Genomic DNA, 57671 nt, shown 5'->3' with positions numbered 1-57671 from the left:
GAGCCCTAATAAGGTTTATCCAGAAGTAAGTACGTGGTCTGTAACTTGGGGATTAGTAATGGTTGTGCTGTTTTCGGCAGCTGCTGCCTACTTAGGTCTTAAAGTTGGACAGGTATTCGAGGCAGCCATACCAATTGCCATTATAGCCATTGGTATGTCGTCGGCAACTAAACGCAAGAATGCATTGGGCGAAAATGTCATTATTCAGAGCATTGGTGCTTGTTCGGGTGCTGTTGTTGCAGGCGGTATCTTCGTAATACCTGCCATTTATATGCTCGATTTACAAGCTGGCTTCTTTCAAATATTCATTGCAGCAGCATTAGGTGGCATTTTAGGAATACTCTTCTTAATACCCTTCCGCAAGTATTTTGTTAAGGAACAGCACGGCAAATATCCTTTCCCAGAGGCTACAGCCACAACACAGGTGCTTGTGAGTGGCGAGAAAGGTGGCAGCCAGGCGAAACCATTGTTGCTTGCTGGTTTGGTGGGGGGTCTTTACGACTTCAGCGTGGCTACATTTGGCTGGTGGAACGAAACCGTTACAAGCCGTATGATTGGTTTTGGCGAAACCATTGCCGACAAGGCAAAGCTTGTATTCAAGGTAAATACAGGTGCTGCTGTTTTGGGTTTGGGCTACATTATTGGTTTAAAATATGCCTTCATTATATGTATGGGGTCGCTCACTATATGGTGGGTAGTTGTTCCAGGCATGGCACTTATATTTCCAGACACTATACTGAACCAATGGGACGCAAGTATTGTTACCACAGTTGGCAGTATGTCGGCAGAAGAGATTTTCAAGAACTACGCTCGTTCTATTGGTATTGGTGGTATTGCAATGTCGGGCATTATTGGCATTGTAAAGTCGTGGGGCATTATTAAAAGTGCTGTTAGCTTAGCTTCAAGAGAGATGAAGGGCAAAGGAGCAAGTCAAGAAGAAGCGATAAGAACACAACGCGACATTTCGTTTAAGATTATTGCATTTGGCAGTATTATTACTTTAATCATTATCTTCTTATTCTTCTACTTTGGTGTAATGCAATTCAACTTAATACACACTGTTGTTGGTATCTTGCTGGTTGCAATAATTGCTTTTCTCTTTACAACGGTTGCAGCAAATGCCATTGCCATTGTGGGTTCAAACCCTGTATCGGGTATGACTCTAATGACTCTTATTTTGGCTTCTGTTGTAATGGTAGGTGTTGGACTGAAAGGCAATTCGGGTATGTTGGCAGCATTGCTTATGGGTGGTGTTGTATGTACAGCCTTGTCGATGGCAGGTTCGTTTATCACCGACCTGAAGATTGGTTATTGGCTCGGTACCACACCTAAGAAGCAGGAAACGTGGAAGTTCCTTGGCACCATTGTATCGGCAGCAACCGTTGCAGGTGTAATGATTGTGTTGGACAAGACTTACGGTTTCAATTCTGGACAGTTGGCAGCACCGCAGGCAAACGCTATGGCTGCCGTTATTAAACCATTAATGAGCGGACAGGGTGCACCTTGGATTCTTTACGGTATAGGTGCTGTCCTTGCATTGGTGTTAGACCGTTGCAAGGTGCCTGCACTGGCTTTCTCGCTTGGTATGTTTATTCCTATTCAGCTGAATATTCCTCTAATTATAGGTGGTGCGGTGAACTGGTATGTTACAACTCGTTCTAAGGACGAACAAATTAACAATCTACGTGCCGATAAAGGAACACTTATTGCATCGGGCTTTATTGCGGGTGGTGCACTTATGGGTGTTGTTTCGGCACTGATTAAGTTCTTTGGTGTTGAGTTCGACCATGCTGCATGGTGGCAGAACCATCTTTCTGAACTTCTCGCACTTGTTGCTTACACAGCTCTGATACTCTACTTTATCACGGCAACAAAAGTTTCTGACAAAGACAAAGAAGCGTAGAGACATTCAGTAAATAACGAAAGATAGAAGGCGTGTTCAATATTGAGCACGCCTTTTTTATTTGCGTTCATTAGTAGTCTAAGTTTGCAATATTATCTGTTGCAGATTAGATGGTGTTGGGTATTCGTGGATATGGGCACGATGAATAGGCTCCCTACACATAAGGAATGCACGATGCGAACGGCTTACGAACAGCAAACAAACACCCTTCGAACGGTTTGCAAATATTCTTAATATAGGGACGCTTGGTATGAGCGTCTACACAGTTAGGTGTGAATTACGGATTAGTTAGGTGTGAATAACTGATGATTCGTAAATGGTTGGCAACCGTTTATGTTGCAATTAACTTGTATTTCATTGCCGATTAAGTGATGCTGATTGTATCAATTTGCAGAGAAAGTGCATTGATTTCGTGGTCTAACAGACCTTACAAACTAAGCAAAGCTTATAAGTTATACACAAAAAACTTATAAGTTATGATTAAAAAGCTTATAAGCTATCTATAAAAAGCTTATAAGCTATTTGCAGAAAGCTTATAAGCTATTTGAGAAAAGCTTATAAGCTATTTAGGAAAAGCTTATAAGCTTTTTGCAATTAGATAAGTGTTTGCAGTGGTTTTAGCAGAAGATATAATTCGGTTTGATATAAAAACACGCTATGCAAACCATAATTGGATCAATTAACATAGCACATATCAACTATTTCGCTCTTTAATTCTAATTAGAACATTATTTTGCTATTTATCGCTTCGTTTTTTGTATTTTTGCAATCGTATGCATAAAGGTAAAGATAACTATACGTTCCTTACAGCGGAACCAATTCATAAGGTTGTGATAACAATGGCTGTACCTACCATAATTTCGATGTTGGTAACCAGCTTGTACAATATTGCCGACACTTATTTTGTGGGACAAATAAACACGCAAGCTACGGCAGCCGTGGGCATTGTGTTTTCGGTGATGTTCTTCATACAGTCGTTTGGTTTCTTCTTCGGACACGGTTCGGGAAACTACATTTCACGCGAATTGGGTGCAAAACGCCACAATAATGCCGTACGTATGGCATCGAATGGTTTTTTCTTTTCGTTCGCATTTGGTATAGTAATTATGATTGTGGGGCTGCTTAATCTTAAGCCACTATCGGTTTTATTGGGAAGCACACCAACCATTTTGCCCTATACCGAGAAATATTTAGGTGTTGTGTTGCTCGGAGCTCCATTCTTAACATCATCGCTCACGCTGAACAACCAGATGCGTTTGCAAGGCAATGCCACTTATGCAATGTATGGCATTGTGGCGGGGGCAGTATTGAATGTTGCGCTCGACCCACTTCTTATTTTCACCTTCGATATGGGAATAACGGGTGCAGCCATTGCAACCGTAGTTGGACAGATAGTTTCGTTTATCATTCTTTTCTATATGGCTCGGCAGGGAGAGAACATCGGAATATATCTTAAAAACTTCGCTCCGTCGTGGAATGCACTTAAAGAAATTTTCTTGGGAGGTAGTCCATCGCTGTCGCGTCAGGGCTTAGCGTGCTTGGCAACAATGTCGTTAAACATAGCAGCAGCTCATTATGGCGACGAAGCTATTGCTGCAATGAGCATAGTTACACGTATATCAATGCTTGTGCTTGCAACAGTTATTGGGTTGGGACAAGGGTTTCAACCATTATGTGGTTTCTGTTACGGCGCAAAACTTTACGACAGATTGAGAGAAGGCTATATGTTTACCGTTAAAACGGGCACACTCTTCTTGCTCGCTTGTACCATTATAGGTTGGATTTTCAGTGGGTCGCTCATCGAATTGTTCCGCAACGATGCCAAAGTTATAAGCATAGGCGTTGTTGCCCTGCGTTGGCAACTGTGCACTTATCCGTTCAATGCAGCAATAGTTGTAAGCAATATGCTATCGCAAACCTGCCGAAAGCCGTGGCGAGCTAACTTCTTGGCAGCAGCACGACAGGGACTCTTCTTCATTCCTTTAATATTTATACTTCCACAATTTTTCGGACTTTTAGGCGTGGAGATGTGTCAAGCAGTGAGCGATACTTTCTCGCTGTTGGCAACAATCCCAATAATGATTTATACTTTCAGAGAATTTAAGAAAGAACAAATAGAGTTTAATCAACAAAAAAACAATTAGATTATGGAAAATAGATTTTTCACAGTAAATGGTATGCGTTGCGAACATTGCAAGGCAAGTGTAGAAAACGCAATAAAAGAAATAGCAGGTGTAGAAACTGCAGAAGTAGACTTAGCAAACAAAACAGTAAAGGTTTCGTACGACAGCAATTTGGTAAGTCCCGACAAAATAAAAGCGGCAGTAGATGCAATAGGTCGCTTCGAACTAATTTTATAAGAATTATAAGGAGAAAGAAAAATGAAAAGGACCATTCCAGTAATAGGTATGGCATGTTCGGCATGTTCTGCCAATATAGAGAAGAAACTAAATAGCTTAAACGGAATAACGTCGGCTTCAGTGTCGTTACCATCGCGTTCAGCATTAGTAGACTTCAATCCAGACGAAGTTTCGCTGACAGATATGAAAGCAGCTATCAACGCAATTGGCTACGACCTTGTTATTGAAGAAGGAAGATCGGCAGTTGAAATAGAAAAACAAGCTTACACACTTTTAAAGCGTAAAGCTATTCTATCGTGGATATTTGCCATTGGTGTTATGGCAATATCAATGCATTGGATTAATCTTGGAAATAACAATACCAGCAATCAGGTGGCTTTGCTTGTTGCGCTGGGCAATATGCTGTATTGTGGCAAACAGTTCTATGTTTCGGCATGGAAACAGCTAAAAAATGGTTTGGCAAATATGGATACGCTTGTTGCCTTGTCTACTTTAATAGCTTTCTTGTTCAGCGTTTTCAATACATTCTGGGGAGAATCCGTGTGGAGCAGTAGAGGAATTGTGTGGCATACATATTTCGATGCATCGGTAATGATTATCACCTTTGTGCTTACAGGTAAACTTTTGGAAGAAAAAGCCAAAGACGGAACCGCATCGTCTATTAGAGAGATGATGGGAATGACACCTAAGACAGCACATATTGTAGATGGCGACAAGGTAGAAGAAGTGCCAATATCTACAATTGAAGTAGGCGATTTGCTAGAAGTACGTACTGGAGAGAAAATTCCTGTAGACGGAGAAGTGGTTTGGGCAGAAAGTTTTATGACTCCAAATGCAGCTTACATTGACGAAAGTATGATTACGGGCGAACCTAATCCGGCAAAGAAGGAAAAAGGCGATAGAGTTTTGGCAGGCACTATTCCAAATCAAGGAAAATTAAGAATGCGTGCTCGCCAAATAGGGAAAGACACTATGTTAGCACAAATTATACGTATGGTTCAAGAAGCACAGGGTTCTAAAGCTCCTGTTCAACGCATCGTAGATAAAGCTGCATTGGTGTTCGTTCCTGTTGTTTCAACAATAGCTCTCGTTACTTTCTTAGCTTGGTGGATTATTGGAGGTAATGCTTATTTGCCACAAGCCATCTTATCGGCAATTGCAGTGTTGGTAATTGCTTGTCCATGTGCAATGGGATTAGCCACACCAACAGCACTAATGGTAGGTATAGGTAAGGCTGCCGAAGAACAAATACTGATAAAAGATGCTTCGGCATTAGAAAACTTGCGCAAGATTAATGCGCTCGTAACTGATAAAACCGGCACACTAACCATACCAAACAAAAACATAGACTTCACCAAATCGGATAATCTGGCTTTAGAAGAACGCGAAACTCTAAAACCAAATGCACGCGAAGCAATGGAGACATTGCAAAAAAATGGTGTGGAAGTCTATATGATGAGTGGAGACAAGGAAGAAGCTGCTAAATATTGGGCAGAAAAAGCAGGAATAAAACATTATCAAAGCAAAGTTCTGCCACAAGATAAAGAGAACTTAGTTAGACGTTTACAAGCAGAAGGAAAACATGTTGCAATGGTTGGCGATGGTATAAACGATACGCAAGCATTGGCTTTAGCTGATGTTAGCATTGCGATAGGAAAAGGAACTGATGTTGCAATGGACGTTGCGCAAATTACACTTATGGGCGACGATCTTCGTACCTTACCAGAGGCATTACAATTAAGCCGTCGCACTGTACGTATGATTTGGGAAAATCTGTTTTGGGCGTTTATATATAACATTGTTTGTATTCCGCTCGCAGCTGGTGTATTATACATATTTGGCATTGACTGGCAAATAACTCCATCTTGGGCAAGTGCTTTAATGGCTTTCTCAAGTGTTAGCGTTGTTCTAAATAGTTTACGCTTAAAGTTGATGAAATAAACACACAAACTCTCAGTATCTAAACTGCACTGTTTGTAGTGCATATATAATAAAAGGTGGACTCTTCTTACAAGGGTCCACCTTTCTTTATTAGTTTTATTTATAGAGCGTTTTATCTGTTGTTTTTACTTTGCATAAGAAACACTGCGTATTTCGCGAATAACCGTAATTTTAACTTGTCCAGGATAAGTCATTTCGTTCTGAATCTTTTCAGCTATCTCTGTACTTAATTGTTCGCTTTGTGCATCGTCCATCTTATCGGCGCCCACAATAACACGTAGTTCTCTACCTGCTTGTATAGCATAAGTTTTTGTTACACCTGGATAGCTCATAGCAATTGCCTCTAAATCGTTCAAACGTTTTATATAAGCCTCTACTATTTCGCGACGAGCACCTGGACGAGCACCAGAAATTGCATCACAAACTTGCACAATTGGCGCAATAAGACTGGTCATTTCTGTTTCGTCGTGGTGAGCTGCTATAGCATTACAAATTTCAGGTTTTTCTTTATATTTTTCAGCAATACGAGCTCCATATAATGCGTGAGGAAGTTCGGTCTCTTCATCGGGTACTTTTCCTATATCGTGCAATAGTCCGGCACGTTTTGCTTTCTTAGGATTTAACCCTAGTTCGCTTGCCATTATACCACAAAGATTTGCAGTTTCTCTTGCATGTTGCAAAAGATTTTGTCCGTATGATGAGCGATACTTCATTTTTCCAACAATACGAATTAGTTCTGGATGCAAACCGTGGATACCTAAATCGATTGCTGTACGTTTTCCTGTTTCAATTATCTCGTTGTCTAATTGTTTTTTCACTTTAGCAACTATTTCTTCTATACGTGCTGGGTGAATACGTCCATCAGAAACTAATTGGTGAAGAGCCAAACGACAAATTTCGCGACGAACAGGATCGAAACCTGAAATAACAATTGCTTCAGGTGTATCATCTACTACAATTTCTACACCTGTAGCTGCTTCGAGTGCACGAATGTTTCTGCCTTCTCTACCAATAATTCTACCTTTTACTTCATCGTTTTCAATGTGGAAAACACTAACAGAATTTTCTATTGCTGTTTCTGTTGCAACACGTTGAATTGTTTGAATAACAATTTTCTTTGCTTGTTGATTTGCGTTTAGCTTTGCTTCGTCAACAATTTCATTAATATATGATGCTGCATCCAGTTTTGCTTGGTCTTTCAAACTCTCAACAAGTCGGTTTTTCGCTTCGTCTGCGCTCAAACCAGAGAGTTCTTCAAGTTTTGCACGCTCTAACTCTTTTTGTTTTTCTAACTCTTGTTCCTTTACCATCAGCAACTTTTTCTCGTTATCTACACGTTGTTGCTGCTGTTCTATTTCTTGCTTGCGGCGATTTATTTCGTCTAACCGCTGATTTAGCGTAATTTCTTTTTGCTTTAAGCGGTTTTCGTTCTGCTGAAATTTATGATTTCGCTGTTGTACTTCCTTTTCTAATTCGCTTTTCTTATTTAAGAACTTTTCTTTTACCTCGAGTAGTTTTTTCTCCTTCAATACCTCAGTATCTCTTTCGGCTTTTGCCATAGATTCTTTGTATTGTTTATCGATTATGTAACGGAATGTAGCATAACCAATTATACAACCTACTGCGAGACAACCGAGGGCTACTATTATTGTTATAAAACTCATCTAAAATTATTTCTATATATTATTTTTATCTTGGTTATTTTTTTAAAGCTTCTTCTATCTCTGCAGTGAGTTTACCAAGAACATCTGTGAATGGAGCTGTGTCGTTGAGTGCACCTTCTTTTTTGTAATGAAGCGTTATATCCAACATAGCCATATATAGTATGTCTTTATCGCTTTTTTTACCTTTAAAATAGGTGGAATATGTATTTACAGTATCTGTTATAAGTTTAGAAGCAGCTCGATAATATTCTTCGTCTTCGCGAGGAATATTTACCGATAGTTCAGTATCGTATACATGTAACCTTATATGTAATTTATCGTCAGCCATTCTTTCTAGTTATTTCTCACTAATGAGTGTGATGCACTTATTTACATCTCGGATAAGTTTTGATATACGTTTCTGAGCATTTTCCATATCGCTATCAGAAATTTCTATCATCTTAGCCATTTTCAATGAATTATAGTCGTTTCGTGCTTGTTTTAGTTGTGCTTCGAGCTTTTCTATCTCTTTTTCACGTTGGTCCACTAATTCATACAAGTCGTTGTTTTCCTTTTTCATTTCTTCATATTGAAGAATCATTTGTCTAACACGAGTCGCAAAAGTATTTAGGGCCTTTTCATTCGCATTCATTTTCTATATCATTTTGGCTACAAATTTACGTTAAAGTTTTAATTTAACAAAATTTTTCGCTTAATTATTTTCTTTTCTCAACAATACAAAGCTATGTCTTTGCCGTTACATCGGCATTTTGTTTGGGTTCTTTTTTGGCTAATAAAACTATTTGATAGACAAATTCTGTAGCCCATTTCTGCGAAAATCCAAGCCGTTGTGATAGTTGGCGAACCGACAATACTGTTTTAACAACACCTGGATCGCTATAATCGTTCTTATTATATATATCGTTTACGGTTTTCTCCGTCATACTATAAATAAGCTTCTTAAAGAAACCAGGCATACGCAATTTAAATTTCATTAAGTTGCCTATTAACATCATTAAATCTTGTGTATAAGCTTGGAATTGATAAAGATAACCTTGCGCATCTTGCACCTTTTTGCATTGTTTTTTTATACTATTATCTATTTCATCAAAAAACAAATCGCTAGTACCATACAAGTTTTTCATTGTTTTCTTTACACTATTCTTCTCTCCTACTCCTAATTTATTATTAACAGTTGGAACTCGGAAAGTTTGCTTATAAGTACGGAGGTCTGGTAACATTGACAGGTTGGTTATTCCTAATCGAGAGGCAAGAACTGCCTGAAAATATACACGAACTAAGGTCATATAGTCGTTCATTCCACCAACTTTTTCCTGGTCTTCGTTATTTCTATTAAATATTTTCGAAAATATTCCCATTTTAATCTATAAATAATTTTGATTAATAATTGAGCCATTGCTCTTTGTGCGTGCAAAGTTAAGAAAATAAAATAAGATTGGGACATATAACTTGTTTTTTTTAGTTGATAATTCACCCTATCCACATTCATTAGAATTAGCTAAATTAAACAAAAAATGGAACATTAGAGAATATGTGTATTGCATAATTGCTAAACAAACCGTCTATTTTTGTGGTGAAATATAGCGAACTACATTATCAAAAAAATGAATCAACAAAATAATTACAAGAAAATAGAAGAGATTTGAGAGCAATCTCTTTATAAAATTAATAAACACATTGCTATCTAACCTTCTATGGGGGGGTACAAAATTTTACCATCTTAAAATGAGTCTAATTTAATACAACTAATAATAGAATCTTTCACTTGCATTTTACAGCTATTTAGCAAATAAATCAATCGTATCTAAATATGAAAAATAAGTAAAAATGCAGTTCCATAAACCACTTATTACCAGATATTTATATAGTCTTCTCATTTTATAATAAAAAAATAAAAAATTATAATAAGAAAACAAGAAAAATATAATTAGAAATTAGAGAAACAATAATAAGAAAAATGAAGATATATAAATGTATCGTATGTTTTAGAATATTTGAGATAAAAAGGTACATATAATAACATTTTTTATTGTAGATGCCTTGAATATCAATTTTATTGATTACCTTTGCGAACAAAAACAGAATAACTCGGAATTGGAATAAAAGGTGATAACTATTTGCAAGTAACTATTGGAATGTTTCAACGAGATGTGAAGATTGAGAAAAGCATATTATTTGCCTATTCTAGCCGAGTATAACTTCAATATAATAAAGCACTTAAAAAATACGAATATGAAAGGTATCGTTTTAGCAGGAGGCTCAGGCACACGTCTTTATCCTATTACTAAAGGCATTAGCAAACAGTTAATACCTATTTACGATAAGCCCATGATTTATTATCCTATTTCAGTATTAATGCTTGCAGGTATAAAAGAAATATTGATAATATCAACTCCATACGATTTACCAGGTTTTAAGCGACTCTTAGGTGATGGACATGAATTAGGCGTGAATTTTGAGTATGCAGAACAACCTTCTCCAGACGGATTAGCACAAGCATTTATTATTGGAGAGAAATTTATTGGAAACGATTCTGTTTGTTTAGTGTTAGGCGATAATATTTTTTATGGTGCAGGCTTTTCAGGTATGCTGAAAGAAAGCGTAAAAACAGCAGAAGAAGATGGTAAAGCTACTGTATTTGGCTATTTTGTGAACGACCCTGAACGCTATGGCGTAGCAGAATTTGATAAAAAAGGAAACTGTCTTAGTATTGAAGAAAAGCCCGAACACCCGAAAAGTAATTACGCTGTTGTAGGATTATATTTCTATCCTAATAGTGTTGTGGAAATTGCAAAGAATATAAAACCTTCAGCACGAGGAGAATTAGAAATAACCACTGTAAATCAAGAATATTTGGCAAAGCAAGAACTAAAAGTTCAAACATTGCAACGAGGCTTTGCATGGTTAGATACAGGTACGCACAATAGTTTATCGGAGGCAAGCACATTTATAGAATGTATAGAGAAACGTCAAGGTTTAAAAGTTGCTTGTTTAGAAGAAATTGCATATAAAAGAGGTTGGATAAATAACCAACAGTTAAGAGAAAATGCAGAACCAATGAAGAAAAACGAATATGGACAATATCTCCTTTGTCTTGCAGACGAAAACAATCAATAGAAGAATACTATTATGATAGAAGAAAATAAAAATATAGAAAAAGAATACGGTCAGGAAGAAAACGAAAAATCGTTTATAGATTTTCAGTTAATTTATCGTACTGTAATCCTAAATTGGTATTGGTTCATACTATCTGTAATTATCTGTGTTGGTTTAGCTGCCATTTATTTGCGCTATACAACACCTACTTATCAGACTGTAGCAAAATTGCTTATTAAAGACCAAGACGATAACAAAAAATCGGGAATTAAATATTCGTCAAATCTTGGAACTATGTCTAATTCAGAAGGTATTGATAACGAAATAGAAATACTTGGTTCCAGATCAGTTGCTCAAGATGCAGTGCGCGACTTAAAACTTTATGTTAATTACATAACAAAAGGGCGACTTAAAACTATAACGCTCTATAGAGACCAACCACTAAGTGTAGATGTAGATAGTAAACATTTGGAAAATCTGAATAGACCAATAGAGCTTTCTATTAAACGCGATAGCAATACTTTCATTCTGACAGGTACTTATTATGTACCAACTAATGAACGCGATGCAGAAGGACCATTTACATTGAATACTAAATTCTACTCATTGCCACATTCTATAGCAACACGTGCCGGCATAATTACAATATCTTCTAATCAAGGTAAAATTTTAAGAAAAGGAGAAGAACTAGAAGTTGTGTTGCAATCGCCAAGAGATGCGTGTGGACAATATGTAAACAACATTCAGATATCAAAAAGTACACAAGGAACAAGCATTGCTTATCTTAAAATGATAGACGAAATTCCAAATAGAAGTATCGACTATTTAAAGCAACTTGTTGTGGCTTATAACCGTCAGGCAAACGAAGATAAAAATACAATTGCGCTTAGTACTGAACGTTTTATAAGTTCACGCCTTGGCAAAATTAGCCAGGAATTAGGCGCAAGTGAAGGAAAGTTGCAAAAATACAAACAACGAAATGGTGTTGTAGAACAACAAATGAATGCAGCAAGTAGTTTCACAAATCAAACTACATCTGAACAAAAGCTAACGGATATGGAAACCCAAATCCAACTATTTAATAGCGTTGCATCAGAAGTAAAAAATTCATCAAGAGATTTCACACAAGTAATACCTTCTGATGTTGGATTAAGCGATGCAACTGCATCAAGTCTTATTAATAAATATAATGAGTTGGTGTTAGAAAGAAATCGTCTTCTTCGTAGCGCATCAGTAAATTCACCTGTAGTAGAACCACTTACCGATCAGATAAGAACACTTAACAAGAATATTAGACGTGCAATTGAAACAGCACGTAATAATTTGGAGATACAACGTGATGCTGTTGTAAGTCAATTCCAAAAATATAACACACAAGTTGCTGAAGCTCCTGTGCAAGAACGAATGATACAATCTATCGATCGTGAGAAAGATGTTATGTCTAATTTGTTCTCTATGCTGCTACAAAAGCGAGAAGAAAATAGTATGTCGCTTGCAGCTACAGTAGACAAAGGTAAACTTATTGATGATCCACAATTTGCAGGCATTGTAAGTCCAAATACAAAAATGATATATTTGGTAGCATTTTTTATCGGACTTCTTTTACCTTCACTTATTCTATTCCTCATTCAGCTATTTAGATATAAGATTGAAGGACACGACGATGTAGCACGACTTACCAAATTGCCTATTATTGCCGATGTTCCTGTTGCAAACGATGCAGCCAAAGGAAAAGCCGATATTGTGGTACACGAAAATCAGAATAACCAAATGGAAGAAGTGTTCCGTGCAATGCGTACCAATATACAATTTATATTGGAGGAGAAACAAAAAGTTATTCTCTTTACATCGTCTACTTCGGGTGAAGGTAAAACCTTTACAGCAGCTAACCTTGCAGTAAGTTTTGCATTGTTAGGCAAAAAAGTTATCTTTGTTGGTCTCGATATTCGTAGACCACGTCTTGCCGAACAATTTAAAATAAACGACCATAAACATGGTATCACAAACTTGCTTATAAAGAACGATCCAACATTAGAAGATTTAAAAGAACAAATTATTCCTTCTGGTGTAAATCAATACTTAGATTTATTAATGGCTGGTCCTATTCCACCAAACCCAACAGAGTTAATAGCACGCCATTCTTTAAATACAGTATTCGAACAATTACGTCAAGAGTACGATTATGTTATTGTAGATACCGCACCAGTTGGTCTTGTTACCGATACTTTACAAATTGGAAGAATCGTAGATGCAACTGTTTATATGTGTCGCGCCGATTATACCCTGAAGTCTTCTTTCGATATGATTAATGAACTTTCAGCCGAAAAGAAACTTCCCAAAATGAATATTGTGCTTAATGGTGTCGATATGTCTAAAAAGAAATATGGTTACTATTACGGCTATGGACGATATGGAAAGTATGGACGATATGGAACTGGAAAATATGGAAAATATGGTGCCTACGGAAATTATGGAAGTTTTGGTAACTACCATAACAGTAAATATGGAAATAAAAACGATAATTCTATAAAACGATAACAATAATAAGTGGTGAATAAGAAGTGTGCCAATGGAAAAACTTGCCACACTTCTTTTTTCTTTATGTAATTATGGTAATAGCAGTAGATTTTGATGGAACTATAGTAGAACACATGTATCCTAAAATTGGAAACGAAATTCCATTTGCAACAGATACTTTAAAAGAACTAATAAAAGATGGACATCAATTAATTCTTTGGAGTGTTAGGGAGAACGAACTTTTACAAGAAGCTGTAGATTGGTGTCATAAACGTGGAGTAGATTTCTGGGCAGTAAATAAAGATTATCCAGAAGAAGAGCGTTCTAAAAACAACCATTTCTCACGAAAACTAAAGGTAGATATGTTTATAGACGACCGGAATGTTGGTGGTTTGCCTGATTGGGGAACAATTTACCAAATGATTAAACATAATGAAACGTGGGAAAGTATGCGTTATAATCATCATAACTCTGAATACGGACAACCAAAACGAAAAAAACATTGGTGGAATTTTTAGCCTTAATTGCCACCTTATCTTATATACAAAATTACACCTTATACATATAAGACACATTGATAAAAAAAGAAAATACAAAGAACCACCTTCGCATAAAGAAAGGTGGTTCATTTATATATATAGAATTAAGGTTATTCGTTTATTGTCCACTCTACATTCTCATTTGACATTTCATTGCCTTCTTCCTCAATAGCAATACTCGAAGGTGTCGGAGTTTTAACAACTATCTTTATATTTGTCATTACGTTGCGTTTTAACACAACCTTTTTAATTTCGCTCCTTATTGTCCCATCGTTCTTTGTCCATTTCACTATAAAATCGACTTCTCCACTATATGAATCTTCTATTGCTTTTGCTACTTGAGAGAAAGAATAAATAGCTTGATGGTCGAATATAGGATCTGATGCCTTTACAGTTTCAGTATAATCATCTAAATAAGAAACTTCGAGCGTTCCATCTTCGGGCGGTGTAATGGTTAAATGGATCCCAAATACTGCTCGTTTTACTTTTAACAAAACAGAATCTGAAGTTTTAGGGTCAAAATCTATTAGCGTGCCATATTGTTTAACAAGTTTAGGAGACCACACTTGTTTATTTCCTGTTACAGTAGTTTGTCCTTGTGGTGGAAAAGCAAAACAAACAGAACTTGACTTTGTAAACGAATTAGTTGCCATTACTGGTTTTGCATTGGTTGTTACAAAAGGCTCCATATAACCATCTGCTGAAAGATAGATACCATCTTCGCCTTCTTCTACAATTAAGCATTCAAAACGATAGAGACAATTCTCGTTCAGAGCAATACTAATCTTCGAAGGATCGTCAAACAATCCGTATGCAAATTTAGAATAAGAATTACTATTAGCACGTTTCTGATAAACATTAATACCATACAATTTCTTTCCCGCTCCACGTGTATATGCAAACAATGGAGTTTCAGACGTCGTTATTTCCTCGTTTATTCGAAACGAAATAGTTTTAAACTTGCTTTTTCCTTGCTTTTCTTTACCCCCGTTATTTATTATTTCTTTCTCGCAACTTGCAAAAGCAAATGCCAGAACAATAGTTAATAACGAACATACTAATTTATTCATAATAGGTTTAATTAGATTGTTAATGCAATTATTTAGTGCTACAAAGTTAATATAATTTTATTTTACAGCCAAAAAACTATACAAATAAATGTCGTTAGGAATGAAAAAGTATAAACTTTTCGTCCTATTTATTTCTATTTTTTATCTATGCGTATGGTAGAACGCATTGCGTGTGAGATTTCGGTAAAGAAAAATAATATTAAAAATGCCTATTGTATAGCACAATATGCCAACAGAAATAGATAATTTGTACGAAAGGAAGGAAAGGAACCAGAAGAGGACCAGATAAATGGTTGCGAAACACCACACGACCATAGAAACAGGAAGAAAAATAAGTGGGTATATTCAAATATGAACACACCCACCAACATATAGAATATCTTAATATAAGATAATAGTAAGTTTCGCAACAAGTAACATTCTGTTATCTATTTGCTTGCTGTACGAAATATGAGTATACTGTGAAAATCAGTAATAATGGAAGCAATTTATTTGAAAAGCTTTTTAAAGAAGCCTTTCCTTTCTTTTTTCTCTTCTTTTACAGCAGGCTTTGTTGATTCTTTGGGAGATATTTCGTTATTCGTTTTTTCTTTAAGCACAGGAATATCATCTCCTTCAAGAATACCAGCAATTCCCCACTGTGCTGTTAGTTTCAGTATATCAGAAGTGGCAGTAGCCTCGTCCACTTCATATTCATCTGTCAAAATTTTCACTAAATCAGCTACTGTAAAATTATCCAACTTCTGCGCTTCACGCCAAAGAAAGGCAGAACTTTCGTTCATCGATATAATATTACTGAAGTCTATATTCTCTTCTCCTTCGGCTACAATAATGTTTTCGCCACATACTTGCCGTAAGTTAAACCCTACTTTTGTTTTCATTTATTACTGTTTTATTGAATTATTTTACTTAAATGACTCCGAAGATGGGAATCCATATTCGTCTATATATTCCTAAAAGATAACGCCGTATGGGATAAAGGCGTGTCCATACAAAACTATAAAGTCGCCATTTTCTGCCATCGGTACGATCTAATGTGTTTCTTCCCTTTCTATAAAAACCTATAACAGCTCCCACAACATTAGACTTTAAACAATGTTCTGTGGATAAATTACCATCGCCTAACAGTGTAACCTTTTCGCCATCAATATGTATAATTCGGTGGAGTACATAGTGTTGTGGAGCAATTTCTGCTAAAACTGGATCTCCAACGGTTATAGTTGATGGTTTTATAAAAAGAGCTTTATCGCGACCATCTTCTAAAAATGGGCGCATAGAATAGCCTTTCAGTGTAAGAGTAACAGTATGCCCTTCGTTCAGCATCTTTACAATTTCTGGTAAAAACACTGCATTCTCGAATTGTATTTTAGCTGTCTCAGTAGTTCTTGTGGACATTATAAACCTTTACTAATGGTTGCATAACACACTTCTGCCGCCTCTTTATTTGGTAAACAATGCAAGGTATAGATATTTGTTGTTTCTACCAGCTTAGTTATAATGTCGCAAACGGCATTGTAAATATCAGTATCCCACTTCATACTTGAGCACGATGGGAGTAATGAGGCGAAAGCCTGAATAGGTGGAAGCTTTTCTACCGAATTGGTAGAAGCTCTATCTATACGTGTTATTGCACCTAACTTTGCTTTCACATTTCTATAACATGGTGTTTTACCACTCCACGGACTTCCGAATATCCAAAATTCATTATCAATAAAACGAACAATAGGATTATCATCGTTCATGAGATCGGAACCTGCTATATATCGTAACCACATACTAACTTGAGTAGATTTACCTGTCCCACTTTTTGCTATAAATGCATATCCATAATTATTGTTACGCACTAGCGAAGCGTGAATAAGTAAAGTTTGCTTATGCGCGCCTGCAAAAGCAAAAATTAGCATAAGCGCATTATTTAATCCAAAGCTACGCATATTATAATTTCCATTCAGTGCACATGAACAGTTAGTAAAGTCTTTATTAGTGATTAACAAACAGCATTCTGCACCTGTTATATCTTTTATAATATACTGATATCCTCCATCTTCCAATTTATCAACAACAGTATCGCCATTTCCTGTATCAAAATTTCGAATGGTTCTTCGTTGTTCCTTAGATATAGGTCTAATACTATCATCTACAGTTAGCTGAAAAAACAAGTCGTTGTTAGATACCTCTGCACTGAAAGGAAGAAACGACGGTAATAATTTAATATTATTTTTTTCGCTTTCAGCAAAGGCAATACGTATACTTAGTTCAGCAACTCTAAAGTTATGTACTTGCATTTAGTTATGGCTTTTCTACTTTTTCCTCTGTTTCGTCTTGTCGCTGTATCAGTTCTTTCCTTAATTCATCGGGTAAAACTGTTTTAAATTTGAATTGTGATGATGGGATTGCATTTACAATATACTTTTGTTTTGCCTTTTTTGTATATCGCTCTTGCAACTTTATATACTTCTTCATAGCCTCTTTCTCGGTAAATGCATAAATCACAATACACGTAGGATTGCTATTAAGCTGTCGGCTCTCAATATAATAGCGCAACTGATAAGAATATTCATCACGGTTTATCAAAAAGTGTGTGTGATTATTTTCAACGAAAGCATCTACTGCTTGTATATCAGTGAAGTTTACAGTAGAATCGTTGAATGATTCTGATAAGCCAAACATATAAACCTTTGCAGCCTTGTAATCTTCTTTTGCTGTTATAGTTGTTGTAAAACTAAATAGCATTAAAGTTATAAAAACAAATTTACAGTATTTCATATTTCTTTTTATTTTCCTAAATATCCTTTTAAAGAATTGCCTATTGCATTGCAACGTAGACGTCTAATTGCTTTCTCTTTTAACTGACGAACACGTTCGCGCGTTAGGCCTGTTTGTGCACCAATCTCTTCGAGAGACATTTCTCTTTGGTTTATTCCAAAATATCCTCTAAGAATAATCTGTTCACGCTCTGGAAGAGCCACTAATGCTCGTTCTATTTCTTTCTTTAACCCAGCTTCTAATAATTCTGCATCTGCATCTGGAGAATTTTTATTTGGTAAGACATCAAGCAAACTTCCATCATCGCTTGTAGAAATTGGAGCGTCCATAGATATTTTCTTTGTTATCATAGACATTATTTCTACTATCCTTTCCTTAGGCAGGTCTATTTGTTCTGCCATTTCATCTACGCTGGGTAATCGTTGATGCGTTTGTTCGAATTGTTGTACTACCTTTCGCAGCTTATGTATTATTCCCATTTGGTTTATTGGAACACGAACTAGTCTGCTTTGCTCTGAAATGGCTTGCATTATACTTTGCCTTATCCACCATACTGCATACGAGATAAACTTAAACCCTCTTGTCTCATCATATTTCTTCGCTGCTTTTATTAGTCCGAGATTTCCTTCGTTGATTAAATCAGGAAGTGATAAACCTTGATTTTGATACTGTTTTGCAACAGATACCACAAAGCGTAAGTTAGCTTTCGTTAGTTTTTCGAGTGCTTTTACATCGCCCTGTTTTATCTTTCGTGCTAATTCTATCTCTTCTTCTACACTTATAAGACCCTCATGACTTATATCTTGAAGGTATTTTTCAAGTGCCGTACTTTCGCGATTTGTAATCGACTGAGTGATTTTCAGTTGTCTCATCTATAAGGTGGATTGACATTAGGTATGGCAAATATACATAAAAACAACGAGTTAGACAAAGAAATATAGAATAATCTATGTTTTTTTCGTTTTTATAGTACTCTCCCTATTGCTTTCCTTTTTACCTAACGGATTATCTACACTTATGAACTCCTTTTTATTTATTTTCGTTTAAGAATTTGTATTCCTATATCGCTTATTCCTGGAAGCAATTCTTTGCTCATAATGTGATAGACAGAGACTTTTAGTGAGTCGTTGCGTTGTAATGGAAATATTCCTATGCGCTGTTCGATTGCACTTGTTGTTATGCCTCGTTTTCCTACCAATCGTCCTTCATTATCAATAACGTTGCACACAACTGTATCTTGATAACTTTGACTTGTTTGCTTTTTGTGTTGCGTACGTATAACTGTACGTTCCACTATAAGCGTAATGCTCTTATATGGATAATTTTGAAATACTCTCATTCCCAAATCCATATTGTATATTCCCTCTTCCTGGCGTGGAACATTAAAGGTTACAGTGTCTGTGCGTCCCCACCCATCAATAGATAGAGATTGATACTTATCGTATACACGTGAATCATTGCATGCTACCAATGCTAGTACAATGATAACAAACATTACTAGGTTTGAAAAGGAAAACTGCTTCCTATTCATTTTTATTCTCGTTTGTTGATTTCGGTTGCTGATTTCTTTGTTGTGTTGGCTGCTTATTAGGCTTTCCACTCCGTCGCTGACGTGGCTGTATTTTTTGTTCGTTTGTATCTACCACTTGCTGGCTTCGTTCTTGAGGACGTGGTTGCGCATTTCGTTTACCATTCCGGCGATTATTTTTCTTGTTTGTTTTTTCTTTATCAAAGCGACTCAAATCTGCTTCTGCCAACAAGTCGATAGACTTTTTAACTGGCTTAACTTGTCCGTTATGCAATAACGAAAGCGGCTTTTCTCCCTGACGATTCATTTCTATAATCTCTTTTGCTCGCTCTGCAGAAATAGTTTCCAAATTTACTGCTAAGTTTTTATCGGTAGAATACGTACAAAGACCGTTGAGAATATCTGTCTTAAACAAGAAATACTCTGCGTCCATAGTATGTAAATGAATATCTTTCCCCGGAAGTTTTCTACTTGCTTCCATATAGTCATCTACTTCATAGTTTAGACAGCATTTCAATTTAGCACACATACCTGCTAATTTGGTAGGATTTAATGATATGTCTTGACAGCGTGCAGCATTTGTTGAAACGCTTGAAAAACTCTTCATCCACGTAGCACAACAAAGTTCCCTACCACAAGGACCTGTTCCACCAATACGACCAGCTTCCTGTCGAGCGCCTATTTGCTTCATTTCAATACGGACGTGGAAAGCCGCAGCAAGATCCTTTATAAGCTGTCGAAAATCTACTCGTTCGTCTGCTATATAATAGAATATTGCTTTGTTTCCATCGCCTTGATACTCTACATCGCCTATTTTCATTTGCAGATTCAATGCTTTTGCTATCTGCCTACTTTCAATCATTGTGCTGTGTTCCTTTGCTTTGGCCTCCTTATATTTTTCCATATCTGCCTCTCGTGCAATTCTGTACACACGTTTAATATCGTCTGGCGACTTAATGCCACAAGCTTTTTTAAGTTGTAACTTCACTAATTTGCCTGTAAGTGTAACAACACCAATATCGTGTCCAGGATTTGCTTCTACAGCTACAATGTCTCCTTTATTCAGTTCTATGTTATTTACATTATGGTAATACCCCTTACGTGTATTTTTAAACTGTACTTCTACGAGATCCGTAGTATTTATATTCCCTGGAACGTCTTCTAACCAGTCGTATGTATTCAACTGTTTGTCTGAACGTCCACAGCCACGATGGCACAGGCCACGATCGCAACCTGTCCACATCTTAAATTTCATATCTTTATAATCCATTATCTAATTCTGAGACCTTGCTCTTCTGAGATTTCATTTTTACTGTCTCTCGCAAGGGTATATATTGTTTGTAATGTGCAAATAATTATTTTCTTAAAAGCAGAACTATTAGTTTCAGAGTCATATCGTAGAATACTATTTTTCCATTAGCATTCTGTCCTATAGCTTTGTAACATTTCTGAAATAGTTCATTTATCTCTATTACATTTTTCTCGTTTATGAAGCGTGAGAACTTTTTAGCAAATTCTTCTTCTTCTAACGACATATAGACAAGCTCTGGATTGCGAAAATTAAACATAAAGTTCTCTCTAACTTGTTGTTGAAAGTAGACCAACATTCGTCTTTGTTTCTCTCTACCAAATGCACATACAGTTTCGCTCCATTGCTTTAATGCCTTTATATCACGTGCATAACATGCTCGCATAAGCTGTTGGAAGAGTTGTAGAAATTCTTCGGTTTCTTTATTACTCCTCAATTCATAAATTGCATTCAACCAGCTTCCCCTGGCACGTCTTGCTATACGGTGTGCAACATCTATGTCTAATCCACGTTGAGCTATCAATGCTTTCTCTATAGCCTCGTCTTCTATACGTTTAACATCTATTCGCTGTGTCCTACTAATTATAGTTTCTAATAGTTTCTCTGGTTCTTCGCTCACCATTAAGAATATGGTACCCTCAGTAGGTTCTTCCAATACCTTTAGAATTTTATTTGCTGAGGTTAAATTCATTCGTTCAGGTAGCCATATTATGGAAACTTTGTATCCACCCTGACTCGATTTCAAAGAAAGTTGTCTTGAAATATTATCGCTCTCAGCCGCTGTTATAATGGCTTGTTGAGTTGTTGCTCCCATTTCGTTCATCCATTTAGAAATATCAAAATAGGCCCCTTCTTCCATTATCATTTTATGCCATTCTTTTGCAAAATCATTACTTGTAGGCTGGTGATCTGAGCTTGTATTTGGTAATTTTATCGTAGGATAGGTAAAATGCAGATCAGGGTGTTCCCATCTCTTCAGCATAGATTTTGCTTTTTCAGGCGAAGTTGAAGAAGTTTCAAGCAAATAGCTTGCAAAGCTCATAGCCAAAGCCATTTTGCCTGAGCCATAAGGTCCACAAAAGAGCAAAGCATGCGGAACGTGCTTATCTTTTGCCATTTTCAGCAATCGCTGCTTTGTTTCTTCTTGTCCTATAACTTCCGAAAAGTCCATCTCTACATTTATACCACTATAGAATATTGCTATATCCTAAAGCCTTTACTATTCTTCTTTTTTATCTTTAAGTTGCAAAGTTAATAAATAAAAGCGAATAATAAATGAAAAAATAAAGTATTCGGCAAAGGTTATTAATATGTGAGGACTATTTTTCGAAATAGTCGTTTTAATTTACGTTTACTGAATAAATACGACTATTTGTTCATAAGTATATTATGTGTTTTATATTGCTTATTTGTGTAAAAATCATTCGAATATAATACAGAGAAAATAAACCATTTACTTACAAGCATAAGGAGCGTGATAGACTATGCTCTTACAGAGGCAACAATAGCATAAGAGCACAAGGATTTGGATACTACCTTCCACAGAAAACTAACTAAAAATTTAGAACTATATTACAATGAAAAAGTTATAGATTGTGTGAGTGAAAAAAGACAGATATCTAATTCTATCAAGATAGATATCTAAAACGAAACTTACAGATATCTAAAACGAAGCTTACAGATATCTAATTTTGTCGAGACAGATATCTATTCCTATCTAGGTTAATAAATAAGCTTAAATTATCTACCTATAGAAAGGCTGCTAAAAGAATGATATCCATCTGAATATCAATAAAAAACAACAAATATTATGTACTATAGAAATAAATTTGTATTTTTCTTATTGGTACAAATCAAAAGAGTGCTTTCGTGTGTAATATTAGACATATATCAACGTTCTGCTTCTAAACGAGAAACGAGAACTTGTTTGCTACATTATTTCTTTTAGAGGAATCATAACGAAGTCGCGTTCTTTCATTAATGGGTGAGGCACTTTAAGATCTGAATCATCTATATTCAGGTCATCAATCATCAAGATATCAATATCAATAATACGGTCGTGATATTGATGATTAACAGTTTTATGGCAACGCCCCATATCCTTTTCTATAGCTTGTGTGGTTTTCAAGATCTGGTGTGGACTGTATTGTGTGTTCACACATATACAAGCATTTAGAAATTTATTATGACTTGTGAATCCCCACGGTTCAGTTTCTAAAAATGAAGATTGTCGAACCACTTCCCCCACTCTTTTTTGAATAAGGGAAATGGCTTCGTTTAATATAGCCTTACGGTTACCAAGGTTAGAACCTAACCCCAGATACACCTTATGGCTTTCATTATCTATAGGTTTCAAAAAATCTGAAATAAGAATTTAATCGTTTAAGATGAGCAACGCATCTCCAAAGCAACCGAATTTATATCCTGCCTTAACTGCTTTATCGTAAGCTTCCATAACAAGATCATATCCTCCAAATGCAGCAGTCTCCATTAACAAAGTAGAATATGGGTGATAGAAGTTTACAAGCATAGAGTCTGCTAATCCAAAATCGTAAGGTGGGAAGATAAACTTATTAGTCCAACCCTCATACTCTTTCAGCATACCATCAGTTCCCACAGCAGTCTCTGTTGCCTTAACCACACTTGCTCCAACAGCACAAACATGGTGTCCAGCCTGCTTTGTTTCGTTCACTATTTTACAGGCTTCAGCAGATATATGCATTTCTTCAGAATCCATCTTGTGCTTCGTAAGATCTTCTACCTCTATGTCGTGGAAGTTACCTAATCCACAATGCAAAGTAATATAAGCTGCATGAATACCTTTTATCTCCAACATTTTCATAAGATGCTCTGAGAAATGGAGATTTGTTCCTGGAGCAGTTACAGCTCCTTCGTACTTGGCAAATACTGTTTGGAAATTCTCTAAGTCGTCTGCATCGGCATGAGCAAAGTCTTCGCCAGCATTCTTCGGACGGTTATCTATTATGTATCGAGGCAGTGGAGCTTCGCCTAATGCATAAAGCTCACGTTTAAATTCTTCGTGCGAACAGTCATAAAGGAAGCGAAGTGTACGTCCACGCGATGTTGTGTTATCAATCACTTCAGCAACCATAGAGCCTGATTCATCAAAGAAGAGTTTATTTCCGATACGTATCTTACGTGCAGGTTCTACCAAAACGTCCCACAAACGCATTTCTTGGTTTAACTCTCTCAACAGAAATACCTCTATCTTTGCATCGGTTTTCTCTTTTGTTCCATAAAGTCGAGCAGGGAAAACCTTTGTATCATTGAATATAAAAGTATCGCCTTCATCAAAATAATTCACTACATCTTTAAAACGGATATAGTCTTCTTCTGTAGGTTCTTTCCCATCTATATCTTTGTTATACATATCAATCGTTCCTGATTTCTTATGCACAACCATTAAGCGGGCTTCGTCTCTACGTGTTACTTTGAATACTTGACTTGTTCCATCGGCACGGTTTAACACTCGCTCTGATGAATGCGGATACAAAGCAACTTGCTCTTCTGGCAAGTTAAATTTAAATTGCGAAAGCTTCATTTATCTACTATTTCTATATTCTGTTGGTTCAACCATTCATTAAAATGGTCGTAATTTATACATTCTTCTACTTTTATATTACCTACACGAGTACGTCGGAGTGCAACAAGATAAGCACCGCTATTAATAGCACGCCCTAAATCGCGTGCTAATGCACGTATGTAGGTTCCTTTACCACAAACAACTCGCAATGTGAGTTGCATTCTATCGGCATCGAAGTGGGTAATTTCTATTTCATCAATCCTTATATTCTTAGGCTTCAGAACAATATCTTCACCATTTCTACGATAATCAAAAGCTCGTTGTCCATTCACTTTCACTGCACTATAAGTGGGTGGCACTTGTTCTATATCGCCAATAAATTGCTGCAATGCTGTTTCTATCAATTCTCTCGTGATATGTTCTGTGGGAAAAGTCTCGTTTTCCTCGTGCTCCATATCGTAACTTGGTGTAGTTGCGCCCAACTGTATTGTGGCTACATACTCTTTGGTATGTGTTTGCAATTTCTCTATTTGCTTAGTCATTTTACCAGTTGCAAGAATGAGAACACCTGTAGCTAATGGATCGAGCGTACCTGCATGACCAATTTTCACACGTCCTCCTTGCATTTTAGAGCAAAGATAACGTACGTGTGCTAATGCTTTAAAACTCGTTATTCCATACGGTTTATCAATAGGAATAATTACACCTTCTTTGAAATTCATACGTTTCTGACCGAAGCGTTTAAACGTTAATCAACCATATTTAGAGAGACTCTAGAAAGCAACATCACCAAAAGAATTATACCTACAATGATACGATACCAGCCAAAAGCTTTAAAACCATATTTCGCAAGAACGTTTACAAACCACTTCATTGCAAATATGGCTACCACAAAAGATACTACACAACCAATACCTAATAAGAAAAGGTTGTTGCTTGTAGCCCATTCTACCTTTTCACTCATCATATCGTGTACATCAAGAATAGTTGCTCCTGCCATAGTAGGCACAGCAAGGAAGAACGAGAATTCTGCTGCTTTCTTGCGCGTAAGCTTGTTTGCCATACCACCCACAATAGTAGACATAGAGCGACTCATACCTGGAATTACCGAAAGACACTGGAACAAACCTATAAGGAATGCACGTTTAGGCGTTACTTCGTTTTCTTCTTTCCCCTTATTGAATATATTATCGCAGAAAAGCATAAATATACCGCCCACCACCAGTGTTATTGCTACCACCCAAATAGAATCTAACAACCAATCGAGCAAGCCACTCCTCTTAGCTGCCAAACCTACAACAACTACCGGCAACACACCAATTATAAGCAAGCCATACAGTTTCCACATCTCAGGCTTAAAAGAAAAAAACTTCTTCCAATACAAACAAACAACTGAAAGAATAGCTCCAAACTGAATGATGAAAGTAAAAGCATGAACAAAAGGATTACCCTGCTCTACACCTAATAAATGTTGAGTTATTATCATGTGTCCTGTTGAAGAAACTGGTAAGAACTCTGTTAATCCTTCAACGATAGCGATAATAATTGTTTGAAATAAGTCCATTACGCTTCTGTATCGTCTTTATGTCGTGGTTGATACATTATAGCACCTATAATAGAAATAAAGCCAATAAAAGTAACCACTGGGGCTACCTTTATACGCATAGCGCTAAAAATTTCTGGGTCGTACTTTGTTTCTGTAGAACCACTACCACTCATTAATATAAAACCTATGATAACAATAGCTACACTAATAGCTAACATTATAAAATTGATTTTACCAAAAGCTAAATTCTTTTTATCCATTCTATTACAACTTGTGAAACGCTATCTAATTATAAACAGATAACGAAATGAAAAATACATTTCTCCTTAAATTTTATACAATGAACTTGCCTTCATTCGCAAGAACTTGTTCACAGAAAGCCATGAACATAAGAATGTTATAAGTATACCAAAAGCCATCATTATAATAGCTGTAGTTACCATAACATTCATATTCAGAACCACAGCTATCTCTGGGTCGTTATTATACAATAGGTACATACATATACCAAGTATAATTATGGCAATCAATGCAGACACAAAGCCTTGTAACACCGCTCTTCGCAAAAATGGCATACGTATGAAATTCCACGATGCTCCTACCAATTTCATTGTATGTATGGTAAATCGTCGAGAATACATACTCAAACGAATTGTATTATTTATCAAGGCGAATGAAACTACCGTCAGTAGGGCTGCTATAATTAATAGCACTATACTGATTTTACCCAATGTTTGATTTACACTCTCCACAAGGTCTTTACGATATCTTATTTCGTAAACTCCTTTAAATGCTTTCAACTGTGTGGCAATGGCTTTTATAGAGTCGTTATTGGCATAATTAGCCTTCAATCTAACTTCTATCTCTGCAGTGAAAGGGTTTTCGCCTGCAAATTCTGCAGGATTAGCTCCTAACTCGCGTGTACCTTCTTTTAGAACTTCTTCTTTAGATATAAAGTTTAGGCTACTTATATAATGCAACCGATCTACACGTTCGCAGAGTGCCGCACTCTCTTCATCGCTCATATCGGGCTGAAGAATCATTGTTATTGTTAGCTTCTCTTTTACGAATTGACTAAGATTACGACCTGTAAACACCGTTAAAACAACCATACCAATTAAAATTAGTACCATTGCAGTGCTTATACAGAGTGTTATTATTTGCAAACTATGAGGCTTTCCTGCCCTTCTATGTCTTTTCACCATTATGAAATTCTTTTGGAATAATATCACAATTAGGTTGCAAAGATACTGCAAAATAAAGTAATACCAAAAGAAATTATATTTTATTTACATGATAATAAAAATTCTGATATACTCATATCCATTTCCAAATAAAAACATTTAACTTTGTCTACCAAACAAAAACAAATGAAATGAGCACTATTATATACGATTCGCCTATTTTCGGTCCGGTGAAAAGTCGTCGACTTGGTATATCGCTTGGTATTAATCTTATGCCGAATGATGGAAAGGTATGTACATTCGATTGCATTTATTGTGAATGTGGATTCAATAAAGACTATCGAACAAAGTCGCCTTTCCCTACTCGTGAAGAGGTTGCAGCTAAGCTTGAAGCTAAGCTAAAAACAATGAAAGAAACAAATGAACAACCAGACGTTCTTACTTTTGCAGGAAATGGGGAACCGACTGCTAACCCACAGTTTGCAGAAATAATTGATGATACAATTCGACTACGTAACCAATATTGTCCAAAAGCAAAGGTATCTGTGCTCAGCAACGCAACTTTCATTCACCGAACAAAGGTGCATAACGCCTTAATGAAGGTTGATAACAACATTCTAAAACTTGATACTATTGATAATAAATATATAAATAAGGTGGACCGACCTACTTACCCAACTTATCAAGTTAGTAAAATTGTTGAAGAAATGAAAACCTTTAATGGGAGACTTATTGTGCAGACTATGTTCTTAAAGGGGATTTCAACCGACGGAGATGATGTTAACAACGTGAAAGAAGACTTCATAGTTCCATGGCTTGATGCTGTAAAGACCATCGCTCCACGCGAAGTAATGATTTACACTATTGATCGTGAAACACCAGATCCAAATCTTAAGAAGGCAACAAAAAGTGAGCTTGATGCTATTTGCGAACGTGTGAAGGCTATGGGAATACCATGTTCGGCTTCCTATTAAATAAAACGAGGAGATTTTAGCGTTCATTTATCATTTGCTAATAAACAATAAATGAACAACTTTTTCGTTAAATCTACTCGTCTCAGCACCGAAATTACGGGCACTTTTCTGCACTACAACAAAAGTTCCTTCAAATTCTTGCTCTTTTTACGTGCTACTTTAAACCTCTGAAAAGCAAGCTGTTGCACACTTATTGGGTAGTGCTGTGCAACAAATACAGCTTGTTTGTTTGGCAAAACAAGGGTCTTTCGCCTTATTTTGCACACAATTTCAACATCTATATGGTCTAAATAGCTTGTGAAAGCGGCTGTTTTATAGTGCAAAAGTGCCGCTTTTGGTCGGTAAGAGCCATACTTTCACAAAGTAAAACAATCTATTTTATAAATTCATTCCTTTTTTATCGCTTTCTTTTTCTCTATTTCACCCTTTTCAGTTGTGTTAAATTTATCGCGTCATTTACTGGATTTTAGAACAATAAATACGAACTGCCAAAAACGCAAATACTCCGCTTTTGAATCCAGAAACTATCTATTCTGCGATGTTAAGAAACATTGTAAAGTGCTTTTTTTTAATACATTACGGTTTAATAGTAAATTATTTGTTATTTATTTGGCATTTTAATGAAATATAATTACTTTTGCAACTAACAACTAACGCAACTTATAAGATGAGGAAAAATATCCAAACAACTCTACTACTATTGTTTTTCTTTACATCATTAGATATGATGGCGCAAAGTATTAAAGGAAAAGTTGTAGACACACAAGGTACGCCCCTTGAATTGGCGAACGTTTGTCTGCTTTCAAAAGCCGACTCTTCGTTTATTAGCGGTGCAGCAAGCAAAGCTGATGGAGTATTTACCATTGAAACAAAAAGTATTGATGGCATTTTGAGAGTTTCGTGTATGGGCTACGAAACAAAATACTCAGACTGCCATTCTGCCGATGCAGGCACCATTATATTAATGCCAAGCAGTAACGAAATGGCTGAAGTTGTGGTGAAAGGCAACAGGCGTCTTTATACAATGAATGCAGGAGGACTTACGTCTACCATACAAGGCAGTGCGTTAGCGAAACTGCCTTCACTCTCCGACGTACTCAACCAGCTGCCTTTCCTTAGTGCTTCGGACAATGCAATCACCGTATTAGGGAAAGGTAAACCGCTTGTTTATCTTGACGGAAGGAAAATAACAAGTAATACGGAACTAGTAGGGTTAAAAGGCAATCAAATAAGAAACGTGCAGGTAATAATGAACCCTGGTAGCCGTTACCCGTCAAATGTGGGAGCAGTGATACGCATTACAACAATTCGTACACAAGGCGATGGTTTGTCGGGGACAATGCAATGGAACGGAAAAGTAAACCATAATTTTGGTCAAAACGACTTTCTCAAGCTCAACTATCGCAAGGGGGCATTTGATATTTTCGGCTCTGTTTATTACCAAGAAAACAAATCAGACGAGGAGCAAACCAACGATGTTGCGTTTAATTATAAAGGGACAACGATTGTATCGCATAATTCAAACAAACAAAATAGCAGGGGTAGGTTTCTTGTTTCGCAGGCTGGTACAAACTATGTATCGCTCGATAACAGCTTTTATGCAGGACTGAAGTATATATATTCTCGCACCATAAAAATCCCCTTTAACCTTTATTCTACGCTAACATCGTCCGACTTGGAAGGCAATCATACATTTAACAGCTATTATTTCCAAAACAATTATGGTGGAAGACATAATGCAACAGCCTATCTTCTGAAGACTTTCAAGAACAAATGGGAGATGGAAACGAATACCACTTATACTCGTATCGACTTTACAACCGATTTGAATACAACCGAAATAGAACACAACAAAACAATAACAGTTGGTAGCAAGAGCTATCGAAAGACAGATATGTTTGCCGAAAACGTAATGTTATCAAAATCAATGCCTATCGGTAAGTTTACATTTGGCGAGGAATACACTTACACCAACAATACACAAGCCTTTGAATTAACCGACCCTGACCACACTTCTTCCTTGACATCGAATGGCAATCAGGCAAAACAAAACTCGTTGGCACTATTCAGTGAGTACAGTAAAGCGTGGAAACATTGGAGTACCAATGTTGGCTTACGGTACGAGTGGGTAGCTTTCGATTATAGATTGAATGGTGTTAAACAAGATGCACAATCGAAAAAGTACGGCAACTTATTGCCAACGCTTTCTTTAAACTATTCTAAGAGCAGTTTCGAAACTACTTTATCGCTCCGCTCCATCATTGCACGTCCGTCGTATATGCAGTTAAGAGCCAGCCGAGCTTATAACAATCGCTATGCCTATGAGGGTGGAAATCCGTCCTTGCAGCCTGCAAATATCTACGATTTGGGGTTACTTCTGCGCTATAAAGACTTGGTCTTGAGTTCAAACTACATTATTTATAAAAACGCAATATCGTTTTACGAACAAGTATTAGAAGACAAACCGGTTCGATTAAATTCATTTATAAACATTGACTACCAAAGTTTCAACCTTATGGCATCTTATGCTCCAACATTCGGAATATGGAAACCGTCGGTAACATTACAGGCTTATTTCCAACAGCTTGAATACAATGGTATGAAGTATACAAAACCAATAGCAAAGTATTCTTTCAAGAATTTATTTTCATTTCCAAAGTCTTACACTGCCACATTGAACTTTTCGGGATGTACAGCAGGCAACGACGGACTGCTTTACTATAAACATAACTTCACGACATCAGCATCATTAATCAAGAGTTTCCCTTTCGGCTTGATGGTGGCATTAAGTATAGAGGACATATTCCACACCTCGCGAGAACGTTGGATGGTGAAAACACCAGATATTGAAGCTACCAAATGGTTGAAAGGCGATACACAATCTTTCACCCTAACCCTTCGTTACAGTTTCAATACAGCACGTAGCAAGTATAAAGGAAAGGGTGCAGGCAACAGCGAAATCAACCGTTTGTAGGAATAAAAAGGAAAGAAAACTACAGTATTGGCAGTTTTATGCAATTCCGAAAGAAATGTTTCTTTTGGAATTAAATATGCTTTGGTTTGTGCAAATGCTAAGCTAAAAATGTGTATAAACTATCTGTTCTGCAACGTTAAAAGACTTTGTACGATGTCTTTTTATATAGACAAAGCTAATATTACAGAGAAAAGGAATATTATTTTGAATTAAATGAGAGAAAATTGATTATTATTATTATCTTTGCAAAAACGTATCTTTATGTCTCAAGAAAATAACATTATTTTCACTACACTCGATAAGACTAAATGGTTAGAGCTAATTGTAAACTCTTACCAAAAATATAATGCTGTAGGAAATAATGTTTCTGTTTACATTTCATTTTCAGATTCAATATCTGTAAAAGGATTGACACCAATGCATTTAGTAACCTTAGCATGCCTGATCCAATTCCTTTCCGACCAAGGATGGAAGGCTTTTTTATCACATAATAATCAAGCCGTTGATAATTATATTTACAATGACCTACAATTTTCGGAATATTGGTTAGGGCAAAAGAATCATGTTGATGCCAATCAATCCACTCATGTTTTTAATTTATGGAGGATTAAAGACCAAGAAAAAGACCTGTATGCAAATAATGTAGAAGCATATTTCAAGAAAACTTACTTCAAGAATAAAGATTTAAGTGTTATCCATTTAAGTTTGACAGAGGCTTTTTATAATGTGTTTGACCATGCTTCTGCAAATGATAATGCATTTTCATTGATCATGTACGATGAGGATAAGCATATTTTGCATGCTGCAATAGCCGATTTTGGAATTGGAATTATCCAGTCAGTGAAGAATTATATCCCATCTATTAGCTGCGATAAAGAAGCTTTGTTTAAAGCTGCTGAGTATAATTTTACCGTCAAGTCGACTGACAGAAATAAGGGCAAAGGACTTGATAATATACTCTCGTGTGCAGATATTGGAAGGTTATGTAGTGGAAAAGCTTTGTTAGTGGATATAAAAGGCGAAAGAAAGGTCTACGATATTAACTTTAATTTTCCAGGTACATTAATCTATTTTGAGGTAAATCTTTCTCAAATGGAAGACGAAGAAGTTCTTGATTCGTTTGAATTTTAGATGTTTAACTAATTTAAGACTGTTATGTGTACAATAAATATAAAAGAGATTTTAGCTTCTCACAATAGCTTACCAGATGCTGGTAAAATCCTTTATAATACAATTGTTGATGCAATTGCATCTGATGATAAGGTTGTTGCAAATATGGAAGGGGTCAGTTCTTTACCTTCTGTATTCTTAAATGTGTCTATTGGAAAGATTATTGATGAATATGATATGGAAACTTTAAAAAGCCATATTATGTTCTCTAAAATAACAAGACACCAAGCTGATAGATTAAAAGATTACTTATTACGTTATGACCAAAATCCAGAGAGTGTATCAGAGTTAAAATAAAGTATTCCTCAAAATTACAGATTATAACAGCTATGCATAAAAGAGCCCTATCAAACTCTGTATTAGAGTTCTGACAGGGTTCTTTCCTTACTTTCTAAGGTATCAAGTTTCAGACAAAAAGTTCTTCTCAAACAAAATAGGATATTGATACTACCTTTGTCAAATTGTGAAAACAACGCTAATAATTAAATATGCTTTGGTTTGTGCAAATGCTAAGCTAAAAATGTGTAACTTTGCATTATCAAATAGTTAAATGTAGTATGCGAGACTTGACTGATGCCGAATTGGCAAAGCTGATAGACAAGGATATATTTCATAAAATTTCTGATGCTGCTGACAAACTCGGCGTGGAATGTTACGTTGTGGGTGGTTATGTCCGTGACTTATTTCTTGAACGACCCTCTAACGACATTGATGTCGTGGTGGTGGGGAGCGGTATCAGCGTTGCCAACGAACTAAAAAAAACATTTGGAAAGCGGGCGCATATATCGGTTTTCCACAACTTTGGCACAGCACAAGTGAAATTTGGCGGTATGGAAGTGGAGTTTGTCGGTGCACGCAAAGAGAGCTACAGCCACGACAGCCGTAAGCCTATCGTGGAAGACGGTACACTGGAAGACGACCAAAACCGACGTGATTTCACTATTAACGCAATGGCAGTATGTTTGAACAAATCCCATTTCGGCGAATTGGTAGACCCATTCGGTGGCATAGACGATCTTTGGGACGGCATTATTCGTACACCTTTAGATCCTGATATTACTTTTTCAGATGATCCACTGCGTATGATGCGTTGTGTGAGATTTGCTACACAGCTAAATTTTTTCATAGAAGATGAAACATTCGATGCATTAGAACGTAATGCCGAACGCATAAAAATCGTAAGTGGGGAGCGTATTGCCGACGAACTAAACAAAATAATGGCAACACCTACACCGAGCAAAGGTTTTATAGATTTGTATCGGTGTGGATTGCTTCAGATTATTTTACCCGAACTCGTAGCATTGGATATAGTAGAAACTCGTAACGGTAGAGCACATAAAAATAATTTCTATCACACATTAGAAGTCCTCGATAATATATCGCAAAAAAACAATAATATTTGGTTGCGATGGGCTGCGCTGTTCCATGACATAGGTAAGCCTAAAAGCAAACGATGGGATCCTATTGCAGGCTGGACCTTCCATAATCATAATATAATAGGTGCAAAGATGATAACGCCAATCTTTAAACGTCTGAAATTCCCAATGGACGCCAAGATGAAATACGTGCGCAAGTTGGTAGACCTGCACATGCGACCTATTATTATAGCAGATGAAGAGGTTACAGACTCTGCTGTTAGACGATTAATGAACGATGCTGGCGATGACATTGACGACTTAATGACACTTTGCGAGGCCGATATTACAAGTAAAAATGCTGCACGTAAACAGCGTTTTCTTGATAATTTTAAAATTGTTCGCGAGAAACTAAACGACCTTAAAGAGCGCGATTATAAACGGTTGTTACAACCATGCATTGATGGAAACGAGATTATGACTTTATTTAATTTGAAACCGTGTCGTGAGGTTGGAGAATTAAAGAAAACATTAAAAGATTCTGTCTTAGACAACAGTGTACCTAACGAACGCGAGCCACTAATGGAACTACTGAAGAAAAAGGCATCTGAAATGGGCTTGATGTAGAGTATTTCATCCATATTAAATATATTAAAGCGGCTTATATATATTAAGGTATCTTATTCATATAAAAGTCTTCGAACAACAATACAAATACTCTTCACTTCCATTAGTATAGGATTTAATTATCTGGAATATAATAAATTCGACACACTAAGCATAATTATTGTTAAATGTATGAGTAGATTTAAATATAATAGAGGTAAAAGTATTACCTTTGCAGTACGGAAACTCGTTTTATTATTTCGGTTTTTATAAAAGAATATTATTTAAGGAGTTGTCTATAAACAGTAGATAAAATAAGAAGAGACAATAATACACAAACAGAAATATGATTAGAAGTAAATTTTTACTATTAGCAGCATTGACTATAACTCTGCTCTCAAGTTGTGGAGGTAATAAACATCAATTACCAACAAGCAACGAATATCCAGTGATAACAATTGGTGCAGCAAATGCACAAATGAAAACAACCTATCCTGCAATACTCAAAGGAATCCAAGATGTAGAGATTCGTCCGAAAGTTAGTGGACTCATTACAAAACTCTATATCCACGAGGGAGAAGCAGTCCGTGCTGGGCAGGTTTTGTTTGTTATTGATAATACAACATACCAAGCTGCAGTTCGTCAGGCAGAAGCTGCTGTAGCATCTGCGCAAAGCGGCATTAGTCGTGCGCAAGCAACAGTTGTTCAGGCACAGGCCGCCTTAAATTCTGCACAAGCACAAGCTGCAACAGCACAGCTCACCTACAACAACAGCAAAAACTTATATAGCAATAAGGTTATTGGCGATTATGAGCTACAAAGTGCAAAGAATGCTTACGAAACAGCACAGGCATCTGTAAACCAAGCAAGAAGTGGTATAGAATCTGCTCATTCTGGCATTAAGCAAGCCCAAGCTGCCCTAAAACAAGCTCAGGCAGGACTTGCTTCAGCAAAAGATAATCTAAGTTTCTGCTATGTAAAGAGTCCTACTAATGGTTTTGTTGGTAGTTTACCATATAAAGAAGGTGCATTGGTAAGCCCATCATCGGCAATGCCTGTAACAACCATTAGCAATATCTCAACAATGGAAGTATTCTTCTCAATGACAGAAGCCGACGTTCTTGCACTCTCACGCAACGACCACGGCTTAAATAATGCTATCAATAAATTCCCTAAGGTAAGTCTTCAACTTGTAGATGGTTCTATCTATAATCACGAAGGTATCATTGTTAAAACTAGTGGAATGATAGATGCAACAACAGGTACTATAAGCGTTATTGCACATTTCCCTAATCCAGAACATTTATTGAAAAGTGGTGGTAGCGGTAAAGTCATAATTGCAAAAAACAGTAACAATGCTTTGGTTATTCCACAAGAAGCTACCACGCAAGTTCAAGATAAGATATTTGTATACAAGGTAGATAATAACGGTAAGGTACACTACACAGAAATTAAGGTTAATCCAGATAACGATGGTGTAAACTACGTTGTTACTTCTGGTTTAAAACTTGGAGATAGAATTGTTTCTAAAGGCTTAACCACATTACAAGATGGTATGGAAATAAAAGCTTTAACACCCGCTCAGTACGACGAAGCATTGAAAAAAGCAGCTAAACTTGGAGAGAGCCAAAGTTCTGCTGGTGGCTTCTTAAAAGCAATGAAAGGCGACGATGATAAGAAATAGATAGTAAAATAAACGAATTATGACTTTCACTAATTTTATAAAACGGCCAGTACTATCAACAGTTGTATCTATATTCTTTGTGTTATTGGGTACAATTGGATTGATTTCGCTGCCAATTGAACAGTATCCTGATATTGCGCCGCCAACTATATCGGTTATGGCCAACTATCAAGGAGCTGATGCACAGACCGTATTAAACTCTGTTGTAACTCCATTGGAAGAGAGTATCAACGGTGTTGAAAATATGACTTATATACAATCAACAGCTACCAATGCTGGTAGTGCGATGATTACAGTATACTTTAAGCAAGGTTCTAATCCTGATATGGCTGCTGTGAATGTACAGAATCGTGTATCTCAGGCACAAGCTTTGTTACCAGCAGAAGTAACACGTGCGGGAGTAACCGTATCAAAACGCCAGTCGTCTAATGTAATAATGTATTCTTTAACAACCGATAATGGGCGCTACGATGATGAATTCCTCACAAACTACAATGCCATAAATATTGTTCCATTGCTGAAACGTATAAATGGTGTAGGTGATGTACAGACACCTGGTATGAAAACCTACTCTATGCGTATATGGCTAAAGCCAGAAAAGATGAAACAATATGGCCTTGTACCAAGTGACATCTCTGCAGCATTAGCAGAACAAAATATAGAAGCGGCACCAGGTTCATTCGGCGAACAGAGCAATATGACGTATGAATATACTATGAGATATAAGGGACGCCTAAAAACAGAGAAAGAATATGGCGATATCATTATATCAACTGATAATAGTGGTCAGACGCTTCATCTTCGTGATGTAGCCGATGTAAAACTCGGAGGATTGATGTATTCTGTGTCAATGCTAAACAATGGAGAACCATCTGTTGTAGGTATGGTTCAACAAATAGCTGGTTCGAATGCTACACAAATAGCAAAAGATGTAAAGGCTGCACTTGCAGATGCACAAAAGAGTATGCCACCAGGAATGAAGGTTACTATACAGCAAGATGTAACAGAATTCTTGTTTGCATCTATGGAAGAGGTAATCTTCACATTGTTCTTAACTCTTGGTTTGGTGTTCCTTGTTGTTTATGTATTCTTGCAGGATTTCCGTTCAACATTGATACCGATGATTGCAGTGCCTGTAGCATTGATAGGTGCATTCTTCTTCCTATGGATGTTTGGCTTTTCAATCAACTTACTTACACTTTCAGCACTATTGTTAGCAATTGCGATTGTGGTAGACGATGCCATTGTGGTAGTTGAAGCTGTCCATGCAAAGCTCGATTTAGGTTATAAGAGTGCATTAACTGCTGCTATTGATGCTATGAACGAAATTTCTGGCGCTATCATTTCTATTACATTAGTAATGGCGGCTGTGTTTGTTCCAGTATCTTTTATGAGCGGGACATCTGGTACGTTCTATCGTGAGTTCGGTGTAACAATGGCTGTTTCTATCGTTATATCTGCAATAAATGCCTTAACGCTTTCTCCTGCCTTGTGTGCTATATTCTTAAAGCCCCACAAAGAGGAAGAGAAAAAGAAATTAAGTCGTATCGATCGTTTCCATCTTGCATTCAATACTCAGTACAATAAGATTAATGCTAAGTATAAAAAGATGGTTGAAAGAATTATTAGCAACCGTGTTATAACAGGCATTTCGGTTATTGTAGGTATTGTGGCTTTGGTTATAACAATGGCAACCACAAAGACTGGACTTATCCCCGATGAAGATACAGGTGTACTTTTCGCAACTATTTCTTTGGAACCTGGTATGTCGCAAGCAGAAACGCAGAAGGTAACTAAGCAGATTGATGCGATGCTAAAGACAAACCCCTACATAGAACGCCGTGTGCAGCTCATTGGTTACAACTTCATTGCTGGTCGGGGTTCAGATCAGGCAACCTTTATTATTAAGCTGAAACCATTCGAAGAAAGAAAGTATGGTTTATTCGATCGTATAAAATCTGTATTCAATGGCGCAGGTATTGCTGGTTTATTTATTGACCCTACATCGTCTAATATGGTGTTGGGAATGATTTACAAGCAAACAGCAAGTATTAAAGGTGCACGTGTTTTGGCTTTCGGACCTCCAATGGTGCCTGGCTTTGCTATGTCGAACGGTTTGACTATATCTATGGAAGACCGTACGGGAGGCGATTTAAATAAATTCTTTACTATTACTCAAGAATATTTAAAGGCATTAAATGCACGACCAGAGATTAGCAATGCACAAACTTCGTACAATCCGAACTATCCGCAATATATGGTAAATATAGATGTAGCTAAGGCTAAACAAGCAGGAACTTCGCCTGCAGCCATTCTTTCTGTATTGCAAGGTTACTATGGCGGTATGTATGCATCTAACTTCAATGCGTATGGCAAGCTGTATCGTGTAATGATTCAAGGAACAGTGGAAAGCCGTATCAACGAAAATGGATTGAACGATATATATGTTAGAACTAAGGGTGGAATGTCTCCTGTAGGCGAATTCTGTTCTCTGAAACGCATATATGGTCCTTCTAACATCGCACGTTTCAACCTGTTTACATCTATCACAATAAATGCACAAGCAGCTGATGGCTATTCGTCTGGAGAAGCTATTAAGGCTGTAGAAGAGGTTGCTAAACAGAAACTTCCTGCAGGATATACCTACGAATTCTCTGGTTTGACACGTTCAGAGCAAGAATCTTCTAATTCAACGGGTATTATCTTTGCTCTGTGTCTTGTTTTCGTGTACCTTATTCTTAGTGCACAATACGAAAGCTACATTCTTCCATTGGCTGTTATTCTTTCCATTCCGTTTGGATTGGCAGGGGCTTTCATCTTTACAATGTTGTTTGGCCACAGCAACGACATCTATATGCAAATATCGCTTATTATGCTTATTGGTTTGTTGGCAAAGAATGCTATCTTAATTGTTGAGTTTGCATTGGAACGTCGGCGTACGGGTATGGCTATTAAGTATGCTGCTATTCTTGGTGCCGGAGCACGTTTGCGCCCTATTCTTATGACTTCTCTTGCAATGGTAGTTGGTTTGTTGCCACTAATGTTTGCAAGTGGTGTAGGTAAGAATGGTAACCAAACACTGGGTGCCGCAGCCGTAGGTGGAATGTTTATTGGTACGCTTTGCCAAGTGTTTATTGTGCCTTCGCTCTTTATGATATTCGAATATCTACAAGAGAAGCTGAAACCTATAGAGTTTGGAGACGAAGAAAACAAGCAAATTGCAAAGGAATTGAAACCTTTCCTTGGGGGACCAGCAAGTGAATACGAGGTAGAAGAGTAAGGATTACTAAGAAAGTAAGAAAGTTATGAATATAAGAAAGATAATTATTATAGGACTTGCAACTATGTCGCTGACTGGTTGCAAAAGCCTATATGGAACATACGAACGCCCAGAAGTTAAGATGAATGGAATTGTGCGAGACCCCGTAAACGATGAAGCAACGTTAGAGGGAACTAACAATTTTGGCCAGCTACCATGGCGCAGTATGTTTACCGACACATATCTGCAGGCAATTATAGAAAAGACTTTGGCTAATAATCCAGATCTTCTCAATGCTGCACTTAATATTGATATTGCTGAACAGCAACTCAACTCTGCCAAATTGGCGTTCTTGCCAACGGTTGCACTCACACCACAAGGCACCATATCGCACTTTGGTTCACACGTTGAAGCTACTAAGTCGTACACGTTGCCTATAACAGCAAGTTGGGAGATTGATCTTTTTGGTAAGTTGCGCAATGCTAAAAAGGCGGCACAAATGTCTATGATACAAATGCAAGACTATAAAGTGGCGGTGCAAACAAAACTTATTTGTAACGTTGCTAACCTTTATTATACGTTGCTAATGCTCGACCGTCAGAATAAAATTGTTACCGATATGGCTACACTCACCAAAAGCACATGGGACATGATGCAACTGCAAATGGATTATGGCAGAGCACGTTCTACCAGCGTGCAGAGTGCACAATCGGCATATTACAGCGTTCAGACACAGGCAACTGATATTAAAAGACAAATTCGTGAAGCTGAAAACTCGCTAAGTTTACTAATGGGAGAGCCTGCGCACAGCATTGCTCGCGGAACTTTAGACAACCAGAATTTACCTTCTAACTTTTCTGGTGGCGTAGGCGTAGAGCTATTAAGCAATCGTGCTGATGTTCACGCTTACGAAATGTCATTAGCGCAATGTTTTTATAATGTGAACGAAGCACGTGCTCGCTTCTATCCGTCGCTCACCATAACAGGAACTGGTGGTTGGAGCAACGGCAATGGAATGGTAAATCCAGCAAAGTTGCTTTTCAATGCTATTGCAGGTTTAACTCAGCCCATATTTATGCAAGGAAAACTTAAAGCCGGGCTACGTGTGGCTGAAGACCAATACAAAATAGCATACAACAAGTGGCAAAACAGCATACTCACTGCAGGCTCAGAGGTAAGCAATGCACTCGTAGCATACAATGCTGCTAACGAAAAGAACCAGCTTTACACACAACAGATAGATATTCTGAAAAAGAATGTAGAACAAACACAAATGTTGTACTCGCAAAGTTCAAGTTCGTATCTCGAAGTAATTACAGCACAACAAAACTTGCTTAACGCTGAAATATCGCAAGTGCAAGACCAATTCTCTAAGTTGCAAGCCATTGTAAACCTTTACTATGCACTTGGTGGAGGGTCGAAATAAGTTTCTTTAAAATACATTTACAAGTATGAGTAGTGAGATTAGTCCAAAAGCCGATGTTTCGCCAAAAGCTAAAATAGGCGACGGTTGCAAAATATTTCCATTTGTTTATATAGAAGACGATGTTGTTATTGGCGACAACTGTGTTATATTCCCGTTCGTAAGCATCTTAAATGGTAGTCGAATTGGGGCCCGAAACAAAATTCATCAGTGCACTGTTATTAGTGCATTGCCACAAGATTTTAATTTCGTTGGCGAAAAAAGCGAATGTATTATTGGCGATAACAATATTATTAGAGAAAACGTAGTAATAAACCGTGCTACACATAGAGGTTGTAGCACCGTTATTGGGTCAGACAACTTTCTTATGGAAGGTGTACACATTAGCCATGACACCAAAGTGGGCAACCACTGCATATTTAGCTATGGAGCCAAAATTGCAGGCGATTGCGAGATTGCCGACCACGCAATCTTCTCGTCAAGCGTCATTCAAAAAGCAAATACACGTGTGGGAACTGCTGCCTATATAACAGCAGGAACTACCTTTGCGCGCGATATTCCACCGTATATCGTAGCAGGTGGCAATCCTATTGCTTACGACAGCGTAAATACATCTATATGTAGAGAACTGGGAATTAGCGAAAAGGTTATAAAACACATTGCTAATGCTTACCGATTAGTGTTCCACGGACAAACTTCTGTGTTCGATGCTTGTATACAAGTGAACGACCAGGTGCCCGATTCGCCTGAAATTAGAAACATAGTAGAGTTTATTCAGAAAACAGAACAAGGTATCATTTGCAAACTGTAAACACAAGAAAGATACTTAACAAAAGTCCTGCCAACTGCCTTAACCAGCGTTTGACAGGACTTTTGTTTTATGCTGACCTAAGAAAAACTGCAACAAAAAAGGCACAGACACAGACAGCAAACAGGTTTGCGCTTCTAAACAAAACAGACTTACAAGCTATGGAAACATACGCCAAAAAACACAGAAACACCTACAAGATTTTGCTATATAACGAGGAAACAAACACGATAGCACGTATACACCGTAATTTTCACCCTACTTTCTTTCGTTTCTCTCAGGATATTGTTGTATTTTTGTAGTTATCAAATTGTGTTACTTAAATTAAGCAACTATCTACTTAAACTTAAATAATAATCTATTTAAACTTAAGTAACTGTCTACTTAAATTTAAGTAATAACATTAGATAGGGATATAATTATGATTCATCAAGCATATAATCATCATTAAAACACCATTAAAATACCATTACAACGGTGATAAATACAAATTAAAGCGCATTTAAACAAAACAGAAACCCATAAATATAAAAAAGAACCAATTATGAGTGTAGATTACAAGCTATTAAAAAACTATAGTACATCGGCAAAAAAGACTGAATACAGAGCAGTGATTGTGGAAAACCAAAAGGTTGGCTTAAGGCGAATAGCCAAAAACATAGAAGGAGCTATGTCGCTTACAAGTGCCGATATTGTGGGAGCAGTGGCTGGTTTGTGCGATGAGATAGTACACAACCTGCAGTCGGGCAAGAGCGTACACTTGCCAGGACTTGGTCATTTCTCACTCTCCGTAAAAGGCGACGTGTACGAAGATCCGCGCACACATCACTACAGGCTGCGCAATGCCAAAGTTCGCACGGTGAAGTTTCGTCCCGATAAGGAGATGATGGAGGCACTCAGAAACACCGAATTCGTAAACGCTACCTATAAATACAACAAAACAAAAGTGCCCACAGAGTCTGAAATAGACGAAGCCATTAATGCATTGCTTGCCGAAAATACTTTCTTCACAGTAGAAGAGTTTCGCTTTCAGCTTAATTTGTCAAGTTCGTACGCATATCGTATCACGTCAAAATTAGAAAGCAAAGGCAAGATACACAACATTGGGCGTGGTCGCACCAAACTGTTTACACGTGTAGAAACAGAAAAGTAAGCGCACAGAAAAAGGCACCAAACAGTTAGCGTTCGGTGCCTTAATAACATTTGTACAATTCTGCTTACATTAAAGCAAAGTTTTGAACTTTTCGTCGAGCTTGTCTTTAGATGCAGCACCCACAAACTTGTCTACCAATTCACCATTCTTAAAGAATAGAATTGTAGGAATATTGCGTACTCCATAATCAATGGCAATGTCGTCGTTATCTTCTATATTGCACTTTCCAACAACAATTTTGCCGTCGTAATCGTTAGCCAATTCAGATATAACTGGACCTATCATCTTGCATGGTCCACACCATGTTGCCCATAAATCAACTACCAATGGCAATTCGCCATTCTTATAACTCTCGAAGTTCTCGGTTGTAATTTCTACTTCCATGTCTTTTAGATTTTTGTTAAACAATTATATTTAAAATTTCATTTAATACTCCAAACACTGTGCCAACTTTCTTAGTTTGTCAGTTTATCTTATATTCCATATTCTCTTCGTTGGCAATAAAGTCGAGCAACGAGCGGTCTACATCAACACCTTTGTTGCGATAGTGAAGCGTTACAGAAGCTTGGTCTGCCGTGTGTAGCTCAAAGTAAAGCTGCGTATCGCCTTCGTTTCGCTCTACCAACGAAACCAGTTCCGAAACAGTACGGTCGTCCACAGTAGATGTATCCATCATAATCGTAAACTTTTCCAGTCGGTGTTTCTTTACATCATATAGTTGCTCCACGTTCTGTATCTTCAGTTCAAACAGATTACTGTTGCGATATCGTGGCTGACATTTTGCCGTTATAAAGATAGTATAATTCTCTTTCATTAGTCCATTCCATCGCATCCAGTCGTCGCCAAACAAAGTAAGTTCGCCCGAGTTCTTAAAATCCTGAATGGTAACAATACCAAAAGGTTTGCCCGTTTTCTGCGAAAAGCGTTCATTTACGCTAGTTATAATTCCGCCAAACGTAATTTCATCGCGTTCCGACAGTTTTTCTAAATCAGCCCCTCGTCCAATTTCCTCTATATGCGTGTTACACATATTGTTCATTATCACGCTGTAATCATCTAATGGGTGGGCTGAAAGGTATATGCCAATTAATTCACGTTCATTGTTCAGTTTCTCTACACTTGGCCAACGGTCGGCTTTTGGAATAGGCGGTTGCGCAATCTCTATCGCATCATCTCCACCAAAAAGCGAGTGCTGCATTTGTGCCTTTTCTTGTTGGAACAATTGTCCATACTTAATTAACGAGTCGAGAAAACACACACCTTTTGCATTTACACCAAAGTATTCTTCGCGCTGTAAGCCTAATCCATCAAAGCTACCACTCTTTGCTAAGTTTTCAAAAGCCTTCCGGTTTACATTGCTAAGGTCTATACGTTCAACAAAGTCGAATATGTTTTTATACGGTCCATTCTTATCTCTTTCGCTCACAATAGCCATAGCTGCACCCGTTCCCATTCCCTTTATAGCTGAAAGACCAAAACGTATGCCTCCCTTTTTATTCACGCTGAACCCTATCTGACTTTCATTTACATCAGGACAAAGCGTTAATATTTTAAGAGCCTTACACTCTTCCATCAGCTTTGTTATTTCGGTAATCTGACTGAAGCGGCGTGTCATTAAAGCTGCCATAAATTGTGCTGGATAGTGTGCTTTTAAATAAGCAGTTTGGTAAGCCACCCACGAATAACACGTAGCATGCGACTTGTTAAAAGCATAACTGGCAAACTTTTCCCAGTCGCCCCATATCTTTTCCAACACTTCGGGGTCGTGCCCATTGGCTTTTCCTTGCGCAAGGAACTTAGGTTTCATTTGGTCTACAATGGCTTTCTTCTTTTTTCCCATCGCCTTACGCAAAGCATCGCTTTCGCCACGCGTAAAGTTAGCAAGCTGACGACTAAGCAACATCACTTGCTCCTGATAAACCGTAATGCCATACGTATCTTTTAAATACTTTTCCATGCACGGAATATCGTACTTTACCAACGAAGGATCATTCTTACGCTTAATAAAGTCAGGAATATAATCCATCGGTCCTGGGCGATAGAGCGCATTCATTGCAATAAGGTCTTCGAATACAGTTGGATGCAATTCGCGCAGATATTTCTGCATTCCTGCCGATTCAAACTGGAACGTTCCTACAGTTTGCCCACGCTGATAAAGCCGATAGGTGAGTTCATCATCAATAGGAATATTGTCAATATCTATTATATCGCCTGTGGTTTGCTTTATAACTTTACACGCTTCCTTTATTTCTGATAGGGTTTTCAAACCAAGGAAGTCCATCTTAATAAGTCCTGTTGATTCTATGACATGTCCATCATACTGCGTTACAGGAACCTTCTTTTCTGGGAAATCTGGGTCAGTGGCAGTAGAAACCGGCACCCAATCGCTAATAGGATCGCGACAGATAATGAATCCACACGCATGAATACCAGTGGTGCGCACCGTACCTTCTAACATTTTAGCATACTTAATAGTATTTCGTTCGCGCGCATCTTCACTTACTTCAGCTTCTTGCAATAATGGAGTGCAAGCAATGGCATTGTTTAAATTCATCTTCAAGCCATCTGGGAGACGTTCTGGAATAGCCTTACAAAGTCGGTTTGCTAATTCTATAGGTAATCCTTCTACACGTGCAACATCTTTAATAGAGTTTTTGGTTGCCATCGTACCATAAGTAATAATGTGTGCACAGTTCTCTTCACCATATTTATCTGTTACCCATTGTAACACTCTTCCACGTCCATCATCGTCGAAGTCGGTATCAATATCAGGAAGGTTTACACGGTCGGGGTTTAAGAAACGTTCGAAAAGCAAATCATATTTCAAAGGGTCTATACGTGTTATTCCTAAACAATAAGCAACAACCGATCCAGCAGCAGAGCCACGTCCAGGTCCAACCATCACCCCAAGTTCATTGCGTGCGGCATTAATAAAGTCTTGAACTATAAGAAAGTAACCTGGAAAACCCATCGTTTTCATAACGTGCAACTCGAACGTTATGGCTTTCTGAACATCTTCTGGGATAGGATCGCCATAGAGTTTCTTAGCCCCATCGTGTGCTAATTTAGATAAATAGTCAGCCTCAAACTTAATACGATAAATCTCTTTATAACCTCCTAAACGTTTTATTACTGCTTGTCCGTCCTCTGGAGATAATGGATTCTCGTCATTCTCATCTGTAGTAAACTCTTCGTAAAGTTGCTGTTCCGTGAACTTTTTACGCCATTCTTCTTCTGTTCCAAAGCTCTCTGGAATTGGAAAGACAGGCATAATAGGTCCATTATCTATACTATACATCTCTACCTTATTGAGAATCTCCAAAGTGTTGATCAGTGCTTCTGGTACATCAGCAAACACATCGTTCATCTCCTCGCGTGTTTTAAACCATTCTTGTTTCGAATAACGCATTCGTGTAGGCGAGTCCAAACTTTCTTGTGTTGCAAGACAAAGAAGGTGGTCGTGTGCTTCTGCAGTCTCCTTATCTTCAAAGTGACAATCGTTAGTACACACATATTTAATATTATATTCTTTTGCAAATTGCAACAATACCCTATTAACCTTCTGTTGTAATGGAAAAGCATCTCGATTGGCAACTAGCGTTGGGTCCTTTACTTCATGGCGTTGTAACTCTAGATAAAAATCATCACCGAAAACTTTTTTATACCATTCCACAGTCTCGCGCGCTGCATTCATATCTCCCTTTAAGATATTACGTGGAATCTCACCAGCTAAGCAAGCAGAGCATACTATTAGCCCTTCATGGTATTTCTCTAAATCAACACGGTCAGTACGTGGGCGATAATAAAAGCCATCTACCCAAGAGCGCGATACTAATTTTATAAGGTTTTTATATCCTTGATAATTCTTTGCTAACACTATAAGGTGGTAACCAGAATTATCGTGCATATCCTTTACCTTATTCTCTTTTCGTCTTCGCGCTACATACATTTCGCAGCCGAAGATAGGTTTAAAAGGTTCTTCTCCATTCTTCTTCCGCTTCTTATTGATATTAGCACAGTAATCTGAGAATTCTTTTATTCCGAACATTACACCATGATCGGTAATAGCCATACCCTTCATACCATTTTTAATTGCCTTATCAACAAGATTAGGTATTTTTGACTGTCCGTCAAGCACCGAATAATATGTATGAACGTGTAAATGTACGAAATCTTCCATTGTTTATTATTATATACTGCTATTCTTTTTGGGATTTCAAAGATACTACTTATACACGAGATACCAAAAGAATAAGAGTAAAAATTTGTGAGAGTAATAAAAAATAATTATCTTTGCATTCGTTAAAAACCATACTACCACAGAATGGGAAGATTTAAGAGGAAACTCAAGAAAATAAGATTACATCACGAAGGCACAGACCAGCTTCTATATGGAGGTATCGGCATTGGACTGATAGCTCTTTTATTATGGTTTGGTATAGCCTCTAAAATACCTTTTTGGATATTTATAGCCATCTTTGGAACTATTTATTGTATAGTTTTAAACTTCTATCGTTGTCCTATCCGCTATTTTGATGGAGAAGATACGGAAAAGATTGTTGTAGCTCCAGCCGATGGGCATATAGTTGTTATAGAAGAAGTTGATGAGAATAAATATTTTCATGAACGACGAATTATGGTATCTATATTTATGAGCCTTTGGAATGTACATGCCAATTGGTTCCCTGTAGATGGAACTGTTAAGTTTGTGAAACACTTCAATGGAAATTATCATAAAGCATGGTTACCAAAGGCAAGTGAAGAAAACGAACATGCCGATATCATCATTACAACTCCTGATGGAAGAGATGTTCTATGTCGACAGATAGCAGGTGCTGTTGCACGGCGTATTGTAACCTATGCGAAAGAGAAAGAAGAATGTTTTATTGATGAACATTTAGGCTTCATAAAATTAGGTAGCCGCGTTGATGTCTTCTTACCAATAGACTCTGAGATTTGTGTAAAAATGGGACAATCTACTGTAGGAGACCAAACAGTGATAGCAAGACTTAGCTAATTAACAAATATACTTTGAATATGGCTATTAAGAAGCACATTCCCAACACTATAACTTGTTGCAATCTTATATCAGGTTGTATAGCCATTGCATACGCTTTCAGTGGCAAGATTGAAATATCGTTTACATGGATTATCATAGGAGCTGTATTTGACTTCTTCGATGGTATGTCTGCACGATTATTAAAAGTAAGTTCTCCAATAGGGAAAGAGCTTGATTCTCTTGCTGATATAGTAACGTTTGGTGTTGCTCCATCTACAATTTTGTTTAGCAAACTGGGTATAATGTCTTATCCTTCCCTTCTTGAATCATTACGTGGCATTCTACCTTTTATTGCATATATTATGGCTGCATTCTCTGCACTACGATTAGCAAAATTCAATCTTGATGAACGACAGACTCTCGGATTTATTGGATTACCAACTCCTGCTAATGCTCTCTTTTGGGGTTCACTTCTTATCGGACTGGGTAAAAGAATAGATTCCTCTCCCCTTATGTGCATTTTCATAATCGTAGGAATCTTTATAAGCTCATGGTTAATGGTTTCCGAAATTCCTATGTTCGCACTTAAATTTAAGGAATGGGGATGGAAAAAGAATCAGATTAAATACATATTCTTGCTCACTTGTATTCCTCTAATTGCCATATTTGGTATTACAGGGTTTGCCATCATTGTAGCGTGGTATGTAATTATATCGTACATTATAAAGAAATAAAAATCAATGGGTTTTAACTCCAAGTAAGACCTATAAATAAGGAATTATGATTCTCTTAAAATTTATCTTTCTTATATTCATTGCATTCTTTGTCATTCTATTCTTTATAGCTTTCAAGTTCTATAAAGTTATAACACGTACTCAACGCAGATTTCGCCATGAAAATACAGAGGAAGGAATAAATATTAACGGTAACACCATCGTAGATCATCGCCCAAAATCTAAACGCGACAGAAAGATAATTGGCGACGATGAGGGTGAATACGTTGATTTCGTTGACAGCAATACTGAATCTAAAAATAATAAGTACTAAGAGAATGCTCTTCTTTTAAAGAAAAGACGCAAAGAATATTTGTTTTCCAAAATATTTTATTTTTTTAACAAAGAAAGCTAATAACTCTTTTTTATAGCTATTGAAAGTTTTCATATAATAACTTAAATAAAGGGACTTATATTCCCCATCAGAATCAATAGCTTTCTGCTATCTTTATATAAGACCACAAAGATTATTATTTGTTATGATATCTAATTCGCAACTGACAGATATCTGAGACACAACTGACAGATATCTGAAACGAGCGTGACAGATATCTAAAACAAGAGTAGCTAAAATCTGATTATTTTTATATCCATCTGAGATATTTCGCCTGATTTGTGAATAAACGGTAGATGCTGTTTAGAATATCCTCTCCTATTTTCTATAGAGGCTTAATCTGCGTTCTCCTTAACCAGATCTCGCTAAAAAAAGAGTGCAAAGGTTTTCCATTCACCTTTACACTCTTTGCTGTCGGGATGACTGGACTCGAACCAGCGACCACTGGTCCCCCAGACCAGCATTCTAAACCTACTGAACTACATCCCGTTTAGAATTAACGGTGCAAAATTAATTACTTTTTAAGAGATTAGCAAACTTTTAAGAGTATTTTTCTAACATTCCCAACTTTTATTTGTATTTTTGTATAGCAAAAAGAAGACTTTAGAACAAATAGAAAAGGGTCTTAAAAATCCAATGGATTAACAATATGCAATACAAAATAACACCCCCATCACATATAGAAGAGACTATACAACTCCCTGCATCGAAGAGTATTAGCAATCGTGCACTAATTATTCATGCGCTTGCAGGTGGAAAAATTGTACCCAACAACCTGTCTACCTGTGATGACACCGTAGTTATAGAACGCGCTTTTAAGAATAATCCTTATGAGATAGACATCAAAGCTGCAGGCACTGCAATGCGCTTTATGACCGCCTATCTAGCTGTAAGTAAAGGCGAACATATTCTTACAGGAACTGCACGAATGAAACAACGACCTATAAAAATATTGGTAGATGCTCTCCGTTCGCTTGGGGCGGATATTCAATACATAGAAGAAGAGGGATTTCCACCAATACGCATCAGAGGCAAAGAACTAAAAGGTGGATACGTAGAAATAGCAGGCAACGTTAGCTCGCAATATATTTCAGCATTGTTAATGATAGGACCTACATTCGAAAAAGGTTTAAAACTAAAACTTGTGGGTAATATTATTTCTAGACCATACATCGATCTCACACTGAATTTAATGCACGAATATGGTGCAGATGCAGAGTGGACAGATGTAGATACAATAACTATCTACCCTAAGCACTACACAGAACGCAACTACACAATAGAAAACGATTGGACAGCAGCTAGTTATTGGTATTCCATACTCACGCTGATGAATGATAGCAAGTCATACATTCGCTTTACAGGACTTAAGAACGGTTCTCGTCAGGGCGACTCTGCTATAAAATATATCTTTTCGTTATTAGGTGTAAAAACCATTTTTGCAGATAAAGAGATGGACGAACTTACAGATGTAACCATCACTAGAAAGCCACAAATATTGTCTCGTTTGGAATACGATTTTAAAAATCAACCAGACTTAGCACAGACACTAATAGCCCTCTGCCCCATAATGAATATTCCCTTTAAGTTTACGGGGCTAAGCAGTCTTAAACTAAAAGAGACAGACCGTATAGAGGCTATGAAAAACGAAATGGCAAAGTTAGGTTATGTATTACACGATTCTAATGATTCTGAAATGACGTGGAATGGTGAACGCTGCGAGGTTTCTAAACCCATAATAATAGACACTTATAAAGACCATCGCATGGCAATGACCTTTGCGCCTTTAAGCATTAAACTGGGTAAACTCTTCATAAATAATCCAGAAGTAGTATCAAAATCGTATCCACATTTCTGGGACGATTTACGAAAGGTAGGTTTCTCAATAGAAGAAATAGAACAAGAATAGAACAAACTTTATATGAATATTATACTTATAGGAATATTGATTATAGTAGGAATGGGCATTATTGTTGGTGTCTCAACTCTAATTAGTCGGCACAACAATGCTGAACCCGACATTATTATACCTGCATCTGGCGATTGCACTACTTGTAATGGCTTAGATGAAAGTTGTGAACAAACTTGTATGATGGAGGCTGCTATAAAAGAAGTAGAATATTACAACGATGAAGAACTAGACCGTTTCAAAGGAAGAGAATCGAACAAATATACAAACGATGAAGCTGAAGAGTTCGCAGAAGTGCTCTACACAATGCGTCCTGACGAGGTAAAAGGTTGGAATAGAAGTCTTATTCTTCGTGGAATTAATGTTCCCAACCAGATAAAAGATGAGTTAATTGCAATGATTGAAGGCTAAGAAACAAGAAAAAACTATAAGTAATATACTTTAAAGACAATAAAAACAAACTTTCAAGAGTTTATTAATACGTGAAGTTGAAGTACGCAAAATATATCTATATCGCATTCATAGCAGCACTTACTATACTTATAGTAAGCTGTTCAACCAAAAATAACACCTCGCAAACACGATGGTGGCATGCTTTTAATGCCAAATACAATACATATTATAATGGTGCACAAGCTTATATCGATGCATCGATAGAAAAAGAAAATGGCAATAAAGACAACTTCACTGAGATGATTCCGCTTTACACTGTAGGCAACAAAGCTAGCAAAGACTTAGGAAAAGCTAACTTTGAACGCGCAATTGAAAAAGCAGAAAAGGCAATTGCACGCCACAGCATAAAGAAGAAACCAGAATGGAATAAGTCGAGACGTAAAACAGAGAAAGATATTGAATGGTTATCGCGTAGAGAATACAATCCATTTCTATGGAAAGCGTGGATGCTTATGGGACGTTCGCAATTTTATAAGGGTTCCTTCGAAGATGCTGCTACCACTTTTTCTTATATGAGCAGACTCTATCGAACACAACCTGCCATCTATGGTAAAGCCCGAGCATGGTTAGCAAAATCGTACATAGAGGCAGGGTGGCTTTACGATGCAGAAGATGTTATCCGCAATATACAACGAGATTCGATAGATTGGCGTGCTGTTCGTGAATGGGACTATACCTTTGCCGACTATTATATACATACGGGAGAGTTAGATAAAGCTGTACCCTATCTACGTAGAGTTATTAAACAGGAGATGCGACGCAAACAAAAGGCACGCGAATGGTATCTTATGGGACAAATTCAGGCTGCACTTGGTAATAAAGATGCTGCTTACAATGCTTTCCAACACGTAATTCGTTCAAATCCTCCCTATGAGTTAGAGTTTAATGCACGTGTTGCTGCAACCGAAGTGATGGCAGCTGGACAAACCAAACAAATGGTGAACCGCCTGAAACGTATGGTTGCATCTGACAAGAATAAAGATTATCTAGACCAGGTATTCTATGCAATGGGAAATATTTATCTTACCAACAAAGATACAATAAATGCTATTGCTGCCTACGAACAAGGATACAAAAAATCTACACGCAGCGGAATAGAGAAAGGTGTACTACTTTTGCGATTAGGTAACTTGTATTGGGAAAAGGAAAAGTTTAGCGATGCGCGTCGTTGCTATAACGAAGCACTTGGTCTACTAGATAAAGATCGTAAAGATTACGAACAATTGTCGGAGCGTACAAAGGTTCTTGATGAACTAACACCACATACAGAGGCTGTGCAGCTACAAGATTCGTTGCAATATCTAGCTAAATGTCCAGAATCAGAACGTTTTGCAGCAATTGATAGAGTAATAAATGCACTAAAGAAGAAGGAAAAAGAAGAGCGAAACCGACAAGCTGAACAAGAAGCTACACAGCAAATGGCACAGAATGGAGGCATTAATGCAGACAACGACAATCCGCTTCAACGTCCAACTCGCCCCAACAGACAACAACAAGATGCTACATGGTATTTCTACAATCCCATAGCTGTGCAGCAAGGTAAGGCAACGTTCCAACAATTGTGGGGTAAACGTGAAAACATAGACAACTGGCAGCGTATTAACAAAACTGTAGTTGGAGGCATAACCAACACAAATGAACTCTCCAATGCTCAACGAGACTCTATTGCAAAAGAAGAGGCAAAGTTAGACTCAATTAGTAATAAACGAGATTCAGCACAAAACGATCCACACAAACGTGCATACTATTTAGCACAAATACCATTTACACCAGAACAGTTAGCAGCAAGCAATAAAATTTTAGAGGCTGGCTTACACCATTCAGGGGTCATTTTCAAAGATAGGTTAGACAATCTTCGCTTAGCCGAAAAAGCCTTACGCCGTGTAAGCGATAACTATCCTGACTACGAACAAATGGACGATGTGTATTATCATCTGTATCTTTTGTATATGCGTAAAGGCGAAACTACTTTGGCTAATAGCTATATAGACAAACTTAAAACGAAATATCCAAAAAGTCAATGGACAGCGTTGCTTACTGACCCCTACTTTAAAGAGAACGCAAAGTTTGGAGAACATATTGAAGATTCACTATATGCATCTACTTACGAGGCATTTAAGAACAATCGTTTCAGCGAGGTTGCTGCCAATAAACGCATTTCCGATGAACGTTTCCCAATGGGAGCAAATCGCGATAAATTCTTGTTTATAGATGGATTAAACAAACTTAACCAAGGTAACATCAATGGTTGCATAGACGAAATGAAGACCGTTGTAGAGAAATATCCACAAAGTCGTATCAGCGAAATGGCAGGAATGATTGTGAATGGTGTAAAAGCTGGAAAGAAAATACACAATAGCAAGTTCGACCTTGGTGATGTTTGGAACTATCGTACCAATGTGCTGAACGATAGCGACAGTATCAAACAAGTGAAGTTCTCACCAGATAGGGACATAGATTTCAAGTTCCTGTTGGTGTATAATCCTGACTCTTTATCAGAGAATAAACTGCTTTTTGAGATGGCACGCTTTAATTTTACAAGCTTCTATGTACGCAACTTCGAAATAGAAATTGAAAATATAGAAGGTTTACACCAAATGGCTTTGTCGGGCTTCAGAAGTTTCGATGAAGCATATCAATATGCACGCCAACTTTTCAATAATAAGAATGTAATAGCTCAGTTAAGCAAAGACACAAAGGCTATTATTATTAGCAACAAGAACTTACAACTCATAGGAACATCGTTTAGCTATAAAGATTACGAAGACTTCTATGCTAAACACTTTGCTCCATTGCAAGTAACGAAGCACTATCTACTGTCTGAGCCTGCTGAAGTGGCAACACCACGAGAGAAAGAACGTGATTTGCAAGAAGAAATAGAAAGTAAAAATCCAACAGAAACCGACCTTAATGCTCGTGAACAAGGATTAGAGCCTATAGATAATGGAATGACCATTCCTATTGAAGATGAGAAAAAAACAGAAAACAAAAAAGTTGCTCCAACAGAAATAGTTGTTCCTGCAGAAGAACCTGCTAAAAAGGAAGAACCAAAGAGTAATACAAATAACAACGAAGTTATTATTCCCGTAGAAGAAACTACGAATAAGAAGAATTCGAAGAACAATGTGAACAATACAGAAATAGTTGTTCCAATAGAAGATTCTTCTAAAAAGAAAAAAACAGGAAACACCATCAACAATACAGAAATGGTGATACCGATAGAAGGAACATCTAACAAAAAAACAGAAACAAAGCCAATTGAGCCTAAGAAAGAACAAAAAACTATAGAACAGATTGGTCAGAATGTTGTTACAATAGACAATAGTGTTATGGAGATTCCGTTAGATTCAGAAACTTCTTCACCTCAAACAACTGTTGGTGCGCCTTCAAATAAACAGAAAACAGTAAAAACAAAAAATAGTGAAACTACTTCTGATAAGAAGAAACTACAGAATAGCAAGAATGCTCAGAAGCCTCAACAGCCTTCTGAAAAGAAAGAACAACCAAAGAAAAAGAATACAGATAGTACTGTAATATATTTCGATGATGATGTTAAAACAACAGATAAAAAGAAGAAGGAATCACAGAAACAACAACCACTCGATTACGATTTCGATGACGAATACTACGATTTAGGCGGTTTTTAACAAACCACGAAATTACAAATAAAGAGTTGCATAAAGCAACGCTTCTAAAGAAAAAGAAAGGAAAAACAATATATGAGCAACGGACTTTTATTATGGGTAGATGACGAAATAGAACTTCTCAAAGCCCACATCATATTTCTTGAGAAAAAGGGATACAAGGTAGTAACCGTCAGTAACGGCGCCGATGCTATAGAACAATGTAGCATACAAACATTCGACCTTGTTCTCTTAGACGAGCAGATGCCTGGTTTATCAGGACTTGAGACCTTACAGAGAATGAAGGAAATACAGCCTGCAACACCCATTGTTATGGTAACAAAGAGTGAAGAAGAAAATATTATGAACCAAGCTATTGGTGCAAAAATTGCCGACTACCTAATTAAACCCGTTAATCCTAGCCAAATATTGCTAACATTAAAAAAGAATATTCATCGCCGAGAAATTGTAACCGAAGTGGCGCAAACTGGATACCAACAGGAATATCAGCAGCTTACAATGCAAATAAGCAATTGCCGAGATTTCAACGATTGGGTAGAAGTATACAAAAAGTTGGTGAAATGGGAACTAGAACTTAGTAGCGCAGATAGCAATATGACCGAAATGCTAACAATGCAAAAAGAAGATGCTAACAATGGTTTCGCAAAATACATAGCCAAAAACTATCTGAATTGGGTGTCGCCAAACAATGGAAAAAATAAAGAAACAGTATCACGCCCACTAATGAGCCCCGATATATTTAAAACATGTATATTTCCCACAATAGATAAAGGCGAAAAGGTTTTCCTCATCGTAATAGATAATCTTCGGCTAGACCAGTGGCGCATATTATCAGGAGAACTTGCTGAGCTATTTGATATAGACGAAGATTTCTATATGACTATACTTCCAACGGCTACACAATATGCTCGCAATGCCATTTTCAGCGGACTAATGCCTCTACAGATAGCGCAAATGTTTCCAAACCTATGGGTAGACGAGGACGAAGAAGAAGGCAAGAATCTAAACGAAAAACCTCTTATTCAGACACAAATAGAACGTTATCGACGACACGATAAGTTCTCCTATCATAAGGTTTTCGATTCTAATGGTGCAGAAAAGTTTATGCAGCAGCTTAACAATCTGCAACAAAATAATCTGAATGTATTAGTGGTAAACTTCATCGATATGCTTTCGCACGCTCGTACAGAGATGAAAATGATACGCGAATTGGCAAGCGACGAGAGCGCCTACCGTTCTTTAACTCTTAGTTGGTTCAAACATAACGTATTGGCAGACGTTTTCAGAGAATTGGCAAAATCCGATTATAAAATTATTCTCACCACCGACCACGGTTCTATTCGTACAACTAAACCTGTGAAAATAATTGGCGATCGCAACACAAACACCAATCTTCGATACAAGTTAGGCAAAAATCTTAGTTACAGCTCAAAAGAGGTGTTCACAATAAAAAATCCACAACAAGCACAACTCCCTGCACCAAACCTTAGCACAAGCTATGTGTTTGCAACAGGCAATAGCTTCTTTGCCTATCCAAACAACTACAATTACTATGTGTCTTACTACAAAAATACATTCCAACACGGTGGCATCTCTATCGAAGAAATGATAGTCCCACTTATAACACTAACACCAAAAAGTGCTAAACTAACAAAGAACACAAAAAAATAACAACAATGGAAATTAAAATAGAAAGCTTAGACACCATTCACGAGGCTGCAAAACTGTTTATAAACAACATTGGTAACAACAAAGTTTTTGCCTTTTATGGCAAAATGGGCGTAGGTAAAACCACCTTTACCAAAGCCATTTGCGAAGTTTTAGGTGTACAAGATGTTATTACATCGCCCACTTTTGCTATTGTTAACGAATATACCGATGGAAATGGCAACCCTATTTATCACTTCGATTTCTATCGCATTAAAAAGTTAGAAGAGGTTTACGATATGGGCTACGAAGACTATTTCTACAGTGGAAACCTCTGTTTGTTAGAATGGCCAGAACTAATTGAGGACATTTTACCCGAAAATGCAATTAAGGTACACATAGAAGAACAACCTGATGGCACACGCATTGTGTCGTTTTAATCCAAATCTCGGTCGTTAGAGTCTAAACATATTTTGGTCTAATTATCAATTTGGGTTTAAGAATACCAGAATATATAGAGAATGGCTTAAAGCTCTAAAAATACAAGCAATAAAAAAATACAACTAAAAAATGGGGCGCTCTTTGTGCCCCATTTTCATTATCTTTATGGGTGTGGCTGTCCGCCACCTCCTCCAGCAGGTTTCTCTTCTGTCTCTTTCAGCTTCTTTCGTGCAGGATTGTCTACTTCTACCTTAATATCGCCCAAAGATTTGCGCACCGACTCTTTCCACGTTACCACTATATGTGGACGTTTCAACGATGTTACGCTAACATCTTTTTCGTTGGCTTCCATCTTCGAGGTTATAACTGTGCGAAGCGAGAAAATATCGCCTAAGTCTAAGGCTCCACCCAACGATACAATCTCTTTCACAATGTTGCGCAACGTAATCAACACATTTCTTACATCGCCTTCGCTCAACGATGTTTCGCGCACAATACGCTCCACTAACCATGTAGACGAAAACCTGTTAGGTGCTTTAGGCACAGCACTGTAAGCCTTCTGACCTTTTCTAGGCCCCACTTTCAAAATACTCTCTTTTACTTTAAAAATTATCATACGTAAAAAAATAAAGATTAATAAATATAAGGTCCACCACATTTGGTAACACCTTTGTTAGTAACTCTATATTCAGCCTATTAGCCTTCTATTTCTAATTCGTTTTATTGTTCAACCTAAAGTAGTTTCATACTTTAATTTAAAGTCCTCTTGTCGTTTAACTTAAAGTCCATTCGTTGTTTAAGTTAAAGTATCTTCGCACTTTAAGTTAAAGCACAAACAGTAGCATTTGTCAAACAGACATTCAGTAGATGTAGAGCAGATTCATTTCGCCCATATCCACGTAGATTCTCGAACCAATTGTATCAACAAATTTGTTTTTCACTTGTGCCATAGTATTCCTCGCACTCATGATATTTCTTAATATATGGCAGCGACTCACGTCGCCACCACATTTATAAAATAGATTAACTGAAACTATATTTGTATATCTCTATGTAAATAACTCAAATATATAGATAACATATAAAAAGTCTTTTAGA

47 protein-coding genes and 1 tRNA gene (1 of these 48 only partly in view) are annotated in these 57671 nt (G+C 37.2%); 25 read left to right on the top strand and 23 right to left on the bottom strand.

Annotated elements, in window-relative coordinates; translation table 11 throughout:
• The 4 genes from HMPREF9144_RS04085 to HMPREF9144_RS04070 form a co-directional block, all read left to right on the top strand.
• Positions 1–1903, top strand: partial view of an OPT family oligopeptide transporter gene (locus tag HMPREF9144_RS04085; protein WP_006044611.1) — the 3' portion only. 86 nt of this gene lie to the left of the window's left edge; the window shows 1903 of its 1989 coding nt (coding positions 87–1989); its start codon lies beyond the left edge, outside the window; its stop codon occupies positions 1901–1903.
• 773 nt (positions 1904–2676) lie between these two features.
• Complete coding sequence (locus tag HMPREF9144_RS04080; protein WP_006044609.1) at positions 2677–4047, top strand: MATE family efflux transporter; 1371 nt, start codon at positions 2677–2679, stop codon at positions 4045–4047.
• A gap of 3 nt (positions 4048–4050) precedes the next feature.
• Positions 4051–4263 (top strand): heavy-metal-associated domain-containing protein, encoded by a 213-nt coding sequence (locus tag HMPREF9144_RS04075; RefSeq protein ID WP_006044608.1) that lies wholly within the window; start codon positions 4051–4053, stop codon positions 4261–4263.
• A gap of 21 nt (positions 4264–4284) precedes the next feature.
• On the top strand, positions 4285–6204 hold the full coding sequence (locus HMPREF9144_RS04070) for a heavy metal translocating P-type ATPase (RefSeq protein ID WP_006044607.1): 1920 nt from the start codon (positions 4285–4287) through the stop codon (positions 6202–6204).
• A gap of 125 nt (positions 6205–6329) precedes the next feature.
• On the opposite strand, the gene rny is transcribed toward HMPREF9144_RS04070, so the two are convergent.
• From rny to HMPREF9144_RS04050, 4 genes are all read right to left on the bottom strand, one after another.
• A complete protein-coding gene (gene rny, locus HMPREF9144_RS04065) occupies positions 6330–7868 on the bottom strand; it encodes a ribonuclease Y (RefSeq protein ID WP_006044606.1) in 1539 nt (512 codons plus the stop codon).
• Between the two features lie 34 nt (positions 7869–7902).
• The gene (locus HMPREF9144_RS04060) at positions 7903–8196 is read right to left on the bottom strand and encodes a cell division protein ZapA (RefSeq protein WP_006044605.1); all 294 of its coding nucleotides are present in this window, start codon (positions 8194–8196) and stop codon (positions 7903–7905) included.
• Positions 8197–8205: 9 nt separating this feature from the next.
• Positions 8206–8499, bottom strand: a complete 294-nt coding sequence (locus tag HMPREF9144_RS04055) for a coiled-coil domain-containing protein (protein ID WP_006044604.1) — start codon at positions 8497–8499, stop codon at positions 8206–8208.
• A gap of 91 nt (positions 8500–8590) precedes the next feature.
• A complete protein-coding gene (locus HMPREF9144_RS04050; protein WP_006044603.1) occupies positions 8591–9226 on the bottom strand; it encodes a DUF8491 family protein in 636 nt (211 codons plus the stop codon).
• An 874-nt stretch (positions 9227–10100) separates the two neighbouring features.
• Here HMPREF9144_RS04050 and rfbA point away from each other — a divergent pair.
• The 3 genes from rfbA to HMPREF9144_RS04035 all read left to right on the top strand — a co-directional run bounded on the left by rfbA (position 10101) and on the right by HMPREF9144_RS04035 (position 13999).
• Positions 10101–10985, top strand: a complete 885-nt coding sequence (gene rfbA / locus HMPREF9144_RS04045; RefSeq protein WP_040595563.1) for a glucose-1-phosphate thymidylyltransferase RfbA — start codon at positions 10101–10103, stop codon at positions 10983–10985.
• Positions 10986–10997: 12 nt separating this feature from the next.
• Positions 10998–13502 (top strand): GumC family protein, encoded by a 2505-nt coding sequence (locus tag HMPREF9144_RS04040; protein ID WP_006044601.1) that lies wholly within the window; start codon positions 10998–11000, stop codon positions 13500–13502.
• Positions 13503–13573: 71 nt separating this feature from the next.
• On the top strand, positions 13574–13999 hold the full coding sequence (locus HMPREF9144_RS04035) for a BT0820 family HAD-type phosphatase (protein ID WP_006044600.1): 426 nt from the start codon (positions 13574–13576) through the stop codon (positions 13997–13999).
• A gap of 131 nt (positions 14000–14130) precedes the next feature.
• Here HMPREF9144_RS04035 and HMPREF9144_RS04030 read toward each other — a convergent pair whose 3' ends face one another.
• The 15 genes from HMPREF9144_RS04030 to HMPREF9144_RS03960 all read right to left on the bottom strand — a co-directional run bounded on the left by HMPREF9144_RS04030 (position 14131) and on the right by HMPREF9144_RS03960 (position 26988).
• Positions 14131–15090 (bottom strand): hypothetical protein, encoded by a 960-nt coding sequence (locus tag HMPREF9144_RS04030; protein ID WP_006044599.1) that lies wholly within the window; start codon positions 15088–15090, stop codon positions 14131–14133.
• A 488-nt stretch (positions 15091–15578) separates the two neighbouring features.
• Complete coding sequence (locus HMPREF9144_RS04025) at positions 15579–15971, bottom strand: PqqD family protein (RefSeq protein ID WP_006044598.1); 393 nt, start codon at positions 15969–15971, stop codon at positions 15579–15581.
• A gap of 28 nt (positions 15972–15999) precedes the next feature.
• Positions 16000–16485, bottom strand: a complete 486-nt coding sequence (locus HMPREF9144_RS04020; protein ID WP_006044597.1) for a S24/S26 family peptidase — start codon at positions 16483–16485, stop codon at positions 16000–16002.
• Complete coding sequence (locus tag HMPREF9144_RS04015) at positions 16485–17375, bottom strand: hypothetical protein (RefSeq protein WP_006044596.1); 891 nt, start codon at positions 17373–17375, stop codon at positions 16485–16487. Before HMPREF9144_RS04015 ends, HMPREF9144_RS04020 begins: the two co-directional genes overlap by 1 nt.
• A 4-nt stretch (positions 17376–17379) precedes the next feature.
• A complete protein-coding gene (locus tag HMPREF9144_RS04010; RefSeq protein ID WP_006044595.1) occupies positions 17380–17856 on the bottom strand; it encodes a hypothetical protein in 477 nt (158 codons plus the stop codon).
• Positions 17857–17864: 8 nt separating this feature from the next.
• The gene (locus HMPREF9144_RS04005) at positions 17865–18728 is read right to left on the bottom strand and encodes a sigma-70 family RNA polymerase sigma factor (RefSeq protein ID WP_006044594.1); all 864 of its coding nucleotides are present in this window, start codon (positions 18726–18728) and stop codon (positions 17865–17867) included.
• Between the two features lie 161 nt (positions 18729–18889).
• A complete protein-coding gene (locus tag HMPREF9144_RS04000; protein WP_006044593.1) occupies positions 18890–19387 on the bottom strand; it encodes a gliding motility lipoprotein GldH in 498 nt (165 codons plus the stop codon).
• Positions 19380–20654 carry a PSP1 domain-containing protein gene (locus tag HMPREF9144_RS03995; protein ID WP_006044592.1) on the bottom strand — a complete coding sequence of 425 codons (1275 nt, stop codon included), beginning with the start codon at positions 20652–20654 and terminating at the stop codon, positions 19380–19382. The genes HMPREF9144_RS04000 and HMPREF9144_RS03995 overlap by 8 nt, the downstream gene beginning before the upstream one ends.
• Before the next feature lie 85 nt (positions 20655–20739).
• Complete coding sequence (locus HMPREF9144_RS03990) at positions 20740–21864, bottom strand: DNA polymerase III subunit (RefSeq protein ID WP_006044591.1); 1125 nt, start codon at positions 21862–21864, stop codon at positions 20740–20742.
• A gap of 759 nt (positions 21865–22623) precedes the next feature.
• A complete protein-coding gene (gene folK / locus HMPREF9144_RS03985) occupies positions 22624–23049 on the bottom strand; it encodes a 2-amino-4-hydroxy-6-hydroxymethyldihydropteridine diphosphokinase (RefSeq protein ID WP_006044590.1) in 426 nt (141 codons plus the stop codon).
• An 18-nt stretch (positions 23050–23067) separates the two neighbouring features.
• Positions 23068–24255 (bottom strand): tRNA preQ1(34) S-adenosylmethionine ribosyltransferase-isomerase QueA, encoded by a 1188-nt coding sequence (gene queA, locus HMPREF9144_RS03980; RefSeq protein ID WP_006044589.1) that lies wholly within the window; start codon positions 24253–24255, stop codon positions 23068–23070.
• Positions 24252–24959 carry a tRNA pseudouridine(55) synthase TruB gene (gene truB, locus HMPREF9144_RS03975; RefSeq protein ID WP_006044588.1) on the bottom strand — a complete coding sequence of 236 codons (708 nt, stop codon included), beginning with the start codon at positions 24957–24959 and terminating at the stop codon, positions 24252–24254. Before truB ends, queA begins: the two co-directional genes overlap by 4 nt.
• 26 nt (positions 24960–24985) lie before the next feature.
• A complete protein-coding gene (locus HMPREF9144_RS03970) occupies positions 24986–25801 on the bottom strand; it encodes an undecaprenyl-diphosphate phosphatase (RefSeq protein ID WP_006044587.1) in 816 nt (271 codons plus the stop codon).
• A complete protein-coding gene (locus tag HMPREF9144_RS03965; RefSeq protein ID WP_006044586.1) occupies positions 25801–26043 on the bottom strand; it encodes a DUF3098 domain-containing protein in 243 nt (80 codons plus the stop codon). Before HMPREF9144_RS03965 ends, HMPREF9144_RS03970 begins: the two co-directional genes overlap by 1 nt.
• Positions 26044–26109: 66 nt before the next feature.
• Positions 26110–26988, bottom strand: coding sequence for a cell division protein FtsX (locus HMPREF9144_RS03960; RefSeq protein ID WP_006044585.1), 879 nt, complete (start codon positions 26986–26988; stop codon positions 26110–26112).
• Positions 26989–27158: 170 nt separating this feature from the next.
• Here HMPREF9144_RS03960 and HMPREF9144_RS03955 point away from each other — a divergent pair, with 170 nt between their 5' ends.
• The 10 genes from HMPREF9144_RS03955 (at position 27159) to HMPREF9144_RS03900 (ending at position 42373) form a co-directional block, all read left to right on the top strand.
• Entirely contained in the window at positions 27159–27941 is a 783-nt protein-coding gene (locus HMPREF9144_RS03955; RefSeq protein WP_006044584.1) for a radical SAM protein, read from the top strand.
• A gap of 667 nt (positions 27942–28608) precedes the next feature.
• Positions 28609–30915: a TonB-dependent receptor domain-containing protein gene (locus HMPREF9144_RS03945; protein ID WP_006044582.1), complete on the top strand. Its 2307-nt coding sequence runs from the start codon at positions 28609–28611 to the stop codon at positions 30913–30915.
• Positions 30916–31176: 261 nt separating this feature from the next.
• Complete coding sequence (locus HMPREF9144_RS03940) at positions 31177–32046, top strand: hypothetical protein (protein WP_006044580.1); 870 nt, start codon at positions 31177–31179, stop codon at positions 32044–32046.
• 24 nt (positions 32047–32070) lie between these two features.
• Positions 32071–32382 carry an STAS-like domain-containing protein gene (locus HMPREF9144_RS03935; RefSeq protein ID WP_006044579.1) on the top strand — a complete coding sequence of 104 codons (312 nt, stop codon included), beginning with the start codon at positions 32071–32073 and terminating at the stop codon, positions 32380–32382.
• Positions 32383–32642: 260 nt separating this feature from the next.
• Entirely contained in the window at positions 32643–34067 is a 1425-nt protein-coding gene (locus tag HMPREF9144_RS03930; RefSeq protein WP_006044578.1) for a CCA tRNA nucleotidyltransferase, read from the top strand.
• A 325-nt stretch (positions 34068–34392) separates the two neighbouring features.
• Positions 34393–35730, top strand: coding sequence for an efflux RND transporter periplasmic adaptor subunit (locus HMPREF9144_RS03925; protein ID WP_006044577.1), 1338 nt, complete (start codon positions 34393–34395; stop codon positions 35728–35730).
• A gap of 19 nt (positions 35731–35749) precedes the next feature.
• Complete coding sequence (locus tag HMPREF9144_RS03920; protein WP_006044576.1) at positions 35750–39010, top strand: efflux RND transporter permease subunit; 3261 nt, start codon at positions 35750–35752, stop codon at positions 39008–39010.
• 25 nt (positions 39011–39035) lie between these two features.
• Complete coding sequence (locus HMPREF9144_RS03915; protein WP_006044575.1) at positions 39036–40415, top strand: TolC family protein; 1380 nt, start codon at positions 39036–39038, stop codon at positions 40413–40415.
• A gap of 25 nt (positions 40416–40440) precedes the next feature.
• Positions 40441–41223 carry an acyl-ACP--UDP-N-acetylglucosamine O-acyltransferase gene (gene lpxA / locus HMPREF9144_RS03910; RefSeq protein ID WP_006044574.1) on the top strand — a complete coding sequence of 261 codons (783 nt, stop codon included), beginning with the start codon at positions 40441–40443 and terminating at the stop codon, positions 41221–41223.
• 541 nt (positions 41224–41764) lie between these two features.
• The gene (locus HMPREF9144_RS03900) at positions 41765–42373 is read left to right on the top strand and encodes an HU family DNA-binding protein (RefSeq protein WP_006044572.1); all 609 of its coding nucleotides are present in this window, start codon (positions 41765–41767) and stop codon (positions 42371–42373) included.
• 69 nt (positions 42374–42442) lie between these two features.
• Here HMPREF9144_RS03900 and trxA read toward each other — a convergent pair whose 3' ends face one another.
• The gene (gene trxA, locus HMPREF9144_RS03895) at positions 42443–42757 is read right to left on the bottom strand and encodes a thioredoxin (protein WP_004361992.1); all 315 of its coding nucleotides are present in this window, start codon (positions 42755–42757) and stop codon (positions 42443–42445) included.
• Between the two features lie 79 nt (positions 42758–42836).
• Entirely contained in the window at positions 42837–46553 is a 3717-nt protein-coding gene (dnaE, locus tag HMPREF9144_RS03890; RefSeq protein WP_006044571.1) for a DNA polymerase III subunit alpha, read from the bottom strand.
• A gap of 144 nt (positions 46554–46697) precedes the next feature.
• Between dnaE and HMPREF9144_RS03885 the strand changes: the two genes are divergently transcribed.
• From HMPREF9144_RS03885 to HMPREF9144_RS03875, 3 genes are read left to right on the top strand one after another with little or no spacing between them, the layout of a single operon-like run.
• A complete protein-coding gene (locus tag HMPREF9144_RS03885; RefSeq protein WP_006044569.1) occupies positions 46698–47390 on the top strand; it encodes a phosphatidylserine decarboxylase family protein in 693 nt (230 codons plus the stop codon).
• A 20-nt stretch (positions 47391–47410) separates the two neighbouring features.
• Entirely contained in the window at positions 47411–48106 is a 696-nt protein-coding gene (gene pssA, locus HMPREF9144_RS03880) for a CDP-diacylglycerol--serine O-phosphatidyltransferase (RefSeq protein ID WP_040595380.1), read from the top strand.
• 46 nt (positions 48107–48152) lie between these two features.
• Positions 48153–48419 (top strand): hypothetical protein, encoded by a 267-nt coding sequence (locus HMPREF9144_RS03875; protein ID WP_006044567.1) that lies wholly within the window; start codon positions 48153–48155, stop codon positions 48417–48419.
• A 474-nt stretch (positions 48420–48893) separates the two neighbouring features.
• Here the strand turns inward: HMPREF9144_RS03875 and HMPREF9144_RS03870 are convergent.
• Positions 48894–48968: transfer RNA gene (locus HMPREF9144_RS03870), tRNA-Pro, on the bottom strand.
• A 160-nt stretch (positions 48969–49128) separates the two neighbouring features.
• Between HMPREF9144_RS03870 and HMPREF9144_RS03865 the strand changes: the two genes are divergently transcribed.
• From HMPREF9144_RS03865 to tsaE, 5 genes are all read left to right on the top strand, one after another.
• On the top strand, positions 49129–50388 hold the full coding sequence (locus HMPREF9144_RS03865) for a 3-phosphoshikimate 1-carboxyvinyltransferase (protein WP_006044566.1): 1260 nt from the start codon (positions 49129–49131) through the stop codon (positions 50386–50388).
• 12 nt (positions 50389–50400) lie between these two features.
• Positions 50401–50799, top strand: coding sequence for a hypothetical protein (locus HMPREF9144_RS03860; RefSeq protein ID WP_006044565.1), 399 nt, complete (start codon positions 50401–50403; stop codon positions 50797–50799).
• Positions 50800–50870: 71 nt separating this feature from the next.
• On the top strand, positions 50871–54488 hold the full coding sequence (gene porW / locus HMPREF9144_RS03855) for a type IX secretion system periplasmic lipoprotein PorW/SprE (RefSeq protein WP_006044564.1): 3618 nt from the start codon (positions 50871–50873) through the stop codon (positions 54486–54488).
• 72 nt (positions 54489–54560) lie between these two features.
• The gene (porX, locus tag HMPREF9144_RS03850) at positions 54561–56156 is read left to right on the top strand and encodes a T9SS response regulator signal transducer PorX (protein ID WP_006044563.1); all 1596 of its coding nucleotides are present in this window, start codon (positions 54561–54563) and stop codon (positions 56154–56156) included.
• Between the two features lie 5 nt (positions 56157–56161).
• A complete protein-coding gene (tsaE, locus tag HMPREF9144_RS03845; protein ID WP_006044562.1) occupies positions 56162–56572 on the top strand; it encodes a tRNA (adenosine(37)-N6)-threonylcarbamoyltransferase complex ATPase subunit type 1 TsaE in 411 nt (136 codons plus the stop codon).
• 164 nt (positions 56573–56736) lie between these two features.
• Here the strand turns inward: tsaE and HMPREF9144_RS03840 are convergent, their stop codons facing one another.
• Positions 56737–57189, bottom strand: coding sequence for an HU family DNA-binding protein (locus HMPREF9144_RS03840; protein ID WP_006044561.1), 453 nt, complete (start codon positions 57187–57189; stop codon positions 56737–56739).
• Positions 57190–57671 lie beyond the last annotated feature (482 nt).

It is taken from the genome of Prevotella pallens ATCC 700821 (genome assembly GCF_000220255.1).
Lineage (GTDB): Bacteria > Bacteroidota > Bacteroidia > Bacteroidales > Bacteroidaceae > Prevotella > Prevotella pallens.
This window is presented reverse-complemented; position numbering and strand designations above follow the sequence as displayed.

What these genes read in the sequence shown, in the direction of transcription:
- HMPREF9144_RS04080 (WP_006044609.1), top strand. Translation starts at nt 2,677, where the DNA reads ATGCATAAAGGTAAAGATAACTATACGTTCCTTACAGCGGAACCAATT.
- HMPREF9144_RS04075 (WP_006044608.1), top strand. Translation starts at nt 4,051, where the DNA reads ATGGAAAATAGATTTTTCACAGTAAATGGTATGCGTTGCGAACATTGC.
- HMPREF9144_RS04070 (WP_006044607.1), top strand. Translation starts at nt 4,285, where the DNA reads ATGAAAAGGACCATTCCAGTAATAGGTATGGCATGTTCGGCATGTTCT.
- rny (WP_006044606.1), bottom strand. Translation starts at nt 7,868, where the DNA reads ATGAGTTTTATAACAATAATAGTAGCCCTCGGTTGTCTCGCAGTAGGT.
- HMPREF9144_RS04060 (WP_006044605.1), bottom strand. Translation starts at nt 8,196, where the DNA reads ATGGCTGACGATAAATTACATATAAGGTTACATGTATACGATACTGAA.
- HMPREF9144_RS04055 (WP_006044604.1), bottom strand. Translation starts at nt 8,499, where the DNA reads ATGAATGCGAATGAAAAGGCCCTAAATACTTTTGCGACTCGTGTTAGA.
- HMPREF9144_RS04050 (WP_006044603.1), bottom strand. Translation starts at nt 9,226, where the DNA reads ATGGGAATATTTTCGAAAATATTTAATAGAAATAACGAAGACCAGGAA.
- rfbA (WP_040595563.1), top strand. Translation starts at nt 10,101, where the DNA reads ATGAAAGGTATCGTTTTAGCAGGAGGCTCAGGCACACGTCTTTATCCT.
- HMPREF9144_RS04040 (WP_006044601.1), top strand. Translation starts at nt 10,998, where the DNA reads ATGATAGAAGAAAATAAAAATATAGAAAAAGAATACGGTCAGGAAGAA.
- HMPREF9144_RS04035 (WP_006044600.1), top strand. Translation starts at nt 13,574, where the DNA reads ATGGTAATAGCAGTAGATTTTGATGGAACTATAGTAGAACACATGTAT.
- HMPREF9144_RS04030 (WP_006044599.1), bottom strand. Translation starts at nt 15,090, where the DNA reads ATGAATAAATTAGTATGTTCGTTATTAACTATTGTTCTGGCATTTGCT.
- HMPREF9144_RS04025 (WP_006044598.1), bottom strand. Translation starts at nt 15,971, where the DNA reads ATGAAAACAAAAGTAGGGTTTAACTTACGGCAAGTATGTGGCGAAAAC.
- HMPREF9144_RS04020 (WP_006044597.1), bottom strand. Translation starts at nt 16,485, where the DNA reads ATGTCCACAAGAACTACTGAGACAGCTAAAATACAATTCGAGAATGCA.
- HMPREF9144_RS04015 (WP_006044596.1), bottom strand. Translation starts at nt 17,375, where the DNA reads ATGCAAGTACATAACTTTAGAGTTGCTGAACTAAGTATACGTATTGCC.
- HMPREF9144_RS04010 (WP_006044595.1), bottom strand. Translation starts at nt 17,856, where the DNA reads ATGAAATACTGTAAATTTGTTTTTATAACTTTAATGCTATTTAGTTTT.
- HMPREF9144_RS04005 (WP_006044594.1), bottom strand. Translation starts at nt 18,728, where the DNA reads ATGAGACAACTGAAAATCACTCAGTCGATTACAAATCGCGAAAGTACG.
- HMPREF9144_RS04000 (WP_006044593.1), bottom strand. Translation starts at nt 19,387, where the DNA reads ATGAATAGGAAGCAGTTTTCCTTTTCAAACCTAGTAATGTTTGTTATC.
- HMPREF9144_RS03995 (WP_006044592.1), bottom strand. Translation starts at nt 20,654, where the DNA reads ATGGATTATAAAGATATGAAATTTAAGATGTGGACAGGTTGCGATCGT.
- HMPREF9144_RS03990 (WP_006044591.1), bottom strand. Translation starts at nt 21,864, where the DNA reads ATGGACTTTTCGGAAGTTATAGGACAAGAAGAAACAAAGCAGCGATTG.
- queA (WP_006044589.1), bottom strand. Translation starts at nt 24,255, where the DNA reads ATGAAGCTTTCGCAATTTAAATTTAACTTGCCAGAAGAGCAAGTTGCT.
- truB (WP_006044588.1), bottom strand. Translation starts at nt 24,959, where the DNA reads ATGAATTTCAAAGAAGGTGTAATTATTCCTATTGATAAACCGTATGGA.
- HMPREF9144_RS03970 (WP_006044587.1), bottom strand. Translation starts at nt 25,801, where the DNA reads ATGGACTTATTTCAAACAATTATTATCGCTATCGTTGAAGGATTAACA.
- HMPREF9144_RS03965 (WP_006044586.1), bottom strand. Translation starts at nt 26,043, where the DNA reads ATGGATAAAAAGAATTTAGCTTTTGGTAAAATCAATTTTATAATGTTA.
- HMPREF9144_RS03960 (WP_006044585.1), bottom strand. Translation starts at nt 26,988, where the DNA reads ATGGTGAAAAGACATAGAAGGGCAGGAAAGCCTCATAGTTTGCAAATA.
- HMPREF9144_RS03955 (WP_006044584.1), top strand. Translation starts at nt 27,159, where the DNA reads ATGAGCACTATTATATACGATTCGCCTATTTTCGGTCCGGTGAAAAGT.
- HMPREF9144_RS03945 (WP_006044582.1), top strand. Translation starts at nt 28,609, where the DNA reads ATGAGGAAAAATATCCAAACAACTCTACTACTATTGTTTTTCTTTACA.
- HMPREF9144_RS03940 (WP_006044580.1), top strand. Translation starts at nt 31,177, where the DNA reads ATGTCTCAAGAAAATAACATTATTTTCACTACACTCGATAAGACTAAA.
- HMPREF9144_RS03935 (WP_006044579.1), top strand. Translation starts at nt 32,071, where the DNA reads ATGTGTACAATAAATATAAAAGAGATTTTAGCTTCTCACAATAGCTTA.
- HMPREF9144_RS03930 (WP_006044578.1), top strand. Translation starts at nt 32,643, where the DNA reads ATGCGAGACTTGACTGATGCCGAATTGGCAAAGCTGATAGACAAGGAT.
- HMPREF9144_RS03925 (WP_006044577.1), top strand. Translation starts at nt 34,393, where the DNA reads ATGATTAGAAGTAAATTTTTACTATTAGCAGCATTGACTATAACTCTG.
- HMPREF9144_RS03920 (WP_006044576.1), top strand. Translation starts at nt 35,750, where the DNA reads ATGACTTTCACTAATTTTATAAAACGGCCAGTACTATCAACAGTTGTA.
- HMPREF9144_RS03915 (WP_006044575.1), top strand. Translation starts at nt 39,036, where the DNA reads ATGAATATAAGAAAGATAATTATTATAGGACTTGCAACTATGTCGCTG.
- lpxA (WP_006044574.1), top strand. Translation starts at nt 40,441, where the DNA reads ATGAGTAGTGAGATTAGTCCAAAAGCCGATGTTTCGCCAAAAGCTAAA.
- HMPREF9144_RS03900 (WP_006044572.1), top strand. Translation starts at nt 41,765, where the DNA reads ATGAGTGTAGATTACAAGCTATTAAAAAACTATAGTACATCGGCAAAA.
- trxA (WP_004361992.1), bottom strand. Translation starts at nt 42,757, where the DNA reads ATGGAAGTAGAAATTACAACCGAGAACTTCGAGAGTTATAAGAATGGC.
- dnaE (WP_006044571.1), bottom strand. Translation starts at nt 46,553, where the DNA reads ATGGAAGATTTCGTACATTTACACGTTCATACATATTATTCGGTGCTT.
- HMPREF9144_RS03885 (WP_006044569.1), top strand. Translation starts at nt 46,698, where the DNA reads ATGGGAAGATTTAAGAGGAAACTCAAGAAAATAAGATTACATCACGAA.
- pssA (WP_040595380.1), top strand. Translation starts at nt 47,411, where the DNA reads ATGGCTATTAAGAAGCACATTCCCAACACTATAACTTGTTGCAATCTT.
- HMPREF9144_RS03875 (WP_006044567.1), top strand. Translation starts at nt 48,153, where the DNA reads ATGATTCTCTTAAAATTTATCTTTCTTATATTCATTGCATTCTTTGTC.
- HMPREF9144_RS03865 (WP_006044566.1), top strand. Translation starts at nt 49,129, where the DNA reads ATGCAATACAAAATAACACCCCCATCACATATAGAAGAGACTATACAA.
- HMPREF9144_RS03860 (WP_006044565.1), top strand. Translation starts at nt 50,401, where the DNA reads ATGAATATTATACTTATAGGAATATTGATTATAGTAGGAATGGGCATT.
- porX (WP_006044563.1), top strand. Translation starts at nt 54,561, where the DNA reads ATGAGCAACGGACTTTTATTATGGGTAGATGACGAAATAGAACTTCTC.
- tsaE (WP_006044562.1), top strand. Translation starts at nt 56,162, where the DNA reads ATGGAAATTAAAATAGAAAGCTTAGACACCATTCACGAGGCTGCAAAA.
- HMPREF9144_RS03840 (WP_006044561.1), bottom strand. Translation starts at nt 57,189, where the DNA reads ATGATAATTTTTAAAGTAAAAGAGAGTATTTTGAAAGTGGGGCCTAGA.